This is a genomic window from Streptomyces sp. NPDC001536 (genome assembly GCF_042894505.1).
GTDB lineage: Bacteria > Actinomycetota > Actinomycetes > Streptomycetales > Streptomycetaceae > Streptomyces.
The window spans coordinates 1-41154 of sequence record NZ_JBIAVQ010000028.1 but is presented as its reverse complement, the minus strand read 5'-3'; the positions used below and the strand labels follow the sequence as shown (position 1 = coordinate 41154).

Annotated in this window: 35 protein-coding genes and 2 pseudogenes; 21 read left to right on the top strand and 16 right to left on the bottom strand. The window is 69.0% G+C overall.

Annotated features, from left to right (window positions below; all coding sequences use genetic code 11):
- Positions 1–107 precede the first annotated feature (107 nt).
- From ACFY0U_RS43895 to ACFY0U_RS43875, 5 genes are all read right to left on the bottom strand, one after another.
- The gene (locus ACFY0U_RS43895) at positions 108–560 is read right to left on the bottom strand and encodes a MaoC family dehydratase (RefSeq protein ID WP_388645876.1); all 453 of its coding nucleotides are present in this window, start codon (positions 558–560) and stop codon (positions 108–110) included.
- Positions 561–572: 12 nt separating this feature from the next.
- The gene (gene fabG, locus ACFY0U_RS43890; protein ID WP_388645875.1) at positions 573–1334 is read right to left on the bottom strand and encodes a 3-oxoacyl-ACP reductase FabG; all 762 of its coding nucleotides are present in this window, start codon (positions 1332–1334) and stop codon (positions 573–575) included.
- Positions 1335–1672: 338 nt separating this feature from the next.
- The gene (locus tag ACFY0U_RS43885) at positions 1673–2524 is read right to left on the bottom strand and encodes an MBL fold metallo-hydrolase (RefSeq protein WP_388645873.1); all 852 of its coding nucleotides are present in this window, start codon (positions 2522–2524) and stop codon (positions 1673–1675) included.
- A gap of 180 nt (positions 2525–2704) precedes the next feature.
- Positions 2705–4726, bottom strand: coding sequence for an FAD-dependent oxidoreductase (locus ACFY0U_RS43880; RefSeq protein ID WP_388645872.1), 2022 nt, complete (start codon positions 4724–4726; stop codon positions 2705–2707).
- A gap of 173 nt (positions 4727–4899) precedes the next feature.
- Positions 4900–5778, bottom strand: coding sequence for an alpha/beta hydrolase (locus ACFY0U_RS43875; protein ID WP_388645870.1), 879 nt, complete (start codon positions 5776–5778; stop codon positions 4900–4902).
- A 341-nt stretch (positions 5779–6119) separates the two neighbouring features.
- Between ACFY0U_RS43875 and ACFY0U_RS43870 the strand changes: the two genes are divergently transcribed.
- The 4 genes from ACFY0U_RS43870 to ACFY0U_RS43855 all read left to right on the top strand — a co-directional run bounded on the left by ACFY0U_RS43870 (position 6120) and on the right by ACFY0U_RS43855 (position 9591).
- Entirely contained in the window at positions 6120–6842 is a 723-nt protein-coding gene (locus ACFY0U_RS43870) for a flavin reductase family protein (RefSeq protein WP_388645868.1), read from the top strand.
- On the top strand, positions 6839–8059 hold the full coding sequence (locus ACFY0U_RS43865) for an alpha/beta fold hydrolase (protein WP_388645867.1): 1221 nt from the start codon (positions 6839–6841) through the stop codon (positions 8057–8059). The genes ACFY0U_RS43870 and ACFY0U_RS43865 overlap by 4 nt, the downstream gene beginning before the upstream one ends.
- Before the next feature lie 62 nt (positions 8060–8121).
- Positions 8122–8910, top strand: a complete 789-nt coding sequence (locus ACFY0U_RS43860) for an enoyl-CoA hydratase/isomerase family protein (protein WP_388645866.1) — start codon at positions 8122–8124, stop codon at positions 8908–8910.
- Positions 8911–9363: 453 nt separating this feature from the next.
- Positions 9364–9591 carry a hypothetical protein gene (locus ACFY0U_RS43855; protein WP_388645864.1) on the top strand — a complete coding sequence of 76 codons (228 nt, stop codon included), beginning with the start codon at positions 9364–9366 and terminating at the stop codon, positions 9589–9591.
- Between the two features lie 446 nt (positions 9592–10037).
- Here the strand turns inward: ACFY0U_RS43855 and ACFY0U_RS43850 are convergent, their stop codons facing one another.
- Positions 10038–11201: a thiolase family protein gene (locus tag ACFY0U_RS43850; protein WP_388645862.1), complete on the bottom strand. Its 1164-nt coding sequence runs from the start codon at positions 11199–11201 to the stop codon at positions 10038–10040.
- A 246-nt stretch (positions 11202–11447) separates the two neighbouring features.
- On the opposite strand from ACFY0U_RS43850, the gene ACFY0U_RS43845 reads away from it, so the two are divergent.
- The 4 genes from ACFY0U_RS43845 (at position 11448) to ACFY0U_RS43830 (ending at position 15883) form a co-directional block, all read left to right on the top strand.
- Complete coding sequence (locus ACFY0U_RS43845; RefSeq protein ID WP_388645860.1) at positions 11448–12206, top strand: 3-oxoacid CoA-transferase subunit A; 759 nt, start codon at positions 11448–11450, stop codon at positions 12204–12206.
- The gene (locus ACFY0U_RS43840; protein ID WP_388645859.1) at positions 12203–12946 is read left to right on the top strand and encodes a 3-oxoacid CoA-transferase subunit B; all 744 of its coding nucleotides are present in this window, start codon (positions 12203–12205) and stop codon (positions 12944–12946) included. Before ACFY0U_RS43845 ends, ACFY0U_RS43840 begins: the two co-directional genes overlap by 4 nt.
- Positions 12936–14108 (top strand): thiolase family protein, encoded by a 1173-nt coding sequence (locus tag ACFY0U_RS43835; protein WP_388645857.1) that lies wholly within the window; start codon positions 12936–12938, stop codon positions 14106–14108. The genes ACFY0U_RS43840 and ACFY0U_RS43835 overlap by 11 nt, the downstream gene beginning before the upstream one ends.
- A 497-nt stretch (positions 14109–14605) precedes the next feature.
- On the top strand, positions 14606–15883 hold the full coding sequence (locus ACFY0U_RS43830; protein WP_388645856.1) for an aldehyde dehydrogenase family protein: 1278 nt from the start codon (positions 14606–14608) through the stop codon (positions 15881–15883).
- 46 nt (positions 15884–15929) lie between these two features.
- Here the strand turns inward: ACFY0U_RS43830 and ACFY0U_RS43825 are convergent, their stop codons facing one another.
- Positions 15930–17177, bottom strand: coding sequence for a PucR family transcriptional regulator (locus ACFY0U_RS43825; RefSeq protein ID WP_388645855.1), 1248 nt, complete (start codon positions 17175–17177; stop codon positions 15930–15932).
- A 445-nt stretch (positions 17178–17622) separates the two neighbouring features.
- On the opposite strand from ACFY0U_RS43825, the gene ACFY0U_RS43820 reads away from it, so the two are divergent.
- The 4 genes from ACFY0U_RS43820 (at position 17623) to ACFY0U_RS43805 (ending at position 22620) form a co-directional block, all read left to right on the top strand.
- The gene (locus tag ACFY0U_RS43820; RefSeq protein ID WP_388645854.1) at positions 17623–18525 is read left to right on the top strand and encodes an alpha/beta hydrolase fold domain-containing protein; all 903 of its coding nucleotides are present in this window, start codon (positions 17623–17625) and stop codon (positions 18523–18525) included.
- Positions 18515–20098, top strand: coding sequence for a succinic semialdehyde dehydrogenase (locus ACFY0U_RS43815; protein WP_388645852.1), 1584 nt, complete (start codon positions 18515–18517; stop codon positions 20096–20098). Before ACFY0U_RS43820 ends, ACFY0U_RS43815 begins: the two co-directional genes overlap by 11 nt.
- 5 nt (positions 20099–20103) lie before the next feature.
- Complete coding sequence (locus ACFY0U_RS43810) at positions 20104–21828, top strand: GMC oxidoreductase (protein ID WP_388645901.1); 1725 nt, start codon at positions 20104–20106, stop codon at positions 21826–21828.
- Between the two features lie 165 nt (positions 21829–21993).
- Entirely contained in the window at positions 21994–22620 is a 627-nt protein-coding gene (locus tag ACFY0U_RS43805) for a CGNR zinc finger domain-containing protein (RefSeq protein ID WP_388645850.1), read from the top strand.
- A gap of 303 nt (positions 22621–22923) precedes the next feature.
- On the opposite strand, the gene ACFY0U_RS43800 is transcribed toward ACFY0U_RS43805, so the two are convergent.
- Positions 22924–23235 carry a CU044_2847 family protein gene (locus ACFY0U_RS43800; protein WP_388645848.1) on the bottom strand — a complete coding sequence of 104 codons (312 nt, stop codon included), beginning with the start codon at positions 23233–23235 and terminating at the stop codon, positions 22924–22926.
- Positions 23236–23876: 641 nt separating this feature from the next.
- Here ACFY0U_RS43800 and ACFY0U_RS43795 point away from each other — a divergent pair.
- The 4 genes from ACFY0U_RS43795 (at position 23877) to ACFY0U_RS43780 (ending at position 26837) form a co-directional block, all read left to right on the top strand.
- A complete protein-coding gene (locus ACFY0U_RS43795; protein ID WP_388645846.1) occupies positions 23877–24416 on the top strand; it encodes a winged helix-turn-helix domain-containing protein in 540 nt (179 codons plus the stop codon).
- Positions 24383–24940, top strand: coding sequence for a transposase (locus ACFY0U_RS43790; protein ID WP_388645899.1), 558 nt, complete (start codon positions 24383–24385; stop codon positions 24938–24940). The genes ACFY0U_RS43795 and ACFY0U_RS43790 overlap by 34 nt, the downstream gene beginning before the upstream one ends.
- A 69-nt stretch (positions 24941–25009) precedes the next feature.
- Positions 25010–25861: a maleylpyruvate isomerase family mycothiol-dependent enzyme gene (locus ACFY0U_RS43785; RefSeq protein ID WP_388645844.1), complete on the top strand. Its 852-nt coding sequence runs from the start codon at positions 25010–25012 to the stop codon at positions 25859–25861.
- A 469-nt stretch (positions 25862–26330) separates the two neighbouring features.
- Positions 26331–26837, top strand: coding sequence for an SMI1/KNR4 family protein (locus ACFY0U_RS43780; RefSeq protein WP_388645842.1), 507 nt, complete (start codon positions 26331–26333; stop codon positions 26835–26837).
- 909 nt (positions 26838–27746) lie between these two features.
- On the opposite strand, the gene ACFY0U_RS43775 is transcribed toward ACFY0U_RS43780, so the two are convergent.
- From ACFY0U_RS43775 to ACFY0U_RS43755, 5 genes are all read right to left on the bottom strand, one after another.
- Positions 27747–28004 carry a hypothetical protein gene (locus tag ACFY0U_RS43775; protein ID WP_388645841.1) on the bottom strand — a complete coding sequence of 86 codons (258 nt, stop codon included), beginning with the start codon at positions 28002–28004 and terminating at the stop codon, positions 27747–27749.
- Positions 28005–28320: 316 nt separating this feature from the next.
- The gene (locus ACFY0U_RS43770) at positions 28321–28683 is read right to left on the bottom strand and encodes a hypothetical protein (RefSeq protein WP_388645839.1); all 363 of its coding nucleotides are present in this window, start codon (positions 28681–28683) and stop codon (positions 28321–28323) included.
- 34 nt (positions 28684–28717) lie between these two features.
- Complete coding sequence (locus ACFY0U_RS43765; protein WP_388645837.1) at positions 28718–29617, bottom strand: glycine betaine ABC transporter substrate-binding protein; 900 nt, start codon at positions 29615–29617, stop codon at positions 28718–28720.
- Positions 29618–29635: 18 nt separating this feature from the next.
- Entirely contained in the window at positions 29636–30289 is a 654-nt protein-coding gene (locus tag ACFY0U_RS43760; protein WP_388645835.1) for a hypothetical protein, read from the bottom strand.
- 220 nt (positions 30290–30509) lie between these two features.
- The gene (locus tag ACFY0U_RS43755; protein ID WP_388645833.1) at positions 30510–34499 is read right to left on the bottom strand and encodes a helix-turn-helix domain-containing protein; all 3990 of its coding nucleotides are present in this window, start codon (positions 34497–34499) and stop codon (positions 30510–30512) included.
- A gap of 296 nt (positions 34500–34795) precedes the next feature.
- Between ACFY0U_RS43755 and ACFY0U_RS43750 the strand changes: the two are divergent.
- A pseudogene (locus tag ACFY0U_RS43750) lies at positions 34796–34963 on the top strand (transposase); the annotation flags it as partial.
- A 543-nt stretch (positions 34964–35506) separates the two neighbouring features.
- On the opposite strand, the gene ACFY0U_RS43745 reads toward ACFY0U_RS43750, so the two are convergent.
- A complete protein-coding gene (locus tag ACFY0U_RS43745; RefSeq protein WP_388645831.1) occupies positions 35507–36070 on the bottom strand; it encodes an SMI1/KNR4 family protein in 564 nt (187 codons plus the stop codon).
- A gap of 406 nt (positions 36071–36476) precedes the next feature.
- On the opposite strand from ACFY0U_RS43745, the gene ACFY0U_RS43740 reads away from it, so the two are divergent.
- From ACFY0U_RS43740 to ACFY0U_RS43730, 3 genes are all read left to right on the top strand, one after another.
- Positions 36477–37316 carry an IS5 family transposase gene (locus ACFY0U_RS43740; RefSeq protein ID WP_388645829.1) on the top strand — a complete coding sequence of 280 codons (840 nt, stop codon included), beginning with the start codon at positions 36477–36479 and terminating at the stop codon, positions 37314–37316.
- 511 nt (positions 37317–37827) lie between these two features.
- Entirely contained in the window at positions 37828–38319 is a 492-nt protein-coding gene (locus ACFY0U_RS43735) for a hypothetical protein (protein WP_388645827.1), read from the top strand.
- A complete protein-coding gene (locus ACFY0U_RS43730) occupies positions 38316–38705 on the top strand; it encodes a hypothetical protein (RefSeq protein ID WP_388645825.1) in 390 nt (129 codons plus the stop codon). The genes ACFY0U_RS43735 and ACFY0U_RS43730 overlap by 4 nt, the downstream gene beginning before the upstream one ends.
- A 155-nt stretch (positions 38706–38860) precedes the next feature.
- Here the strand turns inward: ACFY0U_RS43730 and ACFY0U_RS43725 are convergent, their stop codons facing one another.
- Positions 38861–39148: a hypothetical protein gene (locus tag ACFY0U_RS43725; protein ID WP_388645823.1), complete on the bottom strand. Its 288-nt coding sequence runs from the start codon at positions 39146–39148 to the stop codon at positions 38861–38863.
- Between the two features lie 73 nt (positions 39149–39221).
- Between ACFY0U_RS43725 and ACFY0U_RS43720 the strand changes: the two are divergent.
- Positions 39222–39359: pseudogene (locus ACFY0U_RS43720) on the top strand (transposase); the annotation flags it as partial.
- A 21-nt stretch (positions 39360–39380) separates the two neighbouring features.
- On the opposite strand, the gene ACFY0U_RS43715 reads toward ACFY0U_RS43720, so the two are convergent.
- Positions 39381–40625 carry an IS110 family transposase gene (locus tag ACFY0U_RS43715; RefSeq protein WP_388645821.1) on the bottom strand — a complete coding sequence of 415 codons (1245 nt, stop codon included), beginning with the start codon at positions 40623–40625 and terminating at the stop codon, positions 39381–39383.
- Between the last annotated feature and the right edge of the window lie 529 nt (positions 40626–41154).

Sequence of the window (41154 nt, the reverse complement as noted above, 5' to 3'; positions counted from 1 at the left end):
ACCCCCCCGTCCGGGGCCTCCATCCGGTGGCCCCGCCCCCGCCCCGCGCCCCCCCCCCCCGCCCCTAGACCGCCCCCCCCCACCACCCCCCCGCGTCGCCCAGACACTCACTCCACCAGCAACGACACCGTCTCGGCGACACAGACGGGCTTCTCGCCGCCCCGGCGCTCGATCGTCACGCGGAAGACAGCCTGCGCCCCCTGCGGACCGCGCTTCAGCTCCAGCAGTTCCACAGTGCCACGCAGTTCGGAGCCCACGGGGGTCGGGGCAGGGAAACGCACCTTGTTGCTGCCGTAGTTGATGAGCGTGGCCAGGCCTTCCACCTGGGCCGCCTCGACCAGCAGTACCGGGATGAGGGACAGCACCAGGTAGCCATGAGCCACCGTGGTGCCGTAGGGGCCCCGCGCCGCCTTCTCGGAGTCCACGTGGATCCACTGCCGGTCGCCGGTGAGGTCGGCGAACCGGTCGATCTCGTCCTGGGTGATGGTGTGCCACTCGCTGCGGCCCATCACGGTGCCGACCGCCTTCTCGAGTCCGTCAAGGCCGTGGTACGTCTTCATGTCGAATCTCCCTCAGGCCTTGGGGCCGCCGGCCACGTACAGGACCTGGCCGCTGACGAACGAAGCGTCCTCACGGACGAAGAACGACACCGCTGCGGCGACGTCGGCCGGTTCGCCGACCCGCTGGACCGGGATGTTCTGGGAGGCGTACTCCTTGAGCTCGTCGAAGGACAGACCGACCCGCTTGGCTGTCCCGGCGGTCATGTCGGTGGCGATGAAGCCGGGCGCGACGGCATTGACAGTGACGCCGAACTTGCCGAGCTCGATGGCGAGCGTCTTGGTGAATCCCTGCACGCCAGCCTTGGCGGCCGAGTAGTTGGCCTGGCCCCGGTTGCCGAGCGCGGAGTCGCTGGAGAGGTTGACGATGCGGCCCCAGCCGGCTTCGGTCATGTACTTCTGAGTGGCCCGGCTAACCAGGAACGAGCCCCGAAGGTGCACGTTCATGACGGTGTCCCAGTCGGCGGTGCTCATCCTGAACAGCAGGTTGTCGCGCAGCACCCCGGCGTTGTTGACGACGACAGTGGGCGCGCCGAGTTCCTCGGCGACGCGGGCCACCGCGCGCTCGACGGACTGCTCGTCGGAGACGTCCGCACCGACGGCGAGAGCCCGGCCGCCGGCCTCTTCGATGCGGGCGGCCACGGGCTTGCAGGCGTCGCCGTCGAGGTCGAGCACGGCAACGGCGAGGCCGTCCGCGGCCAGGCGCGCGGCGACTGCGGCGCCGATGCCACGCGCCGCCCCGGTGACGATCGCCGTCCGGGTGGTGGTGGGGGTCATGAGGGTGTTCCATTCCTGAGCCGGGCCTCCGGCCCGCTCATGCCGGTGCCACAACGCGCTGCGAGCACGTCAGTGGCGGAGAAGAAGGGCGAGTGGCCCCTGTCAGTGATGTGGAAGTCGGCTCGACGTGCGCTCGGCCCGCATCCGCCGGCAGGACGGCGGGACCGCATGGTCCGTGGCGCTCCGATATACGCCTTCTGTACGTCTTAGGCACCGATGCGGATCGGCGCCCCGCGACAGCGGTGGCACCGCGAACGCCTCGCACACCGTGGCAGCGGCACCGTCCGTGGCGAACTTGCGGCTGGAGAAGCCGCCTGGTGCGCCACGGCCATGAGGCGTCAGCCCTTCACCGAACGGGCCGAGCCCCACAGAGCGCCCGGATTGACACGGTCCGGATGAATCTCCAGCATCGCCCGGTACAGCTCCTCGGTGGAACCGGTGCGCGCGACGCAGTCCTCGAAGTCATCGATGTACACGCGGGTCTCGGCAAGGATGTCCGGGGAGTCAGGCCGGTCGGGACGCTTGTGCCCCGCGACGACATGGTCGGGGTCAAGGTCGCCGATCACGTCGAGCGCCTCCTTCCACGCTTTACGGCCCGCACTCGGCGACTCGGCGAGGTAGAGGTGCACATCGTTGTAGGCGGCGTCCCCGGCTACGACAAGTCCGATCGACGGGACGTGCAGCGCGGTCGTGTCATCGGTATCGGTGTGACCGAGCGGCACGATCACCAACTCCCGGCCCTCGAGTTCGAGCACCGTCTCCTCCACCGGGTCGGCGGCGGCGATGCGGCGCGGGATCTGGCCCGGGAACCGCGCGCTCCAGAAGCTCTCGACGAAGCTCGGTTCCATCTGCTTCGACATGTGCTCGACGACCGCGGGTGTGGCGACCGGCCGGGCACTCGGAAAACGATCGAGGAGGGTCGCCAGCCCGAACCAGTGATCGCCGTGTCCGTGGGTGACGTAGATCGTCGTCAGGTTCCGGTCGAACGACTCCACCCACTCGGCGAGCGCGGCAGCCTGCTGGGCCGTCATGACCGGGTCGACGAGAACCGCGTCGCGGTCGCCGTAGACGAGCGTCGATGAGATCGGCGACCACATCCGCCGCTCCACACCGGGCGGCAGATCACTGATCGCTGTCGGGATCGAGGGTGAGACGTGGACCGCGTACCGCAGATCCTTCTTACCGGCCAAGGCCTACTCCTGTCGCTCAGTCGTTCAGTGGTTCAGTGGTCCAAGCGCCTGTGCCCCGTGGTCGAGGTGGCGTTGTCGGTGCGAGGGCAGGGCTCCCTGTACCGCTCCAGCCGGGAGTGCGCCGGCCCTGGGCACTCGGCCGACAGGGCGCGGACAACTCCGCGTTCCTCGGGGTCACTGTCAGAGAGCCGCCGCCAGCTCGGTGCCCTGGCGGATTGCCCGCTTGGCGTCGAGTTCGGCGGCGACGTCGGCCCCGCCGATGACGTGGACGGACTGGTCGGCCTCGCGCAGTTCCTCGTACAGGCCGCGGTTCGGCTCCTGCCCAGCGCACAGCACCACCGTGTCGACCGGGATGAGCTGCGCATCGCCGTCGACGGTTATGCGCAGGCCGCCGTCCTCGATGCTGTCGTAGGTGGCTCCCGCCACCATGGTGACGCCGCGGTGCTTGAGTTCGGTCCGGTGGATCCAGCCGGTGCTGGTGCCGAGCCCCGCGCCCACCTTGCTCGTCTTGCGCTGGAGGAGATGTACGGTCCGGGTCGGCTTCCCCTGTTCTGCCGGGCCGAGGCCGCCGCGGTCGCGGTAGTCCGTGTCGACGCCCCAGTGCCGGGAGTAGACCTCCGGGTCAAGGCTCGCCTTGTGGCCCGGGTCGGTCAGGTAGGCGGCGACGTCGAAGCCGATGCCGCCGGCGCCGATGATCGCCACGCGCTCGCCGACCGTCACCCGGTCACGCAGGACGTCCAGGTAGCTCACCACCTCGGGACGATCCTGCCCAGGAATCCCGGGGTCTCGGGGCGTGACGCCGGTGGCCAGGGCGATCTCGTCGAACGAGCCCGCGATCAGGCTCTGCGCCGTCACCCGGGTGCCCAACCGCACATCGACGCCGTGCTGTTCGAGCTGGACGCGGTAGTACCGCAGCGTCTCGTCGAATTCCTCCTTGCCCGGGACGCGCCGGGCCACGTTCAGTTGACCGCCGATCTCGTCGTCGGCCTCGAACAGCGTGACCTGATGGCCGCGTTCGGCGGCAGCGACGGAGAGCGCCAGGCCGGCCGGGCCAGCTCCGACAACGGCCAGGTGCTTGCGCCGGCGCGTCGGGGACAGGACCAGCTCGGTCTCGTGACAGGCCCGCGGATTCACCAGGCAGGTGGTGATCTGGCCGCTGAAGACGTGGTCCAGGCAGGCCTGGTTGCAGCCGATGCAGGTGTTGATGGTCTCGGCACGCCCGTCACGCGCCTTCGCCACGAAGTCGGGGTCGGCCAGGAACGGACGGGCCATGGACACCAGGTCCGCTCGACCCTCGGCCAGCAGCCGCTCGGCGACCTCCGGCGTGTTGATCCGGTTGCTGGTCACCAGGGGAACGGAGACGGCTCCCATCACCCTCTCGGTGACCCAGGTGAAGGCTCCGCGCGGCACCGAGGTGGCGATGGTCGGGACGCGTGACTCGTGCCAGCCGATCCCGGTGTTGATGATGGTTGCTCCCGCCGCCTCGACCGCTTTGGCGAGGGTGATGACCTCGTCCAGGGTGCTGCCGCCGGGTATCAGGTCGAGCATGGAGAGCCGGTAGACGATGATGAAATCCGGTCCGACCCGCTCGCGTGTCCGGCGGACGATCTCGACCGGGAAGCGCATGCGGTTCTCGTAGCTGCCGCCCCACTCGTCGGTGCGGTGATTGGTCGCGGGAACGATGAACTCGTTGATCAGGTAGCCCTCGGAGCCCATGATCTCGACGCCGTCGTAACCGGCCACCTTGGCGAGTTCGGCCGCCCGCACGAACGCCTGGATCGTTTCCTCGACCTCCTCGCCGGTCAACGCGTGCGGCACGTTCGGATTGATGGGGGCCCGGATCGCGCTCGGCGCCACCAGGTCCGGGTGGTTGGAGTACCGGCCGCCGTGCAGGATCTGCATGGCGATCCGGCCGCCCTCCCGGTGCACCGCCTCGGTGATCACCGCGTGCTGCTGAGCCTCGGCCTCGGTCGCCATCCGGGCAGCACCATGGCCGAGCCGACCCCGGTCATCGGGCGCGATCCCGCCCGTGACGATCAATCCGACCCCACCCCGCGCCCGCTCGGCATAGAACGCTGCCATCCGTTCGAAGCCCCGCTCGGCCTCTTCGAGGCCGACGTGCATCGAACCCATGATCACCCGGTTCGGAAGCGTCGTGAAGCCCAGGTCCAGAGGGCTCAGCAAGTGGGGGTAAGCGGTCATCGGTACGACTCCTCGTCCTGAACCGACTGCTTCCTGCAGTCGGTTGCAGATGCCATGTTGTGCAACTACTTGTCTAAGGGGTGGGGCTGGTCGGGCGCCGAGGCGGTGCGGTCGACCACCCGGCCGGACCCCGAACGCGCCGATGCCCGACGGCCCGATGAGCGCGCCTCGCGCTACGCCTGCAGGTGCTCCCGGAACCATTCGAGTGCTCCCGCGCCGGCACGTTCGAACTGACTGCGGTACGGGTCGAAGTGACCACCGGGGATGAGGATCAGCTTCTTGGGCTCGAGGGCCTCCTCGTAGGCCTCGAGAGCGACGTCGGTCACGGTCAGGTAGTCGGCCTCGGCGACGATCATCAGCAGAGGCGTGGGGGACACCCTCCGGATGAACTGCCCGGGCTCGTACATGCGCGCCATGCGGGTGGAGCGCACAGTCACCCGGTTCTCCCAGACGCCCTCGGGCAGCTCCTGGAGATAGAAGTCGACAGCGTCACTGGAGTAGTACGACGCGTGGACCGCCGGATCGGAGCTGACGATCTGCTGGTAGCGGACCCGTTCCCCGCGGGCGGCACTGCGCTCCTCTTCCGCGAACCCCTCTTCGAGGGCGGGAACGAGATGCGGAGGAACCCGCCGAAGTGCCTGCCGGTGGCCGCTGATGTTCGGAACCTGCGCGACGACGGCCTTAAGACGCCGGTCCGTAGCACCGAGCACGATGGCATGGCCTCCGGCGAAACTGCTTCCCCAGACACCGATCCGGCCGGGATCGACCTCCGGCTGCGCCTCCAGGAAGGAAATCGCGCGGCGCCAGTCATCGGTCTGCACCCACGGATTGACGTCCTGACGCGGTTCACCGTCGCTGGCGCCGAACGTGCGGTGGTCGTGGAGCAGCACCGCGAAGCCCGCCTCGGCGAACAGCCGCGCAAAGCCCTCCAGAGTGTGCTCCTTGACACCGGCGTAGCCGTGAGCCATCGATATGGCCGGATGAAGACCCTCGCCTTCCGGCACGAAGTACCACCCGCGCAGAGTCACCCCGCCCTCGGCGGTGAATGCCACGTCTCGCCTGTCAACCATGGTTTGCCAGTCCTCTCTGATCAGGCAGGTGCCGACCAGCGTCGTTCACCGGGAGCCACCGGTACCGGAAAGCGTCGTTGCCGTCATGGCGGCCGACCGTAGCAGTTACGTACAGAGGTTACAACGGTATGACTATGTCGCTCGCCGATCCGGCCGAACAGCCGCAGCACCCCGGCCAACCCGCCGCCTTTTCGTGCGGCAGGGCTGGTACTGACACACCCATAGACGTTACGCTCCTGTACGGATGGCGATCAACGCCCTGCCGCGGGCCGGGCGCCGCAGCCGGCGGCACCTCGGCTGAGGCGCGCTAAACGGAGAGTGGAATGATCATCGATACGGCATCGCTCGACGCCAGGTCGAGCTACAAACTCCTCATCGGCAGTGTTCTGCCGCGCGCGATCGCCTGGGTCAGCACCCGGTCGACCGCGGGCGTCGGCAATGTGGCTCCGGTGTCGTTCTTCACCGTCGTAGGCCGCCTTCCCCCGATGGTGTCGATCTCCCTTCAGCCCCGCTCCGACGAGGTGACCCTGAAGGACACGTTCGTCAACATCCGGGACACCGGTGAGTTCGTGGTGAACATGGCCTCGATCGGCCATGCCGACGAGGTGCACCGCTCCGCCTTCGAGTTCGCCTCGGATGTCGACGAATTCGAGGCACTCGGCCTGGAGAAGGGCGAGTGCGAGGTCGTAGCGGCGCCCCGGATCGCCGACGCCCCCATTTCCATGGAGTGCGTGGTCGATCGGATCATCCCCATGCCCCCGATGCCGGACCACGTGGTGTGGGGGCGCGTGGAGCGCTTCCACGTGCGCGACGACCTCTACCTGCCCGGCGGGCGCATCGACATCGGTGCCCTGGGGGCCGTCGGGCGTCTGGCCGCCGAGTACTCGCTCGTCGACAACATCTTCACCACCCCCCTTCCCGAGGAGCTCGTCGAGCGTCTGCGCGTGACGCGCAGCGCGCGGCTCGATGAACGTCCGACGGACTTCTCACCCATCGACACGGCGGAATGGTCGCCGTCCGGATCAACGAAGACTGGACCGAAATGACCAGAGACATCATGCACACCGACCCTGCCACCACCCGTGAGGGCGAGGCGCTACCGGGGGCGCCGACGCTGGTGCTCGTCCACGGCTTCCTGGACGACACCACCGTCTGGGACGGCTTCATCCAGGCCCTGCATGGCGCCCTGACGACGGTGCGCCTCGACCTTCCGGGTTCCGGGGCCCGTGCATCCGCCTCCGTGGATGCGCAGAAGCTGAGCCTGGCCCTGTTCGCCGACGAGGTCGCATCCGTCATCGACGAGATCGAGGGCCCGGTTGTTCTCGTTGGCCAGAGCATGGGATCCCAGGTGGCCGAGCTCGCGGCGGCCGCCCGGGCCGAGCGCGTGGCCGGGCTGGTTCTGCTCACTCCGGTCCCCCTGGGAGGCACGCATCTGCCCGACGAAGCCGTCGCGCCGTTCCGGGCCCTCGGCGGGAACGTGGAGGCCCAGCGTGCCGTGCGCAGCCAGCTCTCACCCGAGCTGGACGATGCGGCACTGGACAAACTGGGCCGCAGCGGCCTGCTGGTCCCGCCGCCCGTGGTGGCCCGCTACGTCGACATCTGGAACACCGGGGCCGACGAGGCACCGGAGAAGAGCCCATACCCCGGCCCCGTCCTCATCGTCCGCGGCGACAGCGACGGGTTCGTCACCGAAGAACTGGTCACCGAAGTCATCGCACCCCGCTTCCCCGGCGCGAGCCTGGCCACAATTCCCGACGGCGGCCATTGGCTACACGTTGTGCACCCTGATGCCCTGGTCCGCGAAGTCCTCGTCTTCCTCCAGAACCTGAATGCCGACGCCGCGGCTTCTGGCTGGCGCAGCGGCTTCGCGGAGCAGTCCGCCAGTACCTTCGGCGAGGGCTTCGCCGAAGACGTGGTGCTGGAGGCCAGCGTCCTGGTCAAGCCCATCGCCGGCCGAACGTCCGTCGCCTCGGTCATGGCCGCTGCGAGCACGATCTACGAGTCGCTGGAATTCACGGCCGAGGCCTCCGACGCAACCACGACCTACCTGCAGTGGAAGGCGACGGCGTTCGGCGGAGTGCAACTCTTCGGCGTCACCGTCCTGGAGAAGAACGCTGATGGCAAGGTCGTGCGGGCGGCGATCCACCACCGTCCTCTCGGAGCAGCCCTGCAGTTCTCCGCCGCGATCCGCGATCGGCTGGCCGGCGTGGTTCCGCCCGAGCACTTCTACGCGGGCGACACGCAGGCTGCCGCAGGCGCATAGCCGGATTCGCCCACCTGTCCCCACAGACACCGAACGACCCATCTCGAAGGGATGGAGCACCTATGAGTCACCTGGGCGTCGACATCGACGATCACGTCGCCGAGATCATCCTCGACAACCCGCCGCAGAACCGTATCGACGAACAGATGGCCGAGGAACTACTCGCCGCGGTCGAGAAGGCGGAGTCGGCGGGAGCGCGGGCGATTCTTCTGCGGGCCGAAGGGCCTGACTTCTCTTACGGCGGGGACATCGTCACGTGGCCCGATCTCGACGTGCGGCAGTTGCGGACGCTGTTCGAGCGGTACATGTTCGCCTTCAACCGGTTCGAGCAGATTCCCGTACCGGTTGTCGCGGCGGTGAACGGCCTGTGCTTCGGTGGCGGTTTCGAGCTCGCTCTGCGCTCCGACGTGATCTTCGCCGGTGAGGGGGCCCGGTTCGGGCACCCCGAGCAGAGCCTGGGCTTGGTCACCCTGCTCGGCGGGATCTACCGGTCGGCGGCTCGCGTGGGCCGTGCCCGAGCCTTCGAATGGGCGCTGAACTCGGAACAGGTACCGGCTGCCACCATGGCGCAGGCCGGAGTCGTCAACCACGTCCTCCCCGACGGCGAAGTCCTCGAAGCCGCCCGGGCGTTCGCGCGCAAGGTGGCCGCTGGGCCCACGCGGGCGCACGCCGCGCACAAGGCGCTGTTGCGGTTGTGGGAGGCCGGGGGTACGAAGGCCGCCGACGATGCGATGTTCGACATCGCCATCCCGCTGTTCGAGTCGAAGGATGTGGCTGCCGGCCTCACGTCGGCCGTGGCGGCCTACAAGGCCGGGCGGCCCCGGCCCGCGGTCGACTTCACCGGGGAATAGGCGGGGTGGGGCCGTCGCCCCGACGGCCCCACCCCGCGAAGACCCCAGGAGAACGAGATGACCGAGGCGGTCCACTGGCCGGCCTCCGCCCGCTGTCAGCAAGCCCAGGACACCGCCCCGATGAAACACAGCGAGCCTGGGCAAACCACCCCGCCCCATCTCCTGGAGTCCGTCGACACAGCGGAGCAATGCCTCCCCTCCTCCCTGACCACGCTCAGCACCATCGATCCCAGCACCTCTCCCCCACCCCACCCCCTCGACACACGCGGCCTTGCACGCCTCCGCACCCTGCGCGGCGACCGCCATGCCGCACTGGCCACCGGACACACCGACGCGCCCCCTCCGCGCTCGCACGGAGCGGCTTGTCGTGCTGGACCGGACGAATGCGTCGTTCTTTGACTCGTCGGGGCGGATCTGCTGCTGCGAGCGCGACGGGAGGCGGAGAACGCGGCGGTGGTACTGGTCCTGCCCTGCGTCCCGGGCCTGCTGCACCGGATTGTGGAGATGACCGGAGCCGATCAAGTCCTGCAGGTCTTCGACACCGTCACCGACGCCGCGACCACCCTGAGTAGTTGGCGGCACAGGCTGCGCACTGTGGCCCCCGCCGACCGCGCCCCTCCGGCCGCCATCGCGCGCACCGCGGGCCGGCTCTCCCACGCGTACGGAGCGCGCAAGCACTGACCGCCGACGCGTTCTTCTGGACGGCAGGCCTCACCCTCAGCGCTGCGGTCGTGGGCGCCGACCCGCACTGGATCACGCACTGACTGACCGTCACGCTGCTGACCGGGCTCGGTATGGGTCTCACCTTGCCCGTCCAGTCCGCAGCCGCCGCCCAGTCGCTTCCTCCAGGACGGTTCGCGCTCGGCTCGGCGATCAACGCCAGCCTCCGCCAACTCGGCGCCGTCCTCGGCATCAGCCTCTTCGTCGCCGTGCACCCCCACGGCGGCGACGGCCGTCGAATCCTTCCACCGAGTCTGGCAACTGTTCGCGGCCCTCGGCCTGGCGGCCGGACTTCTCCTGTGGGCACCACGGCTGCGCCGGGGCTGAGCGGCGGTGGCGCCGTGGTGGGGCCGAGAGACCGCACCGCGGCACCACCACCCAGCGTCGCCGACGAAACCGAGGGGCCGTCAGAGCCGTTCGAGGATCGTGGCGTTGGCCAGACCACCCGCCTCGCACATGGTCTGGAGGCCGTAACGGGCACCCCGGTCCTCCATGCTGTGCAGGAGGCTGGTCATGATGCGGGCCCCGCTGCTGCCCATCGGGTGGCCGAGAGCAATGGCACCACCGCGCACATTGACCTTCTCCAGGTCGACACCGGTCTCACGCTGCCAGGCCAGCACCACGGAGGCGAACGCCTCGTTCACTTCGAAAAGGTCGATGTCGTCGAGCGTCAGCCCCGCCTTCGCCACAACCTTCTGAGTGGCAGGCATGACGGCAGTGAGCATGAACAGCGGGTCGTCGCCGACCACAGTGAAGGTGTGGAAGCGGGCACGCGGCCGGAGGCCCAGCCGCTCGGCCACGTCCGAGCCCACGATGAGCAGCGCCGAGGCACCGTCAGTCAACGGGGAGGAGTTGCCTGCCGTGACGGTCCAGCCGATCTCGGGGAACCGCTCGGCGAATTGCGGGCCGTAGAAGGCCGGCCTGAGTCCGGCCAGACCCTCCGCGGTGGTGCCCGCCCGGACGGTCTCATCCTGCTGCCCGGCCCAGGCGACCTCACGATCGAACTCGCCACGCCCCCAGGCCCCGGCAGCGCGCAGGTGGGACTCCGCGGCGAAGGCGTCCTGCTCCTCGCGGCTGATCTTCCAGCGTGCCGCGATCAGCTCGGCGCTGATCCCCTGAGGGACCAGTCCATCGGGGTAACGCTCACCCACCCTGGGGCCGAACGGGTCGCTGCCGGGCAGCATGTTCGAGCCCATGGGCACGCGCGACATCGACTCCACGCCGCAGGCGATGGCGACGTCGTACGCGCCGCTCATGACACCCTGTGCGGCGATGTGCGCCGCCTGCTGCGAGGAGCCGCACTGCCGGTCGACGGTCATGGCCGGAACGCTCTCGGGGAAACCGGCCGCCAGTACCGCACTGCGCGTGGTGTTGAAGGACTGGTCGCCGACCTGGGTCACGCATCCCCCGATGACGTCGTCGACCAGCGCCGGGTCGATCCCCGCCCGCTCCACCAGCGCCGACAAGGTCCGCGCCAGCAGGTCCACGGGGTGTTCTCCGTGGAGCGAGCCTCCCGGCTTCCCCCTGCCGACCGGCGTGCGAACCGCCTCGATGATCACGGCATCCCGCATGACAGCCTCCTGAGTTCTGAATTCCCAACCCGCACATGTGCTGCTGGCGGATACGCACGGTCGATTCGGCCCGCCATCGCCCAACGCGTCACATCTCCCAGTCGGCGAGGAGAGTACGACGCCCGCAGACACCCTAGCCCATGTCATAGGCATCAGCACTTTACCTATGTCAAATCGTCTCTTTCGATGTACGGTGACCGCTAGCACAGCGGCACCCCAGGCCGCACAGTGAAAGGGTGGTGTCGCGTGATCTCGAAGATCCGCACGAGCGTCGCCGAGGCCGTGGCAGGGATCGAGGACGGATCGACGATCATGATCGGCGGGTTCGGCAGAGCCGGTCAGCCCGTGGAGCTGATCGGCGCCCTTCTCGAGCAGGGCGCCCGCGAACTCGTGGTCATCAACAACAACGCGGGCAACGGAGACACGGGCCTGGCGGCCCTGCTCGCCGCCGGCCGCGTACGCAAGATCGTCTGCTCGTTCCCGCGCCAGAGTGACTCGCACGTCTTCGACCGTCTCTACGGGGCGAAGGAGATTGAGCTCGAACTGACGCCGCAGGGGACACTGGCCGAACGCATCCGGGCCGCGGGCGCGGGAATCGGCGCGTTCTTCACTCCCACCGGGTTCGGCACCCCGCTGGCCGCCGGCAAGGAGCATCGCGTCATCGACGGGCGCGACCACGTGCTGGAACACCCTCTGCACGCCGACTACGCCCTGGTGAGCGGCCACCTTGCCGACCGCTGGGGCAACGTGGTCTACCGCAGGACCGCGCGGAACTTCGGCCCGATCATGGCTGCCGCCGCGCGGACGACCGTCGTACAGGTCGACCGCGTCGTGGAGTTGGGCGCGATCGATCCCGAGACCGTGGTCACGCCGGGCATCTTCGTCGATCGGGTCGTCGGTGTCGGAGAGCGCGCATGGCTGCGTGAGGGCGTCTTCGTCGGCGCCGCGGACGCGGAAGGCAACCCGAACCCGGGCTCCTTCGCATCACGGGATGACCAACGATGACCGATCTCAGCTCCGGCCTCTCCCGACGCGAACTCGCCGCCCGCATCGCCCTCGACATTCCCGAGGGCTCCGTCGTGAACCTGGGAATCGGCGCACCGACCCTCGTGGCCGACGCCATTCCCGACGATTTGGAAGTCATCCTGCACACCGAGAACGGCATGCTGGCGATGGGGCCCGCACCAGTACCCGGTCAAATCGATCCGGACCTCATCAACGCGGGCAAGCAGCCGGTGACCGAGCGGCCAGGGGCCTCCTACTTCCACCACGCCGACTCGTTCGCCATGATGCGCGGAGGCCACCTGGACATCTGCGTGCTCGGCGCGTTCCAGGTCTCCGAGCGCGGCGACCTCGCCAACTGGCACACCGGCGCCGCCGACGCCATACCGGCTGTCGGCGGGGCGATGGACCTGGCGATCGGGGCCAGGTCGGTGTGGATCATGACCGATCTGCTCACCCGGGACGGCACACCGAAACTCGTCGCACAGTGCAGCTACCCCCTCACCGGCGTGCGCTGTGTGTCCCGCGTGTACACGGACCAGGCAGTGTTCGACGTCACGCCCGCCGGCTTCGTGGTGCGCGAGTTGTTCGGCAGCGCCACGATCGACGCGCTCGCCTCGGCCACCGGACTGCACCTCGAGGACGGACGAGTCGCCCCGTTGCCGACCGGAACCGACCGAGCGCCGGCGCGGTTCCGCCACCCCACGACCATGAACGAACACGGACGAGGTCATGACCGGTAGCTTCATATACGACGCGCTACGCACCCCCTTCGGAAAGTACGGCAAGGCGTTCTCGGGCATACGCCCGGACGACCTCGCCGCACACGTCATGAGCGCCATCGTCGAACGGCAGCCCGACCTGGACCCGGGACGGATCGACGACATCATGTTCGGCAACGCCAACGGCGCCGGCGAGGACAACCGCAACGTGGCCAGAATGGGCGCGCTGCTGGCAGGGTTCCCCACCAACGTGCCCGGGGTGACCGTCAATCGCCTGTGCGGCTCCGGAGTCGAGGCAGTCATCCAGGGCAGCCGCGCCATCGAAGCCGGTGACGCCCGACTCGTACTCGCCGGCGGCGTCGAGTCGATGAGCCGCGCACCGTGGGTCGTGCCCAAACCGGACCGAGCGTACCCGGCGGGCAACAGGACCATGGTCTCGACGACCCTGGGATGGCGGCTCGTGAATCCGCGCATGCCCGAGAAATGGACCATCCCGCTGGGGCAGACCGCCGAAATCCTGGCAGAGCGATTCGAGATCTCGCGCGAGGAGCAGGACACCTTCGCCCTGCGCAGCCACAAGAACGCGGCACGCGCATTCGCGGAAGGGGCCTACGCGAAAGAAATCATCGGCGTTCCCGGCGTCGACCTGGACCGGGACGAGGGCATCCGCGACGACACGAGCCTCGCTGCCCTGGCCGGACTCAAGCCGGCGTTCGTCGCGAACGGAAGCGTCACAGCGGGCAACTCGTCTCCCCTCAACGACGGAGCCTCGGCAGTGCTGCTCGGAGGGGAGAACGCCCTGCCCGGAGCACACCCCCTGGCCCGCATCATCGGACGAGGAGTGGCAGGCAACGACCCGGACGTCTTCGGCATCGCACCGGTGGAGGCAGCCAACCGCGCCCTCGCCCGCGCCGGCAAGAGCTGGTCGGACGTGGATCTCGTCGAACTCAACGAGGCCTACGCCGCGCAGAGCATCGCCTGTCTGCGGCTGTGGCCCGAGCTCGACCCCGAGAAGGTGAATGTGGACGGTGGCGCCATCGCCATCGGCCACCCCCTCGGGGCCTCCGGAGGACGCATCGTCGGACATCTCGCTCACGCACTGGCCACGCGTGGCGGCGGCATCGGCGTCGCGGCGATCTGCATCGGCGTGGGTCAGGGGCTCGCGGTGGTACTCGAAGCGTGAGCGACCGCTCTCGCGACGGACACGGCACGGCCTCCCTCCCCGATCCACGGCGCGGTCCTTGTGGGCGATCAGCGATAAGAAGGCGCAACTCGGGGATGCGGCGACACTCGACCCGGCCGGACGACGGGTGCCGCACGGCGTGAGGTGGACCATGGACATCGACTGCGACATGGAGGTCGGACGAACCACGCTCCGAGCAGCCCTTGCCAGTCCGAAGCGTTCCTTGGAGGACACATGTGAGACGGCACAGCAGTGTCTACGGGCCTGGCTGCAATCGACGATGCCGTTCTGCTCCTGGCCCGCACTCGGCCGCTGACGCCCGACGCAGTACGGCCCCGCACCCACGTCGGCGCGTCTTCGACGGAGGCGGCGGGGACTGCTCACCGTCTCCCAGCTCACCGAGGGCTGGGCTGCCGGCATGTCGGCCGACGAGACTGTCCGGGCGAAGCGCCCCCTCTCCCTCGGCCAACGGCCAACGGCCAACGAAAGGTGACTCCTTGAACAGCGACACCCCCGGACGAACCACCTCCGCCCATGAGGCGGTGCGAGCCTGCGCCGTCCAAGCCCAGCAGGGCGCCACGGCTCTCGCACGAGCTTCGGACACGGCCATCGACGCTGCCATCCTCGGCATTGCGGAGCGGGTCACCACAGCGCAGCGCATGCTGGTGACCGCGAACCAAGAGGACCTCGCGGCGGCCGCATCCGCCGGAATGTCCCCAGCCCTGCTGGACCGCCTGCGGTTGACAGGCCCCCGGCTCGACACCATGGCAGCCGAACTCCGCGTCCTCGCGAATGTCGTGCACGAGCCCAGGGACACGGTCCTCGAAGAGCGCCCGGACGGCCTGACCTTGTGGGAACGACGCCGTCCCGTCGGCGTCATCGGCGCGAACTTCGAAGCGCGTCCGAACGTGACCCTCGACATCGCCTCCCAGCTCCTCAAGTCGCGCAACGCGGGCGTACTGCGCACCGGGTCCGCGGCGCTGCGCTCGTCCCAGGCGCTGCTGGCGCACGTCGTCGGACCGGCCCTGAGTGACGCCGGCCTCGACCCGGACGTCCTTCAGCTCGTTCCCCACAAGGATCGCTCCGCTGCCTACGCTCTGGTTTCCATGCCCGAACTCGTCCCGCTGGTCATCCTGCGCGGCAGCGGCGACAGCACCCGCGACCTCGGCCGTGAAGCCGCCCGCCATGGCGTCCGTACGCTCGCCCACGCCGACGGCGGCGCTGTGCTGTACGTGGGCGCTGGCGCCGACGAGAAGGCCGCACACCAACTCATCACCGACAGCCTCGATCGCCTCGGCGTCTGCAACCGGCTCAATCTCCTGCTGATCGACGAGTCAGTGTACGACGAGCGGCTGCCCGGCATTCTCGAGGTCCTGCAACGCCTGGGCATCGCCGCGTCCCTGCCCCCGCACGCCCACCCCCGCGGGTACGAGTGGTCGCTCGACCCGCAACGCGCGGCAACCGTGACCGTCGACAAGGCGAACGGCCCACTGCACGCAGCCCAGATCGCCAACGACGAGACCTCGGGGCTCGCCGCCGGCATCGCAACCCAGGATCCCGCCGCCGCCACGGAATTCCTTGACGCCTACACCGGCGCGGGAGCCTTCTGGAACGCCACCACGCGCCTGCTCGACGGCTTCAAACTGCTACGGCTCCCGGAGACGGGAATCAACATCGACCGGGTCCCCGGACCCCGTGGGCCGGTGACGTTCCGCGACCTGTACCTGCGGCAGTACCTGGTCGCACCCAGTTCGGGCCCCATCTCTCGGGCGTGATGGTCGCACCGGGCAACTCCAGCCGGACCCGCCCTCACCTGTGACTTCAGCTCAGGCGGGTCATCAGTGCGCGGTTGCCGAGGCGGCGCAGGAGTTCGAGAGCGAGGGACACGGCGAGCCGACGCTCGGCGAGCCGGTAACCGAGCAGGGATTCGGCCCGAGCGACGCGCTGCAGCACGGTGTTGCGGTGAGTGTGCAGCCGTTCGGCCGTCCGTGGCGCGTTGCCGCCCTCGTCGAGGTAGATGCGCAGTGTGGAACGCAGGGTCGCCAGAGCCGGGTCGGTTCCGCACAGTGGTCCGAGGGTGGAGGAGACGAACTCGCGCGCCTGCTGCATGTCGTGGCTGGCGAGGGCGACGACCTCCACGTCCTGGTAGGCGGTGAGGCGGTCTCCGTCGGGGTTGTCGCCCAGTAGCCCCTGGGCTGCGAGCGCCGCGGAGTGACTGCGCCGGAATCCGGTGAGCCCGTCCCGGGACGGGCCGAGTACGGCGCGGACGCCAGGTGCGGCTTGGGACATGGCCTCGCGTAGCGCGTCCCGGTCCGGAGTGTGGCGGGTGGCGATCCAGGCCCACAGGGTGGAGGTGCCCGCGGGGAGCGTCAGAGGGCGGCGGGCGTGGACCGCCGCCGCCAGGAGTCCGGCGGACCTCTCGAGTACGCCGTGTGTCTCGCCGGGCGGATCCGCCCACAGCACCATGGCGGTGTGCCGGGCGGCGAGGTCGTAGTCGAGCCGTCGGCCGGCCCGATCGGCACTGATGGGGGCGCCGTCGAGCAAGAGGCGGATGGTTTCGGCTCGCCGGGCCAGCTCTCCCGAGTGCAGGTCCTGCCGTTCCTCTCGCATGCGGGTGATGGCCGCGTCGAGCGCGCCGTTGATGTAGTCGGACAACAGTGCCGAGGACTCCCGCAGCACCGCGACCAGGTCATCACGTGCTTCGATGGTCGCGGCCGCGACGTCCATCCACCGCCGCCAGGCCGCGTCATGGCCACGTCGGTAGGCCTGCACGAGCACCTCGAGTTCGATGCCGCGGCGCACCAACGTCCGGGCCAGGTCGAGGGTCTCCAACGGCACGCCACGGGGCACCGGTTCGCCAGGCTGGCGCTGCAGGACAGTCAGCATGCGCAGCCCGTTGGCCCGGCTGCTGGCCCGGCTCTCGGCGGCGAGGACGGGGTCCTCGGCCAGAATTGGCGCGACCTCGAAGGTCGCCGCGTCAATGTCGGCGAGCATGTCGTCGATCTCCGCGAGACAACGCTCAGCGACCAGCCTGATCAGAATCGCGACGTCAGGGGCGGCCGTCTGCATAGCCGACAGGTTACGCAGACGTGTCAGCCCTGGACAAGGGATAGGCCACTGCACAGAGGTCACGGCCAACATTGGGCGGCTGCACATCGCCCAGACTGTCTGTACGACCTACGGTTTGGCGCAACGCATCACATCATGCGCACCCTGGACAAACCGCGACATTTAGTGATCTTCCCACGCCGCTGTCGCTCACTTTCAGCCCGCCTGGGACCCGCCCGGAAAGCTTTCGGCGGGCCCATTTGTGGGGGCTGACCCCCTTGAGCGACCTCTGCCCGTTCCTCCCGCACCTCGGAGAAGCCATGCCGGACAACAGCGTCCTCGACGGCGAACTCACCGTCCTTCGTGCCCGAGCCCGCAAACGGGCCACCACGGCGTCGACCGGCCCGGCGCCCGTGTCCGCACGGTCCCGGGCGCGATCATGAGCGGCGTCCTACCCCTCCCGGTGATGCGCGCCATCACACGGCTGGCCGTCCGCCCGGTACTGGGCCCCAAGATGCCGATCCGCTGGCAGCGGAATCTGGCGGACGCGCTCAACCGCTTCCCCCTCCTCCCCCGCGGCACCCGGCTGGTCACCGTCGACCTGGGCAACCGCCCGGCCGAGCGCATCGACGGATCCGACACTGACAACAACCGTGCGGTGCTCTACCTGCACGGCGGCGGCTACACCGTCGGCTCGCCCACCACCCACCGCGCCCTGGCCGCACATCTGGCCGCGGCCGTCGGCGTGCCCGTGTACGTGCTGGACTACCGGCTGGCTCCGGAACACCCGTATCCGGCTGCGGTCGACGACGCTGCCGCGGCGTACCGGGCACTGCTGGACACGGGCATCGACCCGCAGCGGCTGACAGTGGCCGGCGACTCGGCAGGCGGCGGCCTGGCCCTGGCCCTGATGCTGCGCCTGCGCGAGACCGGCATGCCGATGCCGGCGGCATTGGCGCTCATCTCACCCTGGGTGGACCTCACCCTCGACCATGTACGCGACAGCCGGCGGGATCCCCTGCTGCGGGCTTCCTGGCTGCGGGCCTGCGCGGCGCGATACAGCGGTGAGCGGACAGATGTGCGCACCCCCGAGATCTCCCCGCTGTACGCCGACCTGACCGGACTGCCGCCGATGCTGGTGCACAGCGCCGATGACGAGATCCTGCTCCCCGACATCGAACACTTGGTCGACCAGGCCGAGACCGCCGGGGTACCGGTGGTCTACCGGCGCCTGGAGCGGATGTGGCACGTGGCCCATATGCACGCGGGCCTGGTCACGGCCTCCACTGCGGCCGTGCGCGAGATCGGCGCGTTCCTGCGCAACGCCTTCGACCACGACTCCCGGATGGGGAACCCCAATGTCAACTGACAACCGCGTGACAGACAGGACCGGGCTTCCGGTCTCGCTGACCCCGGCGTTGGTCGAGCGGCTCGTCCGGCGGGTGACCGCCGGGTCGGCGGAGCGGATGACCACCTACGCCCCCTACACCGGGGCTCCTCTCGCCGAGCTGCCGGTCTCCACCGCCGAGGACGTGGAAGCGGCCTTCGCGGCAGCCAGGCGCGCACAGCGCGCCTGGCGGGACACGCCGGTCCAGCAGCGCGAGCGGATCTTTCTGCGCTTCCACGACCTGGTGCTGGAGCGGCAGGACGAGATCATGGACCTGATCCAGGCTGAGAACGGCAAGGCCCGCCGGGACGCGTTCCTGGAAGTCGGCGACATCGCGCAGACCACCCGCTACTACACCCGCACCGCCCGGGCCCTGCTGCGGCCGCGGCGGCGCCGGGGCGCGTTCCCGGTACTCACCCACACCACCGAGCTGCACCACCCCAAGGGTGTGGTCGGCGTGATCTCGCCGTGGAACTACCCGTTCACCCTGGGGACCGGGGACACCATCCCGGCGCTGCTGGCGGGCAACGCGGTGGTGCAAAAGCCGGACACCCAGACGGCACTGAGTGCGCTGTGGGCCGCCGAGCTGCTGTACGAGGCCGGCCTGCCCGAAGGACTGTGGCAGATCGTCCTGGGCAAGTCACAGGAAATCGGCTCTCCGTTGCAGGCCGGCGCCGACTACCTGATGTTCACCGGCTCCACCGCCACCGGCCGCCGGATCGCCCGCGATGCCGGGCAACGGCTGATCGGTGCCTCCCTGGAACTCGGTGGCAAGAATGCCCTGATCGTCCTCGACGACGCCGACGCGGACCGGACCGCCGAGGGCGCGGTGCGGGCCTGCTTCTCCGGCAGCGGCCAAGTGTGTACCTCTATCGAGCGACTCTTCGTCCACGACTCGGTCTACGACGCCTTCCTCACCCGCTTCCTCGCCCGGGTCAAGGACATGCCCCTGGGCGCGTCCTACGACTACAGCTACGCCATGGGCTCACTGACCAACCCGGCCCAACTGGCCACTGTCAGCGCCCACGTCGACGACGCGGTGGCCAAGGGAGCCACGGTGCTGGCCGGCGGTCGGGCCCGCCCCGACCTGGGACCGTACTTCTACGAACCCACCGTCCTGACCGGTGTCGAGCCAGGCATGGCCTGCCACGGTGACGAGACCTTCGGCCCGGTGGTGGCCGTCTACCGCTACAGCGACCTGGACGAGGCCGTCGAGCGCGCCAACGACACCGCGTACGGCCTCAACGCCAGTGTGTGGACCGGCAACGGCCGACGCGGCCGGGCTGTCGCGGCCCGGCTTCACGCCGGCACCGTGAACGTCAACGAAGGCTTCACCGCCGCCTGGGCCAGCCTGGACGCCCCCATGGGCGGCACGGGCGACTCGGGCCTGGGCCGCCGGCACGGGGCCGAGGGCCTGCTCAAGTACACCGAGGCCCAGACCGTGGCCCACCAGCGGCTGATGGGTTTCGCACCGCCCAAGGGAATGTCCTACCGGCGGTGGGCCATGTCCCAGACCACCTCGCTCAGAGCGATGAAGCGCGCAGGAATGAAGTGAACGACATGACGTACGACTACGACGTGGTGGTCATCGGCTCCGGCTTCGGCGGCTCGGTGTCCGCGCTGAGGCTGACCGAGAAGGGCTACCGGGTCGGGGTGCTGGAGGCCGGACGGCGCTTCGGCGCCGCCGACATGCCCAAGACCTCCTGGGACGCGCGCAAGTTCATATGGGCGCCCCGGCTGGGCCTGTACGGTCTGCAGCGCATGTACTGGCTCAAGGACGTGGTGCTCCTGGGCGCCGCCGGCGTGGGCGGCGGCTCCCTGATCTACGGCAACACCCTCTACGAGCCGCCGACGCCGTTCTTCGAGGACCCTCAGTGGGCGCACATCACCGACTGGAAGAGTGAGCTGACGCCGTACTACGACCAGGCCAAGCGCATGCTCGGCGTGACCCCCAACCCGCAACCGGGCGCGGCCGACAAGGTCATGAGAGAGGTCGCCGAGGACATGGGGGTCGGCGAGACCTTCCACACCACCCCGGTGGGGGTGTTCTTCGGCAGCCCCGGCACCGCGCCCGGTACCGAGGTCGCCGACCCGTTCTTCGGCGGTGCCGGCCCGAGCCGCAACACCTGTACCAGTTGCGGGTCGTGCCAGACCGGCTGCCCGCACAACGCCAAGAACACCCTGGACAAGAACTACCTGTACCTGGCGGAAAGCAACGGCGCCGAGGTCCACCCGCTGACCACCGTCCGCGCGGTGCGCCCGCTGGCCGGCGGAGGATACGCCGTCGACACCGTGCGCAGCGGCCGCTCGCCGCAGCGCCGCGGGAACCTGCGCACCTTCACCGCCGAGCAGGTGATCTTCTCCGCGGGCACCTACAACACGCAGAGGCTGCTGCACCGCCTGCGCGACACCGGCGTACTGCCGCGGATCTCCCGCCGTCTGGGCATGCTGACCCGGACCAACTCCGAAGCCCTCCTGGGCGCGAAGGCCAGACGCAGCGACGTCGACTACAGCCGCGGGATAGCGATCACCTCCTCGTTCCACCCCGACGCGCACACCCACATCGAGCCGTTCCACTACGGCAAGGGCAGCAACGTCATCGGCCTGCTGCAGACCGCCCTGACCGACGGCGACAAGCCGCATCCGCGGTGGGTGACCTGGGCCAAGGAGATCGTCCGCAACCCACGGCACCTGGGCTCACTGTGGGCGCGACACTGGTCGGAGAAGACGATCATGCTACTGGTGATGCAGACGCTGGACAACTCCATCACCATGTCCGGCAGGAAGACCCGGCTCGGGCGCTACAAGCTCACCTCCTCCCAGGGCCACGGCGCCCCCAACCCGACCTGGATCCCGGTGGGCAACGAGGCGGCCCGCCGCGTGGCCGAGAAGATCGGCGGCACCGCCACCGGCACGATCGGCGACATCTCCAACACCCCGGCGACCGCGCACTTCCTCGGGGGTTGCGCCATCGGCGACTCGCCCGACACCGGCGTCATCGACCCCTATCACCGCCTCTACGGCCATCCCGGACTGCACATCACCGACGGCTCGACGATCTCGGCCAACCTCGGGGTCAACCCGTCCCTGACCATCACCGCGCAGGCCGAACGGGCGATGGCGCTGTGGCCGAACAAGGGCGAAGCCGACCCACGGCCCCCGTTGGGCTCGGACTACCACCGCGTGCGCCCGATCGGCCCACGGCGACCCGCGGTGCCCGAGCACGCACCCGCCGTGCTACGGCTGCCGATCGTCGGGGTCCGTCACGACGGTCCGACCGAGTAAGGGCCACGCGGCCGGCCGGCCCGGGCCCGCCGTCGACGCACCGGGCCACAGGTGCGCGGTCCAGTCGCCCGGGCGGCCCCGTCCTACCTCTCTTCGTCGTCACAGGTGAAGGCGTTAGTCTCTTACAGGGAGACTCCCGCTTCGCGACGACACCAGGAGGACGAAATGACTGCGGCGGTCCACTGGCCGGCCTCGGCTCGCTATCAGCAGGTGCAGGACACCGCCCCGGCCGGGCTGGGGTTCGTGCAGGACCTGCTGAACACGGCGAGCCTTGGCAAGCCCCGTCAGCCCGACCTCCTGGAGACCGTCGTCACAGCCGAGGAATGGCTCACGTCCTCCCTGGCCACGCTCAGCACTGTCGACTCCAGCTCTCCTCCCCTGCCCCATCCCCTCGACACACGCGGCCTTGGACGCCTCCGGTCACTGCGCGAGGACCTCCGCACCGCACTGGCCACCGGGCACGGCGACGAGCCCTCCCCCGCCGTCCCCGTACCGTCGGTCCAGACGACGGCAACCATCAGCGTGGACCCCTCAGGCGCGCGGCTGCTTCCCCGTGGCAAGGGTGTCGAACTCCTCCGCTCCTACATCCTGATCCAGTTGGCCGCAGCCACCTATGCCGACACGATGCGTCGGCTGAAGGTGTGCGCCAACCCCCGCTGCCGCGGCGCCTTCTATGACCGTTCGAAGAACTGTTCACGCCTCTGGCACGACGTCACCACCTGCGGCAACACCCAGAACGTGCGCGCCTACCGAGCCCGCCTGAAGGAACGCGAGCTCTCCACGCCACGCTGAAGCGACACCGTCCACAGGCGGCTGTGGCATCCGGCGACACGGGGGAACATCATGGGGTCGGCGAGTCTGGAACCGATCGATCTGGGTGAAGTGCCGTATGAGGTAGCACAGGCTGACATGGCACGGTGGGTCACCGAGCGGAAGGAGGGACGTGCCGGGAACCGGCTGTTCCTGCTGACGCACCCCGCTGTGGTCACCTACACCGCACGGACTCCGGCCAGCCAGCTCCCTGATCCGAGTTCGCCGATACCCCTGGTCGATGCTGTTGGGCCTGGTAGAGATCGACCCAGTAGCCCGGCTCGGTCACGGTGTCTCCGGAGTGCGTTCCACGGTAAGGGTGACCTCGAAGGAGGCTTCCGCCGAAGCCTTGGACAGGATGACACCGGCCTCAGCCGCCAAGGCCAGACCGAACGTGACGTCCAGGCTCCTGACCTGCCAGCCATTGCGCTGCGGGACCTGGTCCAGTGACTGCCGAGCGATGGCGGAGGCCTGGAGGATGGCCTCCTCGATCTCCGTTGCACGCTCAGCCAGCGTGGAGGTCGTCCGGGTTCGGCTGGCAATCTGCCGGTTGCCTGCCGCATCGAGCTGCACCGTCTCGACTCTGATGTCGGCCATGATCCCCCGCACAAGCGACACATTCGGCGGTAAAGAACCCTCTCAACATAAGCCTAGCCGCGGGGAGTTGGTGCGCGCATTACAACCAATGCGGCATGCCCCTTTGTCGGCTGAAGACGACGACATCACAGCGCGATCGCCCGCGCCTTCTTCCGCAATGCGCCCCTCGGCTCGCTCCCACTTGTCCGGTTGCCCCCTAGCTGGGAAGGCATCGGACCAACGGCCTGCCGCGAGCGGTCCCCTTGGCGGCCTCCCGGCTGCAGGAAGGATCGAACCCTCCGGGGTCGCGGTCGGCCTCGTCCGCCTGGCGGTTCGCCGGATCCGCGGTCTTGCCCGGAGGCACAGTGCACGGCACGGAACGTGGCAACCAGTCAGCTCGCCTACAAACTCCGTTGATGAGCGAGCCCAGAGCTGGAACGCTGGCGCCTGCTCCCGCGACGCCAGCAGGCACGGCAACGGCCACGGGCGCGCCCGTGAACGCAGTCACCCCGCGAAGGACGAGTCCGATGACGAGCCCGCTCAGGACAACAGCAGCGTACAGGGAGAGGAAGGGGACTTGCTACGGCGGGCTACTGAACTTGATCGGGTGATGTCGGGGCGTTCTCCTGACGCCTCTGCGGTGGTCAGGTAGCTGTGGGCTTGTGAGATATGCGCAGGGCGGCGGGCTGACCGACGCCGGGAGGGCAGCGCGGGAGCGAGTCCGGCTGCAGGCCGTGGACCGCTTCGAGCGCGGGGAGAAGAACCGGGAGATTGCCGCCGCGCTGCGAGTGAGCGAGCGGTCCGTGGAGCGGTGGCGTCGGTCCTGGCGCGAACGCGGCGCGGCCGGTGTCGCGTCCAAGGGATCACCCGGACGTCCCCAGCTCAGCGATGTTCAAGTGGCCCGTCTGGAACGCGAGTTGGAGCGGGGGCCGTTGGCACACGGGTGGGCAGATCAGCGATGGACGCTGGCCCGGGTGAAGACGCTGATCGGTCGCATGTTCCACGCCTCGTACACGCTACAAGGCGCGTGGCGGCTGCTGAGGCGGCACGGCTGGTCGTGGCAGCAGCCCGCCCGCCGGGCCATCGAACGCGATGACACGGCCGTCGAGTTGTGGAAGAAGCACGTCTGGCCGCGGGTAAAAGAACCGCGGCGGCGCTCGGTGGCTGGATCGTCTTCCAGGACGAGGCCGGACAGTCGCTGACGCCGCCGCGCTCCAGGACCTGGGGTCGCCGGGGCTGCACGCCCGTGGTGCGGGTACGTGGGCGAGGATCGGGCCGGGTGTCGATGGCAGGGATGGTCTGCTACCAGCCGGGCCGCCGCTCGCGGATGTTCTACGCGGTACGCGAGTACCGGGGCCGTCTGGGGCAGCCGAAGGGCTTCGGCTGGCGGGACCTGCGCGACCTGGTCGTGCGGGCCCGCATCCAGCTCGGCGGGCCCATCGTGCTCGTCTGGGACAACGTGCGTCTCCATCTCACTGCCGGTATGCGGGAGTTCATCGCTGCTAACGCCACCTGGCTCACCGTCTTCCAGCTGCCCGCCTACGCACCCGACCTGAACCCGCAGGAGGGTATTTGGTCGCTGGTCAAACGCGACCTCGGCAACCTCGCCGCAGCCGACCTCGCCCAGATCACCCGGGCTGTGAAGCGCAGACTCAAGCAGATCCAGTACCGGCCCGACCTGGTCGACGGCTGTCTGACCGGCACTGGCCTGATGATGGGCGACTGACCGACGGACCCCGTGACGTGAGGCGGTATTCGATGGAAGACCGCGCCTCCCGGCTGACAGGCTTTGACCATGAGTCTCCGGCCCAACGGCGTATCCGACCTCTCTTGGCTGGGCAAGCCGATCGACACTCGCCCGCTGTTCGGGCCAGAACTGGCCTCGCTCCTCAATCTGCTACGCGGTCTGCGGCGCAATGAGTGGAGCAGGACCGCAGTCCCGGGCTGGACCGTGCACGATCTTGCCGCCCACATCCTCGGCGACTACCACGGCCGTCTCGGCTGGAGCACAGAGAGCCACCAGCGCGCCAGGGCGGCCGGAGAGACGCTGGAAGCGTTCATCCACCGGGTCAACCAGGAATGGATCGACCTCCACGCCGATCACAGCCCCGCCGATCTCATCGAGGCCCTGGAACTGGCCGGGACCCAGGTCACCCGTCAATTCGAGGGCACAGACCTCGACGCAACGGGCCTGGGAGTGTCCTGGGCAGGGGCCGACCCGGCGCCCAAGTGGCTGGACGTCGCACGGGAGTTCACCGAGTACTGGACCCACCGCCAGCAGATCCGCCACGCCATCGGCCTGGACACCGACCAGGAGAGCAAAGCCCTGTCCACCGTCCTGGACACCTTCATGCGGGCCTTGCCCCGCACGCTGCGTTGCACGCCCGCACCCGCCGGGACACAACTCCAGGTGGCCATCGATGAGCCGGCCATCGGCACCTGGACCGTGACCGCCACCGCGGACCGCTGGTCACTCGCCGAAACACCCACCGGCCGGCCGACCGCATCAGTACGGCTGGACCCAGAGACCGCCTGGCGACTCTGCACCCGCAGCATCGATCCTGGCACTGCCCTCGCCCGAGCCCGCATCAGCGGAGACCGCCAGCTCGCCGAAGCCGCCTGCCAGATCGTGTCCATCGTCTACTGATGAACCCTGCTGCGTCGAGGGCCACTGCCCCGGCGTGTCATCGTCAGCCACAGATGGCAGACCGACATCACGCATTCAAGTTCAGTACCTCGTGACTAGCAAAATCGAGGGCCGCCGGACGATCGCGCTCGAAGCCCTCCTCAACCAAATGCGTGCTCAGAGGTCGTTTTCAACTGCAGATTACGTTTCATCCCAACAAGTCCCCGTGGCGGATTGGGCCTTGAGATACCTCAGGGGTTAGAGCGATTGACGGGGCGCGAGGGAAGCCCAAATTGCCTGTCTCATCCAAGGAAGCCCGTCTCATTCCAAGGAGATCTGATATCAGCGATTACTCCCGCCGCTCTGTGCAGGAACCCGATACGTGAGAGACGTGAGCGCCTGTCTGTGGCGCGTGAAGTTGCACAAAATAGTTGAAAACGACCTCTCAGGCCGACGGCCCAGAGGAACCCGCGTCGCCGAGGATCCTGGGATGACTGATGACGAGCTTGTCCTGGCGGTCCGTACGCATGTGGCCGGCCGACGGCTGCCCGGCCCGGCATCTGCCGAGGACGTCACCGCCTTCGAACGGGTAGTGGGGCATCCGATGCCCGAGCTGTTGAAGCGGATCTATCTCGAAGTCGCCAACGGTGGCTTCGGACCGTGGCAAGTGGTGTCCGTGACCGAGACGGATGACTGGTTCAGCGACTGCTCAGACATCACCATGGCTTACCGCGGATTCATCGCACCCGATGACGTCCTCCCGTCGGGGATCGTCCCGCTGATGGACCGGGGCTGCGCAATGTGGACGCTGATCGACTTCCGGACGACCGACGGCCAGATGTGGGACTGGGACCCCACCCTGTGCTGCGTCCGGCATGCCCCTGCACCGATAGGACAATCACTCGCGCAGTGGCTCACCGACTGGTTGCAGGGCACGGCACACGAGGGCCCCTACCCAGAGCGAGTACCGATCGCCTCCGACTGCCGCAACTCGTAAGGCCGGTTGGAGCCCGTCTCAGTTTCCGTCTCATTCATCGGGGGTTCACGGCCGTTCAGACGAGACCACAGGCCCAGTGGGACACGGAGTCGGGCCATCCATGAACGCAGGCGAACGCCCCTGAACCCAGACCCAGACCCCACCACCGCAGTTGGAAAGCGTGTTGGCACAGCCACCCTGTTCAGCAGAGGATGCCGAGGTGAATGCCGAACAGGTGCAGGCCCTTATCGAGGTGCTGCTCGACCCCGGCGCAGACATCGGTGGTCGGGACGACGCCGCTATGGACTTGTACGCAACGGATGATTCCCGTGCGCGCGCAGCCCTGCTAAAGGTAGCGAGTGACGCGAACACCCCCTACATCGTGACCGCGAGCGCCGGCGAATCGCTGGGGCAGATCGCTGTCGCGACGCGCCGTCCACCGTCGGAGTCGGAGCGGGCACGGCTGACGCCAGACGCAAGACGCGAGTACGACGTGTTCCATGAGGTTGCGTGCACCGCAGCCGCGCCCCATCGGGCCGGGAACAGTGGGGAACCACGGTGAAAGCCGCGGAGGCCGGCGAAGCAGCGCCCACGCCGTTCGCCTAGGTCAGCACCTGTTGACACGGCGGCCGGAGGCGGGCCCGTGCTCCTCGGCATGCTGGCACAGCGATAGCCTCTTGGCACCACCCTTCGGGGACTTCGCAGGTTGAGGCGGCGGCCTGGAAAACAATCCCGAACGAGCAGACGTGGTCCAGCTGTGGGTGCGGCAGTTCTTCTGCGACCGGCTGTCGTAACAGCGCCGTGCCCTTGTCGAGCAGGTTGACGGCTGAGCGCAGCGGCGCGCTCACCCCACCGGCGGAGGCAGGGGCACGGCACGGTAAGGATCGAGCGCTGTGGCCCCATCCCGGTAGGGCACCCGCGACAGCTTGCTCACGAGGGCCCACATGGCCCGGCCTGGCGGTCCGACAAGTTCATCACGTACTGCAGAACGCAGACGGTGGCCAACTGCGCGGGCGAGAGCCCGGGGCGACCGTCGCGCGGGTACCAGGCGGTGAAGTCCTCATCGTTCCACAGGCCGTCAAGGCGGTCGCGGATCCACATCGAGGTGGTGCCGTGGGGGTTGCTGGCCCGGGCGACCCGCACGGTCAGCGGCGGGATCTCGGCTCCGGGGCGAGACTGGAGGGACATATCAGGCTCCTGGGGAGCATCGGCAGAACGTTCCAACGAGCCTGACGCAACGTCACGATCGTCAACTGCCCATCCTCAAGATTCCCGAGAGAGTCCCTCAAAATAGCGCGAGTAGTCGGCGCAGCCGTCGGAGAGGGAAGCGCGGGAGGCGTTCGACATGGCGGGTCCCTTCGGATCGGTCCGTGAGGGGTGTTCTCCGCGGTGGACCGGGAGGCGCGCTCAGGCATGCGTGCGGTGCTCATCTCCGTACGGGTTTCCGCCCATGCCGTCTCGACGAGCAGGGGGGCGGGACCCTTTCGAGTCCCGCCCATGCGGTCTACGACACGTGGAACGTCGTCGTCCGGCCCTTCGTATTGGGGACGTACTTCTGCTTCCAGGTCCAGGCGCCGTTGCCGAACTTGGAGTGGAGTTCGACCGAGGAGTTCTTCTTCCACCAGTAGTCCCACATGGTGGCGCAGGTGTGGGCGTAGCCGTCCCAGATCGGGGAGTCGTCCCACTCGTTGAACTGGTTGTAGCCCTTGACCCAGAACCGCAGGTTCGAGTTCGAGTCGTTGCAGATCGTGATCTGCACGGCGGGGACCCCGTCGGCGGCGCTGGCCGTTGTGGGGAGGGCCAGGCCGCCGAGGACGGCGGCCGCCGTGAGCGCGGTTACGGCGAACTTCCTTCTGATGTCACGCATTTCACTGTCACCATTCTGTTCGGGTGAGGGGGGATCAGCTGAGCAGCCCTTTGGAGCGCAGCCAGGTCCGCGCCGCCTTCGCGGGGGACTCGCCCGCGTCGACGGAGTAGGCGAGTGCGGCCAACTGATCTGTCGTGAGCGCCGAGTTGACTCGGGCCAGGGCTTTTCTCGCGGCCAGGCCCGCATACGGGGCCTGGATGAGAGGGAAGACGTGCTCGGGCGGGATGACTGCCTCGGGGTCGGTCAGCACGACCAGCTTGTCCTCGGTGAGGGACAGGTCCGTGCTGCGCAGGGCCAGTACGTCGGCGGTGGCCGAGGTGCCGGCGGTGGTGAGAGTGACGCCGTACGCCTTCTTCAGTGACGAGGGTGTCGGGGCGTCGGGGTCCTTCGAGGCGGCGCCGCCGAGGGTGAGGCGGCTGCCGGCCTTGGGGAGGTCGGCGAGGCTGTGCAGGTCATGGGCCTGGGCGGTGGCCCTGGTGACCGCGAGGACGACACCTCGGTCGGCCGCGGCCGGGGGCAGGGCGGTGATGCCCATCGGCAGCGCCATACTCAGCGTCGTCGACACGTTCCCGGGCAGGGTGTCCCCGCCCGGGAACGTGCGCAGCAGGGTGCTCTCGTACGCCGGTGCCAGCCCGATGCTGCCCGCCACCACGGCCTTGGCGGTGGCGGAGGGCGAGGCGTAGCTCGTCGTCGCCATCCGCACCTTCTGCCCGGCCCCGGTGAGGAGTTCGCCGTACATGGCCGCCACCACCCGGCTCTCCGCCGAGGTGTCGGTGCCGATCACCGTCGGTCCGACAGCGTCCGCATATGCGGTGTCGGGCTTGCTCGTCGCCCCCGCCGCACAGCCGGTGCCGGTCAGGAGGACCAGCGAGCATACGGCGGCGGCAGCGAGCCGGAGCCGGGAGCGGGTTGCCGAGGTCGCGGAGCACCACATGCCGTTGTCCGTCCTAACTCACTGGCAGTGGGCTGAGCGTTCGCCCGAGGTCATCTGCGCGTCCCTGAAGTTGACATAGCCCTTATTGGGCTGGTCGGCGTTGAAGCCGGCCGACTGGTAGTTGTTGATGTACCAGATGTAGTGGCCGTAGTAGCGCTTGCCGAAGTGCAGCTCGTACCAGCCCTTGGCCTGCTGCTTGGAGGTGCCGCGCTCTATCCAGCCCTTGTAGCCGGCCGGGACGTTGACCGTGTCGGTCACCGTGTCGGTGTGCGAGGCCACCCAGCTGTGGCTGTAGCTGGCCGTGACCTCGGTGGAGAACGTCTCGAACCACTTGTACTCGGCGCTGATCGAGATGCCGAAGGTGTTGGTCGAGCCGGTCGTGTCCGACCCGCCGACGGACTCCGTGTTGGTCAGGCGCCCGCAGTTGTAGACGGTGCGGCCGACCTGGTGCTTGGGACCGGTGTAGGTCCAGTAGGCGGTGGCGTGGAACTCGCAGAGGTCCGTGCTGTGGCCACACGCGTCCAGCAGCTGCTTCGTGGTGGGGCTGTCGGCGGCGGAGGCCTGCGGAGCGACCATCAGCGAGGCGCCGAGGGCGAGGGCCGCGACGGCTCCGGCGGTGCGGAGGGTGCGCCTGGGGGACGAGGAGGAGGTCCTGCGGCGGGCGAATGCCATCGTTGACTCCAGTGAGCGGGGGATGAAGCGGGCGGTCTGCTTTCCGGGCAGCCGACGGGATCACCGTCGGCTGCCCGCCGGTTTCACTGACCGGGGGGGTACAGCGAACCGGGTGAGCCCCACTCTTGGCGCCTCGGATTTGTCTATCAATGCAGGTCAGAGGCGTAAACAACCCTTTGGGGGACGGAAACGGGACATGTTGCAACCCGTTCACGCTCCATTAACCCGGGGCCTTTCCTACGAGCGGCCGGTGTGCGGTCTTGCGTGGGCTGGAGCGCGGATGTGCCTCGTCGGCCGAGGGAGACGCGGCTTCGCGCCGTGCTCCGGGAGGCGGCACGGCCTCATGCGTAGCGATGCCGTGCGCGGACGCGCCGGGCTTGCGGGACGCGTGCGGCCGAGCGACGGGCGGCGACGAGGTGGTGCGCGCCGGCGCCGGAGTCCCGGTCGGCTTCGGCGAAGCGGCTGGGGCGGGGCCGACTTCCGCGACCGGGTCGGCGGTGCCGGACACGCCGCACAGGCGCCGGTAGGGCACATCGGGGAGGTAGGTCCGCCATTCGTCGGCGGTCAGGTCGCGGCCGGCACGCGCACAGAGCTGGGTGACGACCTCTGAGGGTCCGACCGCGTACCGCTGGACAGGGACGTGGGCGCTGCCGGCGTAAACGGAGTCGCCGCGCCCGTCGAAGGCGAGCGAGCGAATCGCCTCGCCGGGCGTGTTGAGGCTGCCACCGAGAGGCTGCCGGGTGACGGTGTCCCACAGCCGGAGCGCACCGGAGGCGTAACCCACCGCGAGGGTGCTGCCATCGGGGCTGAAGGCGAGCGCGGTGACCCGAGCGCCGATCGCTCCGTCGCCGGCCACTCCCGCGACGGGAGGGATGACGGCCTCCCGGTGGCGTTCGGTACGGCCGTGCCAGACCGTGACGCTGCCGAAGCCGCCACCGGTGGCGAGGCGGACGCCGTCAGGGCTGAGAGCGAGAACCTCGGCACCGCCGTCCGGGCCGGGCGGTACGCCGGTGTCCAGGCCGAACGGCAGCGCGGTGGCCGGGCCGGTGAAACCGGAGAGCAGGGCGGACTCCAGGGTCGCGGTCAGGGCTTCGGGCCGGTCGGTTCGCGTTCCGCGGGCGGTGTTCCACACCTCGCCGGTGGGCGAGCCGGTGGCCGTCGCCCGGGAGAGGAGCAGTTTCCCGCCGCCCGGGGTGAGCGCGATGGAGCGGACCGGGGACGATCCGCCAGGCTGAAGGGCCGCCCGCACTCGATGATCTGTCACATTCCATACGACGAACCGCGCGCCGGACGCTTCCGACTCCCCCACGCCGTACGCGAAGTCCCGACTGTCCGGACTGAACGTCATCAGCGGCCCGACGCCCCCGGCCCCACTCCGGGCGTCGGCTCCCGCGAGTGAGGGCAGCCGGGCGAGGACACGACCCGTCCGGGTGTCGCGCAGGCTGAAGCGGTAGTGGTCGCCGTGCCGTTCGGCGGCGGCCAGCAGGCGGCCGTCCGGGCTGAACGTCTCGTGGTCCAGCGGCCGCTCGAGCCACGGGGAGGTGAGGGGCACCGCGAGGTCGAGGGAGTGCACGGTGCCGCCGGCCAGGTAGCGCAGGGTCGGGCCGTCCGGATCCCAGGCGAGGGCGGCGAGGGGCCCGTCGGTGAGGGTGTGGCGGAACACCGGTGCTCCCGCCGCCGATATGCGCCAGACCGTCGTCCCGTCCGGGCCGGCCGCCGCGAGGAACCGCCCGTCCGGGGTGAACGCGAGATGGGACACTTGGGGTTGGGCGATGTCCGCGAGCTCCCGGCCCGAGGCCGTGTCCCAGACGCGTATCGCAGCACCGGAGACTGCCGCGAAGCGCGTCCCGGCCCGGTCGAAGACCGGGGCGGACGAGCAGTCCACCGCCGACGAGTCCTGCCAGGCGCCGGTGACCGTGCGGTGGCGGACGATGTCCCGCAACATGAGCGGCTGGTCCTGCGCGCACACGGCCGCCAGGCGCCCGTCCGCGCTCGGCACCAAGACGTCCATGGCACTGGGGGCACCCGCGGCGGAACGCTCCAGCACCACCGGGTCGTCCGTGAACGCGCTCAACTGTGCCGTCGTGTCGGGGCCGTTCACGACGTACGCGCCGACGCCGAGCTCCGAGTCGGCCGCCGCGTGATACCCGACGGGGTCCTCCGTCCCCGTCGGCAGCCGCCACAGCCGGGCGGCGCTGTCATCGTCAGTACCGGCCAGGGCGAGGGTCCGACCGTCGAGGCTGACCGCGGTCACCGCACGGTCCGGCAGGTGTCCCGATCCGGTACGGCGGTGTGTGGCCACGTCCCAGGCCGACCACCGGCCGCCGCCGACACCGAGCAGGGTGCGCCCGGAGTCGGCGATGAAGTCGCGGGTGTCGTCGTTCTGGTCGGGGTCGGTGAAGGCGTCGCGTTCGGGTTCGGCGAGGGCGTCGAAGAGGGCGGCGCGGCTCTCGGGCAGCGGGGCGAGCCGCCAGGCGGCGATGCCGAGCAGGGTCCTGGCGCGGGGATCGGTCACCCCTTCCCCGCCGACGAGGCCGGCGGCACGGCGGGCTCCGGCCAGGCTGCGCTCCCTCTCCGCCACGTCGCTCTCGTGCCAGGCGATCTGCCCGGCGACCAGGACCCCGCACACGACGCAGATGAGCGCCACGACGAGTCTTCGCATGCGACGCTGCACCTGGGCGGCTGTCCAGCGCTCCATGCGGTGGGCCACCCGAGAGGCGCTGAGGAAGGCGCGCTCCCGTGCGGCGAGGTCGTCGTCCTGCCGTTCACGGGTGAACAGCACGTCGGCCAGGGCGAGGTTGATCCCCCGGTACAGGGTGCCGGGGTCGCGGCCGCGCTCCTGCCAGTTGTGGGCGGCCTCGGTGAGGTGGCGGTGCATGCGCAGCCGTTCGCGGTTCTCCTCGAGCCAGCACTGCAACCGGGGCCAGCCGGTGATGAGGGCCTCGTGGGCGAGTTCGACGTTCTTCTCGTCCACGGTGACGAGCCGGGCCCGGGAGAGCCGTTCGAGGACGACGGGCACCTCGGGGTCGGGCCATTCGCGCAGGTCGGCCCGTCTGACCGGGCGGCGGCTGTCGGGTGTGCCGTCGCCCGGGGCGATGAGGGCGAGCAGGAGCCGGCGGACGGTGCCGGTCTGGTCGGGGGACAGGCCGCCGTAGACCTCCTCGGCCGCCGCGGCGATCGCTCCGTGGACGCCGCCCGCCTGCTCGTAGGCAGCGAGCGTCAGCACTCCGCTGCGTCTGCGGCGCCAGGTCTCGCGCAGGGCGTGCGAGAGCAGCGGCAGCGCGCCGGGCTGGTCGTACACCTCCTCGACGATGCGGGCGGTGAGCTCCCGCTCGACCCGCAAGCCGGCCGCCGTGGCGGGCTTGACGATGGCGTCCCTCAGTTCGTCCCGGGTCATCGGGCCGACCGTCAGGCTCGTGTGCCGCAGTGCCTCGGCGAGGCCGGGGTGCTCGGCGCACCGGCTGTGGAAGCCGGCGCCCACCGCCACGACCACGCGCAGCCGGCCGCCCGTGTCCTTGGCGGCGAGCAACTGCTCGACGAACAGCCAGCGTTCGGCCCGGTCGCGGCAGAGCGTGAAGATCTCCTCGAACTGGTCGACCACGACGATGCGGTGCGGCTCGTCCGGCCCGGGCCCCGGCGCCAGCAGCCGGCCGTGCGTGGCGACCGGCCGCGCGCCGGGTGTGATCAGCCGGAGCTCCGCCGCGCAGCCCCCCTCCTGGACGACCTTCTCCAGGCGGGGCAGCACGCCGGCCCGCAGCAGGGAGGACTTGCCGCTGCCGGATGCGCCGACGAGCACCGCGAACAGGTGTTCCTTCATCAGCCTCACCGTGTCCTCTGCGAGCTCGTCCCGGCCGAAGAACAGCTCCTGGTCGGCCGGTTCGAACTGGGCGAGTCCCTTGTACGGTGACTCGCCGCCCTCGGTTCCGCGGGCCGCGACGTTGTCGGCCGCCGCCAGCCGACTCTCCCACTCGTCCGGATCGGCCCCGCAGGCCTGCGCGTACGCGCGCACGATCGCCACCGACGGCAGCCGCTCGCCCGAGGCCGCCCGCGACAGGGCGGCCACCGAGACGCGGGCCTGTTCGGACATCGTCCGGTACGACGGGGAGCCGGCCCGCGCGCGCAGTGACCGCAGCTCGTGGGCGAAGCGCTGCACCGGCCCCGCGTCGGGATCGAGCAGCCGCTCGGGGCGTCCCCGCTGTCGGCTGCTCACGGCCGCTCCCGCACACGGCTTCTCACATTCACAAACATTCACTCTCGCAAACCAGCCGGGGTGATCGCATGCAGGAGGTGAGTATGTCATGACAGCTTGATAGTTCAAGGAATGTCTCAAGTCTTTGCCAGTAATGGATCCACGCCGTTGCGTGATCGTTCAGATGGTGCGGTCGTGCTCGCGCGAGCAGGACGAGGGGGGTCTGGTGCAGCTTTGGGTGACAGGCTTGACCTGCCCCACCTCTCAGGTTCCAGTTCTGCTGGCTAACTGACGGCCTTCACGAAAGGCTGCCGGACATGCCCCGCGCCTACCCCGCTGAGTTTCGCGCCCGCGCCATCGCGTTGGTGCGGGCAGGAAAAGAACAGCAGCAGACCGCCGTTGACCCCGGCATCCATCCGGTCACGTTGTCGAAGTGGTTGCGCCAGGACGACATCGACAACGGCCGGCGCCCTGGCAGGGCCTCGGGAGGAGTCCGCACCCTCCTCTGCACCAGCCGCGGCACCGGCTCCTGGGGTCCGCCCTCCGTGCCTTCGCCCCCAGCGAGCACTCGACGGGCCGACACATCCGATTGAAGCAGTCCACGAGCCGAGGGATGCCGTGTCGACAGATAACCAGGCCCGTCTCACAGAGAACAAGATCCGGACCATTCCCGGGCCGACGGCTCCAACGAGCCACATGTAGCCACGTTTTACGCAGGTCAGCGACGTGTGACGCCTGTACCACCAGCAGACCAAGAACCTGCCGGTAGACGGCCTCCCCCAGCCCGTCCGGGCACCGCACATGCATCACCGTCGACACCATGCCCGGCGTCATCGCGCTCGTGGTCATCACAGCCACCTCCCACACCCCACGTCATCGAACACGCAATCGAACACGCGAGACTGGAGGCATGGCTCATGTGACGGAGCACGATGTGACTGAGCGCCGTACTTGGCCGGTCTGGCCAAGTACGGCGCTCAGTGAGGAGCGTCAGCAGCGAGCCCGGTCCTCGGGAGCGGCCGACGGGGTCACTGCCCAGTCGTTCCAAGGGTCTGGTCGGCCGTTGCGAAGCGGTGCTCCGTCGGCTTCAGCACGTCGTAGAGGTAGCCGAAGTACTCCGTTTCCGCCGTTCCGGTGAGCACCGCCAGTAGGAAGGCGATGCACCCCATGTCGTGGTGCTCCCAAAGGGGGCCGCGCCCCTCGTTGTAGAGCACGGTCCAGTCGTCGCGGTGCTGACCGGGCCGCGCGAGCCAGTACAGGAACGCTCCTGTGCCCTCCTCGAATGCCCACGGCAGGATCCTCGCCCCCGCCTCCTGCAGGCCAGCGGGCTTGTCCTCGAACTCCCACAGGTCGGCCAGGATCTCGCGCCGTTCCGTCGTCTGCGCGTGCAGGTCACAGTCGTCGTAGGCGGAGTCGGGGACGAGGAGCCAGATCGTCTCGTCGAAGATGCCGTCGCCGTATGTCTCGACGAGCTGCTTGTAGTCGGCGGGCAGAGCCAGACCGAGGGTGCGCTCGGCTTGCGCCCAGTCCACCGCGGGTGGCGGATTGGCCGGCGGCGGGCAGAGACGGACGAGCGCATCGAGGGTGACCATGGAACGGACGCTACCGGGATACCAGCCGGGGTCGACAGGCCGGGCGAAGATCGGCAGCGGAACCCGGCCCAGGTACCGCTCGCCGGGCTGAAGACCTCGGCACGCCGGGAGCTGCGTCTGTCGGGTGGTCGATGAGCGCGCACTTGGCCGGTTGGGCCACCTACAGCACCCAGTCACAAGAAATGTGACTGAGTGACTTACTGAGCGTTTGGTCCTGTCTCGGTCGAGTTGGCGTCGTTTCCAGAGTCATGCGGCGGCGGCGCTTCTGTGCTTGACGGTGCAGTCGACCCGCCCCCGACGCCTGGGAACCGTTTCGTTCCGACTGCTCCTGTCTGCTCCCAACACGCCCCCGAGCGCCGCCTTTTGACCGCTGGCGGAGCCGACCGCGGTCGGCTACTTCGCACACATGACTGTGCACGGCCCCTGTCCCAGCGACCTGTCGGACGCGCGCTGGGCACTGATCGAGCCCATCCTGACGTCCTGGCGGGACCAACGCCGCGCCCGCGCCCTGGCCATCGGCCGACCACCCGAACACGACCTGCGCCAGATCATGAACGCCATCCTGTACGTGGACCGCACCGGCATCCCCTGGCGCTACCTCCCGCACGACTTCCCGCCCTGGGCGACGGTCTACGGGTACTTCGCCAAGTGGCAACACGACGGCCTCTTCGAACAGCTCACCGGCCTGCTGCGGCGCCTGGTCCGCGAAGCCGAGGGCCGAGGCGCGGAGCCATCGGCCTGCATGCTGGACTCCCAGACCATCAAAACCTCCGCCAACGTGCCCCGCGCCGAGCAAGGCACGGACGCCGGGAAACGGATCATCGGGCGCAAGCGCCACCTCGGCTGCGACACCCTCGGCCTGCTGCTGACCGTGCTGGTCACCGCCGCCGGCGTCTCCGACACCGCAGCCGGCGTAACCCTGCTCTCCCGCATCGCCACCGCCCACCCGCACATCACGAAGGCCTGGGTGAACGCGGGCTACCGCACCACCACCATCGACTATGGAGCCCGCCTCGGCATCGACGTCCACCCCGTCCAACGCCCGCCCGACACCCGCGGGTCCACGATCATCCCGAGACGCTGGACCATCGAACGCAGCATCGGCAGGCTCATGCACCACCGACGCCTCGCCCGCGACGACGAACGCCACCCGCACCGCTCCGAAGCCATGATCCACCTCGCGATGATCGACCTCATGGCCCGCAGACTCACCGGCGAAGCCACCCCCAACTGGCGCGGAACCTGACCCGGGACCAAACACCAACCATCGGACCAAACGCTCAGTAAGACCGACAGCCCCATGGGTCCCGCACGGCACAGGCCGACGAGCACCCTCCGCTACCTTCGAAGATGCTGTCGACTCAACCCTGGGGGAGCACATGATCGGACCGATTGCCAAACCAGCGCAACCGTCCGCGGTGTCTGATCCGACACCCGCCCCGCCGTCGTCTGCGCCTCGACTGACGCCGTACTCTCCGTCTCCTCGTCAGCAGGCACCAGAGCCACAGCGGCACTCGGAAGTACCTTTGCGCGGGACCAGCGTCCCACCGCGGTCGGAGGTCCCTGCCGACGTCCGTGGTGGAGCGCCGAAGCCTCCGGTGTCTCCACTCGGTTCAGGCGGCGTGCGCAACGTGCAAGTGAAACCGTGGACCAACCGCGGGCCTAGGCAGATGGTACGGCCGGGGGCGGCAGACCCAGCACCCAGCGGACGGGTCGATGCCGCTGCCGAGGTTGCGCCGCCAGCAGGGGATGTCCGGATGTACTTCTTCGGCGCGATCGCCCACAGCCAGGTGGTGATCGACAGCGGTACGGTCACGCAGACGCAGGTGAACCAGTTCAAGGACAGCTACTTGCGGGGCACGGCGCACACACCCGCAGAACCATGTGATGTCTCCCCGCCCGGAGCGTCTGCCCCACTTCGCCGTTCGACCGAGCAGCCGGTGACAGCAGCGCGCCCTCAGCAGCCCTGCATCAGCGCCGAAGTTTTCTGCCGCCTCTATCTGCCGCTCATGCTTGCCAATTTCCGGGCGCGCGCGACAGCACTGGGCCTGAGCCGGAATGCCGAACGCGCTCTTGTACGCGACATCGACGATCTGGATCGCGCAGCGAAGAGCACTCCTGTCGACATGACAGCCGTCAACACGGGACTGAGCAACGTCGAAGCGATCCTGAAGTCGTCCAGCCCGCGGGATAAGGTCCGGCCCCCGAGCGAAGGGCAGGAGACACCGGACAGGGGTGAGCACTCGTGACGAACGGGCCGCAGTTCCACGGCTCCATCCACGGAAGCCAGATCGCCATCGGCAACCACAAGGTCTCACAGAACCAGTACCTGCCTGCGCGCCCGGGAGGCAGCGGCCTGGCCGAAGCGGTCAGCGCCCTCCTTGACGCGGTGGAACTCCTGGGCCTGAATACCGATGACGAAACAGGCGTGCGTCAGGATGCCGAGGCGGCATTGGACGAAGCGGCTCGCCAAGAGCCGGACGTTGGCCGCCTGCGCCGCCTCCTGGAACGCATCCGGGCAGTCCTGGTACCCGTCGCAGCGGGTGCTGCAGCAGGTACCACCGCCGGAGTGACCAGCGGAACGGCGCAGTTGGCCCAGAGCCTACTCACCGATCTTCAACAAGCCTTGCCCTGAAACTTGTAGGCGATCGCGTCGATCACCTCACGGTGATTCCGCCACCGCCCACCCCGCTTCGGGGTCCGGTCTGGAAGTAACGGCTCGATCCGCGCCCGCTGCGCGTCAGCCAACGGCATACCCAGACCAACGATCAGACGATCGGAACGGACCGGCTATGCGCCGACCACGTCATCAGGCCGTCCGGTCGACGTCCACCAGTCGATCACGCGGACGGCCATCGCGTCTGGCCGCAGGCCCAGAGGGTTAAGACCGAAATGATCTTCCAGCTCGTGCCGGAGGAACTCACCGATCTCGGTCCGGTCGGCACCGGAACGAAGCCGTTGGAGCAGGGGAGCGAGCATGCAGTCGTACTCGTCCTGCACATCGTCAGCGACACCGATCGGATCCCACTCATTGAGCAGATGCCGCAGGTCGCCCTCGGCAATGTTCCAGGCTCTCATCGCCCAAGACTGCCACCCACGAACGACCGCCATCACCCGACCCCCTGATCCAAACGAAACCGGCCCTGTCTAGATCTGGTCGACCAACCCGCTGGAACGGCTGAACCGGGAGATCAAACGACGGGCCGACGTCGTCCAGGTCTTTCCCAACCCCGCCGCCCTGGACCGGCTCGCCGCCGCGGTCCTGGCCGAACTCCACGATGAATGGCAGACACCTCACGGTTCTAGCGCGTCAAGCTGCGGCGGAAAGTTCGGTGGGAAAGGCGGTCTGCTCGTCGAATAGTTCGCGATTCTGGAGGCAGTGGTAGAGCTGACCGAGCATGCGGTTGAACAGGTTGCGTTGGGCGGAAGCATGCCAATCGCCGTGCAGGTCACGGCGACGCCGGTAGTGAGTCTTGGCTCCCGGGGATGCGGTCAGCGCGGCGAAGGCCCAGAGGTAACCAGCGTGGTTGAGCCGGTCGTTCTTCACCCACCGCCGGGTGATGCTCGACTTCTTCCCTGAGGCGCGGGTGACAGGCGAGGAACCGGCGTATGCCTTGAGTCCACGGGCGTCGGCGAATCGTGTGTGATCGTCTCCGATTTCGGCGAGCACCCGGGCGCCGAGCAGGACGCCGAGACCCGGGAAGCTGCAGATCACGTCAGCGTCCGGGTGCCGAGGGAAAGCTTCTTCCACTGCCTTGGCCAGGTCGTCGGCGGCGGTGCAGGCGGCCTCCAACTGGCCCAGGATTGCGAGCATCTGCTTGCCGAGCGCCTCCTCGACCAGCGGCGGCTGGTGGGCCCACTCGGCGCGGAAAGCCTTGCGGAGACGGTCGGAGTCGGCGGCGATGCCACGCTTGCGGCCGGCGCGCTTCAGCGCGGCCTGGAGCTGCGCACGGGTGAGCCGCGCGGCCCTGGCCGGAGTCGACGCGATACGGAGTAGTTCGCGGGCTTCGGGACGGCACAGCCCGTTCTGCCAGGTGGCGAAGGCATCCAGGGCGGCAGGGTAGTACTCCCGTAGCAAAGAGCGGAGCTGGTTGGAGATTTGCTGGCGGTTCCACGTGGCGTCCTGCTGAGCGCGGGCCAGCACAGCAATGGCGCGGGCCAAGTCGCTGTCGCTGGGCAGGGGGCGGTGGGCGTGCATGTCGGTGCGCAGGATGTTCGCCAGGACGAGGGCGTCGCCGGGGTCGGACTTCTTGCGGGAAACGGAGTGCCGATCGCGGTAGCGCGCAGCGGCCATCGGGTTGATTGCGAACACCTTGCGCTTGCCGGTCCGCAGGACGGCCACGAGCAGGCCGCGGCTGGTCTCAATGGCGACCGGGATTGGATCGTCCTCAGTGTCGCCGTACTCGGCAAGCAGGTCGAGCAGCAGCTTGTAGCCTGCTGCGTCGTCGGTGATATGCCGCTTGGCCAGCAGCTGTCCTGTGTCGTCGACCAGCGCAACGTCGTGCGCGCGTTCCGCCCAGTCGATGCCGCAGTAGATCAAGATGTTCCCTCCCATGGAGCGGGTGTCTGCGCTGGTTACGAGCGCGTGAGGGCCACGCAGCGACCTAATTCCAGGACTCAGCACTGGGGCTGGTCCGCCACCTCACTAGCCGTTCGTGGCACCAGCGCGCCACGCGGGCCTCGGTCTATGCCGGAGCTCAGACGGCTCGGGCCTATCAAGAGGTCACCATGCAGCGGGCTCGCACCACGAACACCAACGAGGAAGCGAATCAAGGGTGTTGGGATTTCGGAGTACCGGACGACGCCGGTCTGCCATGAGGCGTCGAGGCCGTGTCTTCGAGAGGCATTCGTCCGGTGCCGACGGGCACCAACATCCGGTGGTGACCACGAAGACGCCGCACGCCGCCACTCTGTGGTGAGGCATCGCGGCCCTGTCGCACTGAGGCGTCCGTCCGGCGCCCACGCAGCCACCAAGGCTGTTGGATGGGAATTACTGACTTCCTCGGGGTGTTGTCGGGGGTGGTGACGGGTGGTGATCCCTGCGGTAGGCCGGTGGTATGCGGTACGCGCAGGGTGGCGGGCTG

Bases quoted from the DNA above. Each gene is read 5' to 3' on its own strand.
- ACFY0U_RS43865 (WP_388645867.1), top strand. From the start codon at position 6,839: ATGACCAGAGACATCATGCACACCGACCCTGCCACCACCCGTGAGGGC.
- ACFY0U_RS43785 (WP_388645844.1), top strand. From the start codon at position 25,010: ATGAGTCTCCGGCCCAACGGCGTATCCGACCTCTCTTGGCTGGGCAAG.
- ACFY0U_RS43835 (WP_388645857.1), top strand. From the start codon at position 12,936: ATGACCGGTAGCTTCATATACGACGCGCTACGCACCCCCTTCGGAAAG.
- ACFY0U_RS43860 (WP_388645866.1), top strand. From the start codon at position 8,122: ATGAGTCACCTGGGCGTCGACATCGACGATCACGTCGCCGAGATCATC.
- ACFY0U_RS43810 (WP_388645901.1), top strand. From the start codon at position 20,104: ATGACGTACGACTACGACGTGGTGGTCATCGGCTCCGGCTTCGGCGGC.
- ACFY0U_RS43735 (WP_388645827.1), top strand. From the start codon at position 37,828: ATGTACTTCTTCGGCGCGATCGCCCACAGCCAGGTGGTGATCGACAGC.
- ACFY0U_RS43870 (WP_388645868.1), top strand. From the start codon at position 6,120: ATGATCATCGATACGGCATCGCTCGACGCCAGGTCGAGCTACAAACTC.
- ACFY0U_RS43715 (WP_388645821.1), bottom strand. From the start codon at position 40,625: ATGGGAGGGAACATCTTGATCTACTGCGGCATCGACTGGGCGGAACGC.
- ACFY0U_RS43745 (WP_388645831.1), bottom strand. From the start codon at position 36,070: ATGGTCACCCTCGATGCGCTCGTCCGTCTCTGCCCGCCGCCGGCCAAT.
- ACFY0U_RS43825 (WP_388645855.1), bottom strand. From the start codon at position 17,177: ATGCAGACGGCCGCCCCTGACGTCGCGATTCTGATCAGGCTGGTCGCT.
- ACFY0U_RS43765 (WP_388645837.1), bottom strand. From the start codon at position 29,617: ATGTGGTGCTCCGCGACCTCGGCAACCCGCTCCCGGCTCCGGCTCGCT.
- ACFY0U_RS43805 (WP_388645850.1), top strand. From the start codon at position 21,994: ATGACTGCGGCGGTCCACTGGCCGGCCTCGGCTCGCTATCAGCAGGTG.
- ACFY0U_RS43840 (WP_388645859.1), top strand. From the start codon at position 12,203: ATGACCGATCTCAGCTCCGGCCTCTCCCGACGCGAACTCGCCGCCCGC.
- ACFY0U_RS43775 (WP_388645841.1), bottom strand. From the start codon at position 28,004: ATGTCCCTCCAGTCTCGCCCCGGAGCCGAGATCCCGCCGCTGACCGTG.
- ACFY0U_RS43740 (WP_388645829.1), top strand. From the start codon at position 36,477: ATGACTGTGCACGGCCCCTGTCCCAGCGACCTGTCGGACGCGCGCTGG.
- ACFY0U_RS43800 (WP_388645848.1), bottom strand. From the start codon at position 23,235: ATGGCCGACATCAGAGTCGAGACGGTGCAGCTCGATGCGGCAGGCAAC.
- ACFY0U_RS43780 (WP_388645842.1), top strand. From the start codon at position 26,331: ATGACTGATGACGAGCTTGTCCTGGCGGTCCGTACGCATGTGGCCGGC.
- fabG (WP_388645875.1), bottom strand. From the start codon at position 1,334: ATGACCCCCACCACCACCCGGACGGCGATCGTCACCGGGGCGGCGCGT.
- ACFY0U_RS43725 (WP_388645823.1), bottom strand. From the start codon at position 39,148: ATGAGAGCCTGGAACATTGCCGAGGGCGACCTGCGGCATCTGCTCAAT.
- ACFY0U_RS43760 (WP_388645835.1), bottom strand. From the start codon at position 30,289: ATGGCATTCGCCCGCCGCAGGACCTCCTCCTCGTCCCCCAGGCGCACC.
- ACFY0U_RS43880 (WP_388645872.1), bottom strand. From the start codon at position 4,726: ATGACCGCTTACCCCCACTTGCTGAGCCCTCTGGACCTGGGCTTCACG.
- ACFY0U_RS43770 (WP_388645839.1), bottom strand. From the start codon at position 28,683: ATGCGTGACATCAGAAGGAAGTTCGCCGTAACCGCGCTCACGGCGGCC.
- ACFY0U_RS43850 (WP_388645862.1), bottom strand. From the start codon at position 11,201: ATGCGGGATGCCGTGATCATCGAGGCGGTTCGCACGCCGGTCGGCAGG.
- ACFY0U_RS43895 (WP_388645876.1), bottom strand. From the start codon at position 560: ATGAAGACGTACCACGGCCTTGACGGACTCGAGAAGGCGGTCGGCACC.
- ACFY0U_RS43820 (WP_388645854.1), top strand. From the start codon at position 17,623: ATGCGCGCCATCACACGGCTGGCCGTCCGCCCGGTACTGGGCCCCAAG.
- ACFY0U_RS43815 (WP_388645852.1), top strand. From the start codon at position 18,515: ATGTCAACTGACAACCGCGTGACAGACAGGACCGGGCTTCCGGTCTCG.